Annotated in this window: 44 protein-coding genes, 1 tRNA gene, 3 rRNA genes and 1 riboswitch (1 of these 49 running past the window's edge); of the genes, 17 read left to right on the top strand and 31 right to left on the bottom strand. The window is 41.4% G+C overall.

Annotated elements, in window-relative coordinates:
• The 23 genes from mreD to csrD all read right to left on the bottom strand — a co-directional run.
• Positions 1-370, bottom strand: the 5' portion of a protein-coding gene (mreD, locus tag C9J38_RS07270) for a rod shape-determining protein MreD (protein ID WP_107206520.1). The gene continues 119 nt to the left of window position 1, outside the view; the window shows 370 of its 489 coding nt (coding positions 1-370); its start codon is at positions 368-370; its stop codon lies beyond the left edge, outside the window.
• Positions 360-1,337 (bottom strand): rod shape-determining protein MreC, encoded by a 978-nt coding sequence (gene mreC / locus C9J38_RS07265; RefSeq protein ID WP_107206519.1) that lies wholly within the window; start codon positions 1,335-1,337, stop codon positions 360-362. The genes mreD and mreC overlap by 11 nt, the downstream gene beginning before the upstream one ends.
• Before the next feature lie 43 nt (positions 1,338-1,380).
• Positions 1,381-2,424, bottom strand: a complete 1,044-nt coding sequence (locus tag C9J38_RS07260) for a rod shape-determining protein (RefSeq protein WP_005371106.1) — start codon at positions 2,422-2,424, stop codon at positions 1,381-1,383.
• 126 nt (positions 2,425-2,550) lie between these two features.
• Positions 2,551-6,558 carry a DUF6701 domain-containing protein gene (locus tag C9J38_RS07255; RefSeq protein ID WP_107206518.1) on the bottom strand — a complete coding sequence of 1,336 codons (4,008 nt, stop codon included), beginning with the start codon at positions 6,556-6,558 and terminating at the stop codon, positions 2,551-2,553.
• 171 nt (positions 6,559-6,729) lie between these two features.
• Positions 6,730-10,896 (bottom strand): DUF6701 domain-containing protein, encoded by a 4,167-nt coding sequence (locus C9J38_RS07250; protein WP_107206517.1) that lies wholly within the window; start codon positions 10,894-10,896, stop codon positions 6,730-6,732.
• Positions 10,889-11,341: an MshP protein gene (locus C9J38_RS07245; RefSeq protein WP_107206516.1), complete on the bottom strand. Its 453-nt coding sequence runs from the start codon at positions 11,339-11,341 to the stop codon at positions 10,889-10,891. The genes C9J38_RS07250 and C9J38_RS07245 overlap by 8 nt, the downstream gene beginning before the upstream one ends.
• Positions 11,331-12,056 (bottom strand): PilW family protein, encoded by a 726-nt coding sequence (locus tag C9J38_RS07240; RefSeq protein WP_107206515.1) that lies wholly within the window; start codon positions 12,054-12,056, stop codon positions 11,331-11,333. Before C9J38_RS07240 ends, C9J38_RS07245 begins: the two co-directional genes overlap by 11 nt.
• On the bottom strand, positions 12,056-12,667 hold the full coding sequence (locus C9J38_RS07235; RefSeq protein WP_107206514.1) for a prepilin-type N-terminal cleavage/methylation domain-containing protein: 612 nt from the start codon (positions 12,665-12,667) through the stop codon (positions 12,056-12,058). The genes C9J38_RS07240 and C9J38_RS07235 overlap by 1 nt, the downstream gene beginning before the upstream one ends.
• Entirely contained in the window at positions 12,664-13,146 is a 483-nt protein-coding gene (locus C9J38_RS07230) for a prepilin-type N-terminal cleavage/methylation domain-containing protein (protein WP_107206513.1), read from the bottom strand. Before C9J38_RS07230 ends, C9J38_RS07235 begins: the two co-directional genes overlap by 4 nt.
• 109 nt (positions 13,147-13,255) lie before the next feature.
• The gene (locus tag C9J38_RS07225; protein WP_107206512.1) at positions 13,256-13,720 is read right to left on the bottom strand and encodes a type II secretion system protein; all 465 of its coding nucleotides are present in this window, start codon (positions 13,718-13,720) and stop codon (positions 13,256-13,258) included.
• A gap of 23 nt (positions 13,721-13,743) precedes the next feature.
• Positions 13,744-14,214 carry a type II secretion system protein gene (locus C9J38_RS07220; RefSeq protein ID WP_107206511.1) on the bottom strand — a complete coding sequence of 157 codons (471 nt, stop codon included), beginning with the start codon at positions 14,212-14,214 and terminating at the stop codon, positions 13,744-13,746.
• A gap of 89 nt (positions 14,215-14,303) precedes the next feature.
• Positions 14,304-14,774, bottom strand: coding sequence for a type II secretion system protein (locus C9J38_RS07215; protein ID WP_107206645.1), 471 nt, complete (start codon positions 14,772-14,774; stop codon positions 14,304-14,306).
• A 14-nt stretch (positions 14,775-14,788) separates the two neighbouring features.
• Positions 14,789-15,379 carry a type II secretion system protein gene (locus tag C9J38_RS07210; RefSeq protein ID WP_107206510.1) on the bottom strand — a complete coding sequence of 197 codons (591 nt, stop codon included), beginning with the start codon at positions 15,377-15,379 and terminating at the stop codon, positions 14,789-14,791.
• Positions 15,380-15,409: 30 nt separating this feature from the next.
• Positions 15,410-15,886, bottom strand: coding sequence for a hypothetical protein (locus C9J38_RS07205; protein ID WP_107206509.1), 477 nt, complete (start codon positions 15,884-15,886; stop codon positions 15,410-15,412).
• Positions 15,867-17,093, bottom strand: a complete 1,227-nt coding sequence (locus C9J38_RS07200) for a type II secretion system F family protein (RefSeq protein ID WP_107206508.1) — start codon at positions 17,091-17,093, stop codon at positions 15,867-15,869. Before C9J38_RS07200 ends, C9J38_RS07205 begins: the two co-directional genes overlap by 20 nt.
• A gap of 14 nt (positions 17,094-17,107) precedes the next feature.
• Entirely contained in the window at positions 17,108-18,820 is a 1,713-nt protein-coding gene (locus C9J38_RS07195; protein ID WP_107206507.1) for a GspE/PulE family protein, read from the bottom strand.
• A gap of 3 nt (positions 18,821-18,823) precedes the next feature.
• Positions 18,824-19,993, bottom strand: coding sequence for a lipopolysaccharide assembly protein LapB (locus C9J38_RS07190; RefSeq protein WP_107206506.1), 1,170 nt, complete (start codon positions 19,991-19,993; stop codon positions 18,824-18,826).
• The gene (locus C9J38_RS07185; protein WP_107206505.1) at positions 19,990-20,838 is read right to left on the bottom strand and encodes an ExeA family protein; all 849 of its coding nucleotides are present in this window, start codon (positions 20,836-20,838) and stop codon (positions 19,990-19,992) included. The genes C9J38_RS07190 and C9J38_RS07185 overlap by 4 nt, the downstream gene beginning before the upstream one ends.
• Before the next feature lie 3 nt (positions 20,839-20,841).
• Complete coding sequence (mshL, locus tag C9J38_RS07180) at positions 20,842-22,485, bottom strand: pilus (MSHA type) biogenesis protein MshL (protein WP_107206504.1); 1,644 nt, start codon at positions 22,483-22,485, stop codon at positions 20,842-20,844.
• A gap of 11 nt (positions 22,486-22,496) precedes the next feature.
• Entirely contained in the window at positions 22,497-22,823 is a 327-nt protein-coding gene (locus tag C9J38_RS07175) for an MSHA biogenesis protein MshK (RefSeq protein ID WP_107206503.1), read from the bottom strand.
• Positions 22,816-23,451: a type 4a pilus biogenesis protein PilO gene (pilO, locus tag C9J38_RS07170; RefSeq protein ID WP_107206502.1), complete on the bottom strand. Its 636-nt coding sequence runs from the start codon at positions 23,449-23,451 to the stop codon at positions 22,816-22,818. The genes C9J38_RS07175 and pilO overlap by 8 nt, the downstream gene beginning before the upstream one ends.
• Positions 23,448-24,926: an MSHA biogenesis protein MshI gene (locus tag C9J38_RS07165; protein ID WP_107206501.1), complete on the bottom strand. Its 1,479-nt coding sequence runs from the start codon at positions 24,924-24,926 to the stop codon at positions 23,448-23,450. Before C9J38_RS07165 ends, pilO begins: the two co-directional genes overlap by 4 nt.
• Before the next feature lie 169 nt (positions 24,927-25,095).
• Positions 25,096-27,015 carry an RNase E specificity factor CsrD gene (gene csrD, locus C9J38_RS07160; RefSeq protein WP_107206500.1) on the bottom strand — a complete coding sequence of 640 codons (1,920 nt, stop codon included), beginning with the start codon at positions 27,013-27,015 and terminating at the stop codon, positions 25,096-25,098.
• A 239-nt stretch (positions 27,016-27,254) separates the two neighbouring features.
• Between csrD and C9J38_RS07155 the strand changes: the two genes are divergently transcribed.
• Positions 27,255-28,127, top strand: a complete 873-nt coding sequence (locus C9J38_RS07155; protein WP_107206499.1) for a LysR family transcriptional regulator — start codon at positions 27,255-27,257, stop codon at positions 28,125-28,127.
• Between the two features lie 76 nt (positions 28,128-28,203).
• Here the strand turns inward: C9J38_RS07155 and C9J38_RS07150 are convergent, their stop codons facing one another.
• The gene (locus C9J38_RS07150; RefSeq protein ID WP_005371054.1) at positions 28,204-28,758 is read right to left on the bottom strand and encodes a single-stranded DNA-binding protein; all 555 of its coding nucleotides are present in this window, start codon (positions 28,756-28,758) and stop codon (positions 28,204-28,206) included.
• Between the two features lie 639 nt (positions 28,759-29,397).
• Here C9J38_RS07150 and C9J38_RS07145 point away from each other — a divergent pair.
• The 14 genes from C9J38_RS07145 (at position 29,398) to C9J38_RS07080 (ending at position 47,528) form a co-directional block, all read left to right on the top strand.
• On the top strand, positions 29,398-30,591 hold the full coding sequence (locus C9J38_RS07145) for an outer membrane beta-barrel protein (protein ID WP_107206498.1): 1,194 nt from the start codon (positions 29,398-29,400) through the stop codon (positions 30,589-30,591).
• Positions 30,588-31,127, top strand: a complete 540-nt coding sequence (locus C9J38_RS07140) for a polysaccharide biosynthesis/export family protein (RefSeq protein ID WP_107206497.1) — start codon at positions 30,588-30,590, stop codon at positions 31,125-31,127. Before C9J38_RS07145 ends, C9J38_RS07140 begins: the two co-directional genes overlap by 4 nt.
• 21 nt (positions 31,128-31,148) lie before the next feature.
• The gene (locus C9J38_RS07135) at positions 31,149-33,275 is read left to right on the top strand and encodes a polysaccharide biosynthesis tyrosine autokinase (RefSeq protein WP_107206496.1); all 2,127 of its coding nucleotides are present in this window, start codon (positions 31,149-31,151) and stop codon (positions 33,273-33,275) included.
• Positions 33,276-33,340: 65 nt separating this feature from the next.
• A complete protein-coding gene (locus tag C9J38_RS07130; RefSeq protein ID WP_107206495.1) occupies positions 33,341-34,579 on the top strand; it encodes an O-antigen ligase in 1,239 nt (412 codons plus the stop codon).
• Positions 34,576-35,532 carry an NAD(P)-dependent oxidoreductase gene (locus C9J38_RS07125; protein ID WP_107206494.1) on the top strand — a complete coding sequence of 319 codons (957 nt, stop codon included), beginning with the start codon at positions 34,576-34,578 and terminating at the stop codon, positions 35,530-35,532. Before C9J38_RS07130 ends, C9J38_RS07125 begins: the two co-directional genes overlap by 4 nt.
• Before the next feature lie 89 nt (positions 35,533-35,621).
• Positions 35,622-37,052, top strand: a complete 1,431-nt coding sequence (locus C9J38_RS07120) for an oligosaccharide flippase family protein (protein WP_107206493.1) — start codon at positions 35,622-35,624, stop codon at positions 37,050-37,052.
• A gap of 38 nt (positions 37,053-37,090) precedes the next feature.
• Positions 37,091-38,074: a glycosyltransferase family 2 protein gene (locus tag C9J38_RS07115; protein WP_107206492.1), complete on the top strand. Its 984-nt coding sequence runs from the start codon at positions 37,091-37,093 to the stop codon at positions 38,072-38,074.
• Positions 38,067-38,999 carry a glycosyltransferase family 2 protein gene (locus C9J38_RS07110; RefSeq protein ID WP_107206491.1) on the top strand — a complete coding sequence of 311 codons (933 nt, stop codon included), beginning with the start codon at positions 38,067-38,069 and terminating at the stop codon, positions 38,997-38,999. Before C9J38_RS07115 ends, C9J38_RS07110 begins: the two co-directional genes overlap by 8 nt.
• 29 nt (positions 39,000-39,028) lie before the next feature.
• On the top strand, positions 39,029-39,940 hold the full coding sequence (locus tag C9J38_RS07105) for a glycosyltransferase (protein ID WP_107206490.1): 912 nt from the start codon (positions 39,029-39,031) through the stop codon (positions 39,938-39,940).
• Between the two features lie 25 nt (positions 39,941-39,965).
• Positions 39,966-40,892 carry a glycosyltransferase family 2 protein gene (locus C9J38_RS07100; RefSeq protein WP_107206489.1) on the top strand — a complete coding sequence of 309 codons (927 nt, stop codon included), beginning with the start codon at positions 39,966-39,968 and terminating at the stop codon, positions 40,890-40,892.
• A 7-nt stretch (positions 40,893-40,899) separates the two neighbouring features.
• Positions 40,900-41,748: a glycoside hydrolase family 16 protein gene (locus C9J38_RS07095; RefSeq protein WP_107206488.1), complete on the top strand. Its 849-nt coding sequence runs from the start codon at positions 40,900-40,902 to the stop codon at positions 41,746-41,748.
• A gap of 136 nt (positions 41,749-41,884) precedes the next feature.
• On the top strand, positions 41,885-42,757 hold the full coding sequence (gene galU, locus C9J38_RS07090) for a UTP--glucose-1-phosphate uridylyltransferase GalU (RefSeq protein ID WP_107206487.1): 873 nt from the start codon (positions 41,885-41,887) through the stop codon (positions 42,755-42,757).
• Positions 42,758-42,885: 128 nt separating this feature from the next.
• A complete protein-coding gene (gene uvrA / locus C9J38_RS07085) occupies positions 42,886-45,711 on the top strand; it encodes an excinuclease ABC subunit UvrA (protein ID WP_105061062.1) in 2,826 nt (941 codons plus the stop codon).
• A gap of 77 nt (positions 45,712-45,788) precedes the next feature.
• Complete coding sequence (locus C9J38_RS07080) at positions 45,789-47,528, top strand: PglL family O-oligosaccharyltransferase (RefSeq protein ID WP_107206486.1); 1,740 nt, start codon at positions 45,789-45,791, stop codon at positions 47,526-47,528.
• Between the two features lie 53 nt (positions 47,529-47,581).
• Here C9J38_RS07080 and C9J38_RS07075 read toward each other — a convergent pair whose 3' ends face one another.
• Entirely contained in the window at positions 47,582-48,700 is a 1,119-nt protein-coding gene (locus C9J38_RS07075; RefSeq protein ID WP_107206485.1) for an alanine--glyoxylate aminotransferase family protein, read from the bottom strand.
• A gap of 238 nt (positions 48,701-48,938) precedes the next feature.
• Positions 48,939-49,123: riboswitch (Lysine riboswitch) on the top strand.
• A gap of 101 nt (positions 49,124-49,224) precedes the next feature.
• Here C9J38_RS07075 and lysC point away from each other — a divergent pair.
• Entirely contained in the window at positions 49,225-50,595 is a 1,371-nt protein-coding gene (lysC, locus tag C9J38_RS07070) for a lysine-sensitive aspartokinase 3 (RefSeq protein ID WP_107206484.1), read from the top strand.
• An 82-nt stretch (positions 50,596-50,677) separates the two neighbouring features.
• On the opposite strand, the gene metH is transcribed toward lysC, so the two are convergent.
• Positions 50,678-54,346 (bottom strand): methionine synthase, encoded by a 3,669-nt coding sequence (gene metH / locus C9J38_RS07065; RefSeq protein WP_107206483.1) that lies wholly within the window; start codon positions 54,344-54,346, stop codon positions 50,678-50,680.
• Between the two features lie 194 nt (positions 54,347-54,540).
• On the opposite strand from metH, the gene C9J38_RS07060 reads away from it, so the two are divergent.
• Positions 54,541-55,821 (top strand): sodium:proton antiporter, encoded by a 1,281-nt coding sequence (locus tag C9J38_RS07060; RefSeq protein ID WP_107206482.1) that lies wholly within the window; start codon positions 54,541-54,543, stop codon positions 55,819-55,821.
• A gap of 50 nt (positions 55,822-55,871) precedes the next feature.
• Here the strand turns inward: C9J38_RS07060 and metA are convergent, their stop codons facing one another.
• From metA to C9J38_RS07035, 5 genes are all read right to left on the bottom strand, one after another.
• Positions 55,872-56,813, bottom strand: coding sequence for a homoserine O-succinyltransferase (metA, locus tag C9J38_RS07055; protein ID WP_107206481.1), 942 nt, complete (start codon positions 56,811-56,813; stop codon positions 55,872-55,874).
• Positions 56,814-57,003: 190 nt separating this feature from the next.
• A 5S ribosomal RNA gene (rrf, locus tag C9J38_RS07050) occupies positions 57,004-57,119 on the bottom strand.
• Positions 57,120-57,127: 8 nt separating this feature from the next.
• Positions 57,128-57,203, bottom strand: a tRNA-Thr gene (locus C9J38_RS07045).
• Positions 57,204-57,250: 47 nt separating this feature from the next.
• Positions 57,251-57,366, bottom strand: a 5S ribosomal RNA gene (gene rrf, locus C9J38_RS07040).
• A gap of 131 nt (positions 57,367-57,497) precedes the next feature.
• Positions 57,498-57,671: ribosomal RNA gene (locus C9J38_RS07035) — 23S ribosomal RNA — on the bottom strand; the annotation flags it as partial.

The raw sequence follows: 57,671 nt of genomic DNA, 5'->3' as shown, positions 1-57,671 counted from the left end.
AGTATTCAGCCCAGTATTCAATAAGCTTACCGGCTAATGATAACAGCGCGAAGACAATCGCTTGTTGTCCTAATGACAGGTTACGAAGTACTCTAAAATTTAAAGCAACAATGTAAGCAATCACCGACATCATTAAGCCGCGGACACCTAACGTAGATCCTAAAATCAAATCCCACAATAAGCCGATAATTAAAGCAGTTCCCACGTTAACACGATGTGGTAAGGCTAATACCCAATAACAAGTAACCAGTAAAACCCATGAAGGTCGAAACGGTTCCAACATTCCGGGCCAAGGAGCTGCTTGCAGCACCAGCGCAAAAACGAATGACAACCAAATCCAAATTCGGCCATGTGCTTGGCTAGTTGGCATTATTCACCTCACTGCTCGGCTTTTTGTTCTCAATAGGTGCTGTTGGTTTTACACCATTTGCTGGTACAGCAACTGCAGGAGAAATGGTTGAAACCGCACTTGAAGGCGCAATCGATTTTGTGGCTGACGTTTCTGCCGCTTTCATTCTATCGGTTGGCCAGACTAATAATAAGTAACGTAATCGGTCAAATTGCACGGTTGGTTTAGCGATAATTTGTGCAAATGGGCGTTTATTGTCAAAAGAGAACTCAGTTACACGTGCAACCGGATATCCTTCAGGATAGCGACCACCGAGCCCAGAGCTCACCAATAAATCACCTACACGAATATCCGTGCTGCTTGGGACATGCTCAAGTTGAAGCTCATTACTCTTTCCAGTTCCTGTTGCAATAACACGAATGTCGTTACGCACAACTTGTACTGGAATAGCATTCGTCGGATCAATCAGTAATAAAACACGACTATTATGCGCGCCAACATAGGAGATCTGCCCAACAATACCTTTATCATTAATAACAGGCTGGCCTTCATATACTCCATCAACACGCCCTTTATCAATCATCACTTGATGACTATAAGGATCAGAGTCGACCGCCATCACTTCGGCGATCATTTTACGCTCACCACGAACAAACGGTGAACCTAATAAATTTCTTAAACGCTGATTTTCTTGCTGTAATTGATCAAGCAATAAAACATTACTTTTCATCACCAACAAATCACGCTTCAACGCTTTATTCTCAACTAATAATTGCTGATGAGAACTCATTTGACCATTAAGGCCATCAAGTAATTCACGCGGTAAATTAGCCGCATACTGAAGCGGAGCGATTGCTGAGTTCAAAAAATAACGAACATTGGCAAAAGCATCAAGACGACTATCGGCTAGCATAAGGCTAGCCGATAGTAATATGGCAAGAAACAGGCGTAATTGCAGAGAGGGTCCTCTGCCAAAGATAGGTTTCATCTAACGCTATAACCTGTTTTATAGAAAACTAACGCAGGCATTATTACTCTTCGCTGAAGAGATCGCCACCGTGCATATCAATCATTTCTAACGCTTTACCGCCACCACGAGCCACACATGTTAGTGGGTCTTCAGCAACAACCACAGGAATACCTGTTTCTTCTGTAAGTAGACGGTCTAAATCGCGAAGTAGTGCACCACCACCCGTCAGTACCATGCCACGCTCTGAAATATCAGATGCAAGCTCTGGTGGACACTGTTCTAGTGCAACCATTACTGCAGATACAATACCTGTTAGTGGTTCTTGTAAAGCTTCTAGGATTTCATTTGAATTTAACGTAAAGCTACGCGGTACACCTTCTGCCAGGTTACGACCACGCACTTCAATTTCACGCACTTCATCACCTGGGTACGCTGAACCGATTTCATGCTTAATGCGCTCAGCGGTTGCTTCACCAATCAGACTACCGTAGTTACGACGTACGTAATTGATAACGGCTTCATCAAAACGGTCACCACCGATACGAACCGATGATGAGTAAACCACACCGTTAAGTGAGATCACTGCAACTTCTGTTGTACCACCACCGATATCGATCACCATAGAACCCGTTGCTTCAGACACTGGCATACCAGCACCGATAGCAGCCGCCATTGGCTCATCGATTAAGTAAACTTCACGAGCACCAGCACCTTGTGCTGATTCACGGATTGCACGACGTTCAACTTGCGTTGAGCCACAAGGAACCGCAACTAACACACGAGGGCTTGGGCGAAGAATACTGTTGTCATGTACTTGCTTAATAAAATGCTGCAACATTTTTTCAGTCACATAGAAATCAGCAATTACACCGTCTTTCATTGGGCGGATAGCAGCAATATTACCTGGTGTACGACCAAGCATTAATTTTGCGTCATGACCTACCGCTGCAACACTTTTTGTTGCGCCTGCACGGTCTTGACGGATTGCAACCACAGAGGGTTCATCTAGAACGATGCCCTGTCCTTTGACATAAATAAGGGTGTTGGCAGTACCCAAGTCAATAGACAGGTCATTAGAAAACATGCCACGAAGTTTTTTAAACATAGTCTTCGGCTAATCCTGAAAGCTCAAAATTCGTTAAATTGCACTAAATGTACCAAGCGCTAGACACTGAAACAAGGTAAGGATTGTCAAACCTACCACAGATTTGCAATTTATTTGCGCTAAGGCCTAATTTAACCCTTTTTCACCTCGATAAACGATGCGATCACTCCCACGATATACACCAAATGTCACAATCGCGGATGGATCTTCATCACCTAATTCTCGCCAATTATAGGTTAGCCACGGTTGGTGCTTTTTGTTGGTTTGGCTACAACCAATATTACTTGGTGTGTTGGTTGCAATACGTAACCAAAAACGGGTTTGTTGTTTTTTATAATTAGCAGGCGGTGATAGTTGTGGATGAGCTTCAATTTCATCGCTTTCACCAACGCTGACCTTTCCCGTTACATTAGTTGTTAATATCGATGTATTCGATCCATCAACCGGATGTAATGCCTTCTTACAATAATAATTACTGTTGTATGTTGAGCCACTATCATCAGTATGGGTTTGAAATTCACTACCATCCCAATATTCGATTTTTAATGGCAGACTAACAGGTTGATCAAATGGGCTGATCGCATCATCTAGAACCATTCGCCCATAACGTAAATTAGGCGTTTCTTCGAACTGTGCGATGGTATATGTATCGATAACATCGTTTTTAACCGATGTACTACTTCGAATAGATATGGGATCTTGATTTTCTGTTATATACCCACCAAAGCGGCTATTACTTGAAGACCAAGGACCATCTTCCTCTGTTGTTGGGTTGATAGCTGCAATAACCTTACGTGCTAATAGCCATGTTTGTTGAACGTCACGATTCCAGTTCCCCTTAAAGCTCTTCTCTGTCAAGCCTGTTATATGATGATATGAGAAACGATGATTTAAGCTCGTTAATGATGGATCCTCATACGCAGTCAGTGCAACATCAGCTTGATACGCCAAACCAAAGTTGTTGTAGTTATTCACTTGATTACCCAGCGTATTTTTCGCTTTAATCATTACTTGAACATTAAATGGCTGGCTTAAATAAGCAAATTGATCATGTCCGGTTGGATATATAATGCGGTTAGGTTGAAGCTCTAAATATTTAGGATAAAAACGGCCAATATTGCGATAGCCTTGATTAACATCCATACCCAAATATTGTGCTGCCGTATTCGCTTGTAAACGCACACTGCCGACTTCACTCCAAGATAAATCTTTATAGGTTAAAGCTTCAGTATGTTCTTTTACTTTAATACCTTGCAATTCACCTGGCTCACCATTCACAGGTGTTATTGAATGATCTGATGGAATAGATAATTTAACATTTGCAGCTGGAGCATCTGCTTTAGAAAAGTTAGGTGTTATTGTGCTTTCACACAAATCAATGCTACTTGAATACCGACTATTAATATCTGCAGTTTCAGATCCCGCATTGCGCCAGACAATAGGTTTTACATCCACATCAAATTTCTCACCCGATGCCACAAAGCCTTCACCTGATGATGATGTACCGTCTGCTTTTATATATTCACCATCTTGATTTTTGGGACACACGGCAAGTGTCCATGGGCGGGCATGCACTTCAACAGAGCCTTCTAATTGTTTCCAACTCCCAAACTCTGTTGGTAATTCATCATCTGTAGAAAAAATATCGCAGCCGGTTGATAACGAGCAATTAGGATCTGCAAGGTTTAACCCTACAATACCTGCATCGGGATATTTCAGCGCAAAGGTCGCTAACCCCTTATCAAAAGAAAATGTTTCTTGAGACGTTTGCCAGTCACTATTCATAGCCTTTATTTGTAAGTCGCCATTACCCTGGCTTGCTGGCTGTAAGAAAGTACTCGTCATAACTAACGGTTTATCACCTTGATAACCTGTTGCAATCGTTACTTGATCATTTTTGCAAGCAAGGGCTTTTACTTTAATATTTTCCCTAGGTTTACCCGCAATGACTTTTATTGGACTTGGCGAAATATCAAATTTAAACGGTACAAACGTATAACGACCATTAACGGTGTTGGTTGATGGGGAATTATTTAATTGTCCTTTAACCGCTATATTGCCGATATAATCATGACTTTTAAGCCGCAACTGACCAACACCATTTTTAATATTAACGTCAGCGACTTCTGAAACATCTTTATAAGGCGTTTCACTATTGATTGGAAACCACGATGCTTTTCCAGCTGTTGAAATATTGGTGGTTACTGATACTGAACCAGAATAGGTGTCAGCTAGCGTTCCGTCTTCATTTTTAACACTAAACGTAACAGGCAAATAATCGCAGGTTAATGAAAATGCAGTTGATGGCTCAATATCTAAAATATAATTATCAGGTTTAGGGTCAAAACACTCACTTTCACCAATAATTTTTGATTTATTAATTAGTTCTATCTGATTAATCGTTACCGAACCATATACTATCGCATTGTTACTTAAGTAAGTTTTTTTCTCTGAATATATAAGCGCCTTTACAATAGAGCTGTTAGACACGGCGTTAAAATCTTTAAATAACAAAGTCGAAGTTGGTGGCTCATTATAGGCGTAGATCACCAAATTATCAGGACTTCCATCTACATTAATTAAAGCGCCATTAGTTCCTGATGTATGGTTAAAAGAGTAACCTCTGGTATAGATAACTACTTTATTATTTTCTGGAATAACAATTCGAGAACCATTTACGATAAAACTATCAATCCAGTAGGTGCCCGTTTTTAATGTTAGCTGACTTTTTGAATCTAAAGATAATGTTTCAATTTTCATCTCTTTGTTTAACGTTATAGATCCGCCTCTAACAGACAAATTTTTATATTCACTGTATGGGATCTCTGGTTCAATTTGTTTTCCAGCGTCAAAGACATTATTACTTTTATTTTCTTTAAAGCTAGGAAGTTGAGGCTTATTTTCTTTCTTTACAATTAAATCTTGGTTCTCATTACATGGAGAATCATCACAACCTTTATCAAGGTAATTATTTATACTTTCTTGGCGAAAACCGACATACCTTTTATTTTTGATTTCAACCGTATTTATTAGTCGACTATCTTTCCCAATTTGTAAACTCGGATCACTATTACCTTGCCATGTTTGAGCTGGGCTTAGAAAATATTTACAAATATTATTGGCCAGCGGCTTTTTAGCGAAAGCAAAAAAGCCCACCTTTTCTTTTATATGTGCGCGTTGACCTATATACGTCCATGGTGGGATATCTTCATCAACAACAAAACTCACCTGTGTTAAGGACTTCTTACACTGACGAACCCAGCCACCTTGTCCACCTTGGCGCTGCAACTTCCCGGCGATAAAATTTGGAACAGTGGTATAAGTTTGACGAAGATTAATAGGAGTATTACATGTGTACTGTAATGGCTTCAGTTTACCCGAATTTGAAACGATATCACCTGATGAAAATTCATAGTCATAACCATTGGTTTCACCAATATTAGGAACACTGACTAAATAACCAATTTTCTCATGTTCCTCAACGTCAATATCACGTTTATTTACACGCGTAATTTCAAGACCTAGGTCAAATCCCATTGATGAAATATTTTTAGTTGCGGTCGTTAACCAGCGTTCATTGTTTTTCGTTTGGACTTCTGAGAGAACAATCGGCGATTCACTCAACAATGAAGAGTACGAGGAGAGATCCACTCTTTCATAAGCTGGTGAAGACCTTTTACCATCTGCGGAATATCTTTTCGTATTCACACTGCCTGCGAGTACTCGGTGTCCATCCTCAAATGTTGTAACCCCCTCTTCAATAACCAAATAAGAAATCACTGGCATTTGATTACGTGATAACGAATAGAAGTTAGACAGTGGCGCAACTATTTGCGCTACGGAAAAAGATTTTTTTGTAACATTTAGCAAGGCAAGAGTCTGAGGGGCGTCATCATCTGGATTATCGCTGGGTATTGTTGGCATTAAAAATACAAGCGGTTTAGTCGCATATGCATTTTTTAATCTAACAACACAACCAGATTGATCTTCATAGGAGTTTGCTGATTCAGGTAAAATAAATGATGAACATGTGCTGGTATCAAATGTACCAAATTCATACTGAGCACTATGCGCTTGCCATGCAAAGAATAAACTGAAAAATAAAACGTTGATTAACTTAAGACATAAACGCATAAACATCCTTTTACCCAAAATAAAAAGCGAGTCCGTGCCTTAAGGGTATTTGACTAATTTCAACTTAATATCTTAATTATTAATAACACAAACATCTACATTCAGAGTAAATAATTACACACAAAAAAACCGAGAACTCACACTCTCGGCTTTCTGATGAATAAATAAGACTTACTGGTAATCAGCAGCAGGGATCCCTGGCTCATCTCGGTATAATATTCGGTCATTACCTCGATATACGCCAAAAGTCACAATTGCCGATGGGTCTTCATCACCTAAATTCCGCCAATTATATCGTAGCCAAGGTTGATGAGAGTAGGCTCCAAAACAGTTAATGGGTTTTTTATCTTTTACCCCTGGTTTCGCCGCACTCAAGCGCTGCCAAAATCTTATTTGTTGTTTAAAGGTAGTACTCTTTGGATTGGTACCATACCCAGACATTTGGCTTGGGTTCGCCATAAAGTCTCCAGATAAGGCCTTGCCCATCATTACTTTTCCACTACCGGATGTATAAGCACTGCTCTTGCTATCTTCAGGATACATACTGATCACTTGGCGACAGTAATTTGCTCCATTAAACTGCGATACTGAATCATCCGTATTTTTAACAAATGCTGTACCATACCAATATTCAATTCTTAACGGCACTGCTAGTGATTTACGAATATCACCACCAATATTTTCCAATACCATGCGTCCATAACGGAGATCGTTAACTCCCACTAGTGCACCCTGTGCATTAACCTCTTCCCCCGCCCATGTTACGTGATCAGGAAACGGTTCATCTTGTTTCACTCGCAACTGCCATTGGTCAAACGGCCCATCTTCAATGGTGGTGTTAGTCCCTTTCGCCTTTCGTTCGAATATCAGTTTAGACGGCTTAAAAACAACCTCAGAGTTACCTTGGCTATTTTGCTGCCAATCACCGATTTTAGGAGACATTAACGATTTATCACTGCGCATTTGTTTTAAACGTAGATCTAATGGTACGTACCCCCCGTTATTATTCCCCGACTCTAATTTAAACTTACTCTGAAGAGACGGATCAAATAAGGCATAATTTTGAACGGGTTGATTATTCGCGTTAAAAGCATTAATCGTGAATCCAGCATCAAATGGCTGATCCATATAAGTGAATGAGCCTATCGCAGGTGTTACTTCATTCTTAGAAAAAGCAAAATACTTAGGATAGAAACGCCCTATTTGACGTTTACTCTGATTAATATTATTGCCATTCTCTATATAATCGTTCATCCCAACCTGTAGCCAAATACTGCCGACTTCAGACCATCTATTACCAGTAAGTAATACCCCTTTCAAGGTCGGTTTTACTGTCATTTGACCTTGCGTAAATGTCCCCATAACGCCACTAGAAGGTGAGGCTAGGTGAGCCTGCATCAACAACCCATTTCCCATAGTTGGCGCATCTGGAGCAAGGAAATTCTCCGTTACAGAATAGCTACAGTATTTATTATCAGATGAATCAATAACAGTTCCTTGGGAGCTACCTTCCTGCCACACTAAAGGCTTAAGCAGCACATTAAAAGGTAACCCCGCGGCAATATACCCCTCACCACTTTTAGACGTGCCATCTGCTGTATCTAATGTATTAGCTTCATTAGGCTTTAACGGACAAATCGCGAACATCCACGGCTTTGCATTAATTGCAACAGAACCGGTTAACCCATTAGGCAGCAGCTCACGTAACGCTTTTGCTTCCTTCGTTTTGGTTGTCGTTAACGTGCAGCTATCACTAGTACAATTTGGATCATAGACATGCCAAGCAATAACACCCGCATCACGATAACGCAAAGTAAGCGGTTCAGATTTCCCTTGCTCGAACTCTACTTTTGCTTGCTTAGATGCGCCTGTCGCTGATTCAATATGCTTTCCTTTTACAATCTCGACAGTAATAGGGTTATTGGGATCGGCTGCTTTTTTCGGCGCTTGGTATTCAGTTGAAAAATCTAATAACCGTGTTCCAGTATAATTTTCAACTAGCTTGATGTTCTTACCCGCTTGGCATGTCATGGCTTTAATTGTGGCGGTAACGTCTTTTCCCGCCACGATATTGTGACCATCATTTAGATCAATCGCGAAACCGCCAGGGATAAAGGTATATTGACCTTTAGGTTCATCACCAGCCATAAACTCAATACTTGCCGTTATTTTCAGCGTCTCCGACCCCGTGGGTAATACCCAAATAACTGCATGTTGATTTTTTACTGGCAACGTAAATGTATGTGTACCCGCAGTAAACTGATGAGAAGATGCGAGTGCTGAATTATCCGCCCAGATACCGCCTGTTGATGAGGTAATATTAACCGTAATATCACCATCAAATTCTTTAGTACCATCCTCCGATGTCACATTAAAATCAACTTGCTGGGCATGACATAAGGTCTTCGTGACTTTTGTCGGTGTGATTGTAAGTTCAAATTTAGGTTCAGGCTCTGGATCAAAACAGGCACTACTACCTATAATCTCTGTTTCTATATTATTCACATCGCCAGTCATCGTGATGTTAGGCGCCGTTACTGCACCGGTAATTCGCGTGATCTGGTTACTCAAGCCATCACTCATCATAAGATTACGCTCAGAGTAAATTAAGCCTGTGATCTGACTACCTTTGTTTAGCTCAATATAATCATGGAGAATATCATTCACCGGTTTTAAATCATGAACAACAATAAGTAAATCGTCAGCAATCCCAGATAGTGGCTTCATGGTTGAGCTGATCAAACTCATCTTTTTCACATGAACAACAGAGCCCGTAGGAAAGATAATATCTTTATTACTTAAATTAATAGTGTTAAACCAAAATACCGTTTTATTGCCAACGTCTCGCTGCGATTGTAAATCGCCATCATCAACAGCAGGCCATGTATCTAACACTTGTTTTTTAGCAAATAAGCTCGGGTAAGGCTGAGCCGTATGACATTCTTCGCCATTACAGTAATTATTCTCACCACCACTTGAATTAATTGTCTTAAAACCTATATAGCGTTTGCCTTCTTTTACGGCTGAACCTTTAATTAAGACATTATGGCTAGCGTTAAATGCGCCAGTAGAGGTTTGCCATGTCTGAGCAGGACCTGGGAATACATTACAGACTTCTTCTGATGCACGACGCTGGAAAGCCATAAAACCAACCATCTCATTGGCATGTTGACGTTCTGGGTTAGTATGCTCATTTAAGTCTTCATCAGTAACAAAGCTTACTTCAAGAACATCTTTACCCGGCTTTTGTTGATTTTTACATAACCGGATCCACCCTCCGTTAGGTCCTAAACGGGAGTTTTTAGAGGCAATCACTAAGATGGGATTTTTTGACTGATCCGAAAAATCAAAATCGCTGCCTTTTAAATCAGTAAAGCCTGCACATTGCTCCGTAACAGGCTTAGTGATCTTTTCAATCCCATGATAATTCCCTTTTAGGGTATTGGGCGTTTCTGCTGGACCTAAAGCAAACTGTAACCCTTTGTATAAACCACTACCTTCAACTAATAAATAACCAATCGTCACATTATGATTAAGCACATATTGAGTTTCAGAGCTATCCACCCCTAAATAAAAATGGCCATTATTGCTCGTACCTTGATTTATCGTGCCACGAATAATAAACGGCGTTATCCACTCTGATTCTGTACCTGTAGCCGAAATAACAGACGGTTTATTTCTTGGCTGAATTTCTGCGATTCCTCCAGGTGTTTTACTTTTAAATCCACTAGGAATCGTAACCGGCGTTACTTTGCCTTTCTTTATTAATGGATTTAATTTGCCGTAATCGATATCACCTTTACCGGTTTGAAATTTAGGATCTTTAGCATCAAGCTGTTTATGTACAGTCAGTTCTGCCGCAGTAATACGACCATTATTGCCTAATGCAATGGTGCCTTTTTCCATCGCAAAATAGGTGATTTTACGCATAGGAATACGATATAAGGTATAGGTTTTATTTTTAAAATGATGCCATTTCGCTTCCCATGACTCCCAAGAGCCTAAAAGACTATCTTCATCTTCTAAACGAATTGCGTTCGATACTTTCGGATAAACCTGTCTTACCCCAAATGCATACGTCTTACCTTTTTTGTAAATTCGGGTAATCTTTAAAGATGATGGTGCATCAAGACCATTATCTGTAATGGTCGGCATGAGGAAAATTAACGGTTTGGTTGTAAATTCTTTATTTAAGACAATTTCACATTCTTGGTTAATACAGCCATTGGGGCGTGAAATATCACTTTGCCCAAAGTCGAATACTGGCCCATCTTCACTCGCCAACGCCGTACCGCTCAACATCATTAAGGAGATAAAAAAAACAAAATTTTTAATCATTTAAATCTTTCGCCCACACTTCTTGGGTACGTGTCATCGCCACGTTATGACTACCGCAGGTCGCTGTACTTTCTAGGTGGTACTCATTGACTGTTTTACCGCTTGATAACCTAATCTTTTTCGTTGTACATACCATCTTTATTACTTGGCACCCTTTTTGGAATGGCGGCATAATTTTTTCAATTTCAGATGATGGATAAGTTATGCATTTATCGGAATCACTCTGAAATGGGTTTCCAAGTGGGAAAAGTCGAGTTAATACAACTTCATTGGCAGAATGGGCTGTAAACCATGCTCGTGTTCCAAGCACCTCTTTGGTAGTCATGGTTTGACTAGAGGTACCAATTTTCGTCATCACCATTGCCATGAGCCCCATAACGATAATGACGAACAGCACTATCATTAAGCCACTACCACGTTGCTTGTTATAACTGCTATAAGACATTCATCACCTGTACACTATGGTTATAATCTGACTTTTCTTGAGTGCGTGAGTCTAAATACTGAATAGTAAATAACGCTATCGCATTACTGTTTAATCCCGCCGTTTGTACATTCGGTATAAATTTATCGATGTTCTCAGCCATTAATATGCCATCACCATCGTTGACCTTGCGCACAATAGTCGTCCCCACTTGACAGTAACTGATCTTATCTTTGTATAAATATAATCGATTACCGGGAGAAGATGCCTCCTTGATTGGCGAAGTTAATGTCAATTGATACGTCTCATCTTTTGAAGCTGGCGCAGTAATACTACTCACAGTTATGGTGTTATTTTTATATTGCTCAGATGAGGCAAAGCCCACTGCAACAAAATTACCGCTACTACTCCAGTTAGAAGAAAAACGTAACGGAGTGATCGCAATCGTATTGCTGTTATTCGGTAAATTATCGTAATACACCGCTGGAGCAATAATCGGATAAAAGCTCAGACAATGAGATGTATTACTTAAACTGTTCGGCGCTGCATGGCGGATTTCTTTGGTCATACGTGCAACTAAAAAACGGGCTTGAGACTGCAGACGCTCGCGATCAACGGTATTGGTATACCCCTTTACACCAATCGCAATATAACTACCAATACCAATCATAATGATAGATAGCACGACAATTGCTATCACCATTTCAAATAGCGTGAAACCACGCGGCTTAGCCATCAATAATTACCCCTATAGGCGATATAGTCATATTTACCATAGCGTCCAGCATCCACACTCACTGTGATTTTTTTCAAAAGTTGTGAGGGCACATACTCGACATTAATGGTGGCATGAATATGGGTATAGTTTGCGGTTGATAAACTGGGTACTAAATCAGTTAATTCGCCACGGCGAGAAGCTAAACTGGGTTTAACATAATTATTACCGTTATATGTATAAGGGTTAGGGCACTGCGTTGTATCTCCCCAACAGCCAATAAAATCATCGTCATCATTAGCCATTGCTGGATTCGTTGCTTCTAAAAGATCATCCGGCCCTAAACGTGCTGGCAAGGTACATGGATTAGGATTTCCTTTAGCATCATCCTCACCACAGCGGTAAACACTGTCGCCATTAGGATTAGAATTTTGATCGAACTGACGTGCTAATATTTCATTAAAAATCGCATCAGCCATTGCCGCTGAACGCGCTTGATATTGAGGAACCGCAGAGCGCTCAACTTGAGGAAAAAGAAAGCTCACCAAGGTGATCATCGCAATCGCGAGTAATACAATAGTGATGATCCCTTCAATAAGAGTAAAACCGCGTTGTTTTATGTGAGTATTCACTTACTGCACACCTCGTTATCTTTCTTTTTATATACATAACCTTGGCTATTAATACAAATGCTGGCGGTTTGGTTATTTTTTGCCGTAATCGTAATGGTACAACCGTTAGCACACACTAACATAGATGTTGCATTGACAGGCTGCCCAAGCAAATTAAAGTACAACTTAGCACGTGTATTTCCACCATCAACCAATGAAAACTCGGTATTGGTTTGTGATTGACGCAAGCTACCATCCGTTTCTGAATTAGCGGCATCGCAGACGCCTAAACATGGCGAAGAAACATTCAAGGGAGCGCGTTGCCCTTGCATCGAAGATATTTGAATTTGGCGAATAACAGAAATCGCCTGATCACGGGTCAGTTGGGCATCAAACTCGCTCCGACCTGAAAAGCGAGCAGCAGCAGTGGCACTGATGATCCCTATAATTACGATCACCATAATGAGTTCAACGAGAGTAAAACCTTGTTGCTGCTTCACATTACCACCTAAACATGACCTATTTTATTGTTATATAATTTATCAGATTAAAACAAAAAAGGCGCAGCCGAGTGACTGCGCCTTTAAATGTGCAATACAGCCAGCCTAACTATTCACCTGCACAATCATCACCTAACGTGACTACCGTTGTTGCTGGAGAAGAAACGCTAGTTGCTTGGGTGTAAGTAACAATACATGCATCCGTTTTGCTATTACTTTCGTAAGAATAGGTAATAGAAGTATCATCTACTGATGAAACAACTTTCCAATCTTCATTTAAGCCTGTTACCACTTTGCCCAGTGCAGCCGATGTTGCTTTAGGGAAACCAAATGCTACTGGTACAGCCCCATCAGTCGTTGTAGAACTCGATACTGATTCAATACCATCAACCGCTGCTCGACCATAAGTAATACCCGCAGCGCCATCAATAGCACCTTTAAGACCTTCCAATGATGCTTTACGTGCATCACCTTGTAAGTTTAAAAATTTAGGGGCGGCTGTTACTGCTAGAATGCCAAGAATGACGATAACAACAACTAATTCAATTAAGGTAAAACCTTTTTGTTTATTCATTTTTACTTCCTTGTGGATATTAATTAGCTACACGAAGCGCCGTCGTTAACAACTGTTGTTGTTGCTGATGCAGAACTTGTTGCCTGCTTATATTCAACGTAACATTTATCTGTCGAGGCAAAAAATGTCGTTTTTCCTTTGAATGTACATAATAATGAGCCTCCAGCAGGTGAAGATTCCTTACAAGTCCAATCTTCTGTTAAACCATTCACTGCTGCCCCCAATGCACTCGAGGTTGCAGCTGGGTAACCATAAACAATATCGATACCCTCCACCTGCTCTCCAGATGCAGCGCCTTCCACACCATCAATCGCAGCTTTACCGTAAACAATGCTAGCTGCACCTTGAATTGCACCTTTCAACCCTTGGAGAGAAGCGTTACGGGCATCATTCTGAAGATTCAAAAACTTAGGTGCAGCCGTTACTGCAAGAATACCTAAGATAACAATAACAACGACCAACTCAATTAAGGTAAAGCCTTTTTGCTTAATCATAAATGTACATCCTTGTGGTTTTATTTAATTAAGCCCCATCACAAATGAAGCTTAATTAAATAGCGCTCATCCGAGCGCTATTTACGGTATTAGCTACAAGAGTTACCTGTTGCTACTACTGTTGTTGAAGCTGCAGCAGAAGCACTTGTTGCTTGTGTGTATTGAACGTAACAAGCATCAGCACTCGTCAAGTATGAATCTTTACCTTTGAATGTACACTTGATTGAGTCACCACTTGGTGTACCACATGTCCAATCAGTGCTTAGACCATTTACGGCCGCACCAAGAGCAGCTGAAGTCGCTTGAGGGTAGCCAAACTTAATAGGAATACCAGAAACCTCTGCGTCAGCCGCATCACTTGCTTCTAAACCATTAATAGCCGCTTTACCGTACACGATACCTGCAGCGCCTTGGATAGAACCTTTTAAACCTTCTAGTGATGCTTTACGTGCATCGTTTTGAAGATTCATGAACTTAGGTGCAGCCGTTACCGCAAGAATACCTAAAATCACGATAACAACGACTAATTCGATTAGCGTAAAGCCACCTTGACGTTTCATATGCATTTCTCTCTTTATTTCAAATCTACTTCAACACGGCCCACTGCCGGCTGGTAAGTAAAAGAATGCCCAGCGAATGGATTCACTTCGCCAGAGCTATTTTTGCTAGCTGATGCTAGCTGGTAATAACGACACTGTTTAGCGGCACCTGTGCCTTCAACTGTGACGAAAAATAAATCTTTGCCACTCGCTAGATCATCGCGTGATGTCGTTGCTAACGGTGGGTTTTGCATCAATTCTTGCAACAAATCTAAACAGTCCGTCGCCGTCATATCGACCACATCAGTTGTTGCACTGGTGTTTAACGCAAACGGATAACCAGGACGTATATTTAACGTGGTATCTTCTTGAGTTAATTTAAATTCAGTACCGTCGTAATCAACAGTATTATTATTTCCACTATCAACAGGGCGACCATACGCTTCCCATTGTGCTCTTGCTGAAATCACAGCCGTTGCAAAACCGCCTGTCATTCCTTCTATTGCAGATTGCTTAGCTTGATCGGTGATATTCATAAACCGAGGTAAAGCGGTTGCCGCTAAGATCCCGAGCACAATAATCACAACGACTAATTCGATAAGCGAAAAGCCGGCGTTTTTTTTCATTTCCCTATCCTTACTGTAAGAAACTCGACACTATTGCGACAAATTACTGGCAATATGTATTTTGTCATTAATATAAAATATTGCCAATTTTTTCTTAATGCCTATATCATATAAACATGTATTATAACTGTTTGAATCATCAGTACTTCTATAACCAAATGAATTATATTCAGGCCTTCCTATTCCATTTGACAATAAAGACCATATTTTAGGGCAGTCCAACTCCCCCTGTTTCAATACAATAGGCCATCCTAATTGGGTATATTCAAACGCAATATCACCAACCTTGTCATAATGAGGCCTATTATTTAACTCCCAGTTCTGACGCAGGTTTACAGCACCTTGATACAAATTATTTCGGGTTAAATCAAACTGAAGCAACTTGGCATTTTTTTGCACTTGCTGCCATTCGTATAACAAAACACTTATTAATATAAATGTAATTATTAGCCATGAAACATTTTGTAACCTTTTTTTGTGCTGTAACTCACGATCCCTTAGCGACATCGAGCATTCCCCACATAGGCAAAAAGATACCTAAAGCTAATAACAACACCATACCTGCCACAACAACCAACATGATGGGCTCTATTCGAGCTGTTAATGTTTTTAAATCATATTCCACTTCACGATCATAAAAATCCGCGACTTCTAATAGCAACTCATCGACTTGACCTGTTTCTTCGCCCACGGCAATCATTTGTAAAACGAGTGGCGTAAACACCCCTGATTTAGTAGCGGTGCGTGAAATACTGCTACCGCCCTCAATCCCTTGCTTCATTTCAATCAAGCGGTTTTCTAAAAATCGGTTACCTAACGATTCCGCTGCCATTTGAATCGCTTGATTTAAAGGCACACCAGCACGGATCATTAAAGAAAACGTACGAGCAAAACGCGCCATTTGAGCACGATTAACAATGCTTCCCGTAATAGGCATACGTAAGCGCCAGTTATCCCACTTTTCAGCCCCTTTCGGCGTATTACGCCAAAATCGTATACCTAACCAAATAGCGACGGATACGCCAATCATCATCGGCCAGTAATGAACAAAAAAGTTCGATGTTCCAATCAACACTCGAGTTGGCCATGGCAGTTCAACGCCAAAGCGCGAGAACATCGACGCAAATTGTGGAATAACTTTGGTATTTAATATCCCCATTGCTATCACGATAGCCGTTAATACAAATGTGGGATAACGCATCGCCGACTTAATTTGTCGACGGGTATTCATCTCTTGTTCGTAGTAATTCGCAAGCTGTAACAATACCTGATCAAGACGACCCGTATTTTCGCCGACATGGATCATTGAGATAAATAACCGAGAAAAAACCCGAGGATGTTGCTGCATCGCCACTGACAACGCGCGACCATTCGTCAAATCAAGGGTTAACGCTTCTAGGGTTGTTTTTAATAAAGGATGACTCGCACTTTGCGATAAACCTTTAAAAGCCCGTAATAGTGGGACACCCGCTTTGGTTAAACTGTATAGCTGTCGACAAAAGATCACGAGAATTTCTAGCGGTAATTGCGCTTGAAACAAAGCACTTAAATCAAACGCTTGTCCTTTTGCTTTACCGTGCGTTTCTCGGATCTCAAGGGGGATCACACCTTGACGCAGCAAGAGATCGGCTGCGGCATTAGCATTTGATGCTTCAATCGTTCCCTGTTTTAATTGGCCTTTCTCACCGCGCCCTCGGTAGCTAAATACTGCCATCTTCGTCTCTACTACTAGTTAAGAACATCCAGTACTTCACCTTCACCAAGAAGCAGTACCTCATCAATGCTGGTCTTGCCTGCTAAAGCAAGCTCCATTGCTGATTCCACCAGCGGTTTATAGCCTTCACTCTTTCTCGCCAGCTGGGTAAATAGCACCGCATTATTTTGACGTAACGCATCCATCATATCTTGGCGCATCTCAAGTAATTCAAAGACACCAATACGACCTTTGTAACCGGTAAAGTTACAGCTATGACATCCTCGTCCACGACGGAAAACATGATTGTTGTAGAATGGGAAACGGGTTTCTAGCCACGCTTTTTGTCCCGGCTCTAAAGCCGCATCTTCACCACAATCACTACAAATACGGCGTACCAATCGCTGCGCTAATACTGCACGAACGGCACTCGCCACCAAGTAACCTGGCGCTTCCATATCGATCATACGCAGTGCACTGTCTACCGCATCGTTAGTATGAAGTGTCGATAAAACTAGGTGACCCGTTAATGCCGAACGCAAGCCAATTTCGACGGTTTCCTGATCGCGCATCTCACCAATTAAGATGACATCGGGATCCTGACGTAAAAAAGTGCGTAGAATAGAGGAGAAATTAAGCCCAATCTTGCTGTTTACCTGAACTTGGTTAACACGCGGCAAACGGTATTCCACCGGATCTTCGGCAGTAATGAGTTTCTTACCCGGCTTATTTAATTCGCTTAATGCGCCATATAGCGTCGTAGTTTTACCTGAACCTGTTGGCCCTGTGACCAAAATCATGCCATGAGGACGTTTTAGCTGGCGACGAAAACGCTGCACGATATCATCCGGCATACCGATTTCATCAAGGCTTAAAATACCGGCGGACTGATCAAGTAAACGCATTACGACCGATTCGCCATGTTGAATTGGCATAGTAGAAATACGCACATCAACCGAGCGGTTTCGTACCATCATGTTAAAGCGTCCATCTTGAGGCAGACGCTTTTCAGAAATATCGAGGCCACTCATGAGCTTTAAACGCAATACTAGCGCAGAAGAAATACTGCTCTCATCAATCAGGTTTTCATGCAGCACACCATCAATACGTTGGCGGATACGCAACACATCAGCATCAGGCTCAATGTGAATATCTGAAGCGCCCACTTGCACTGCATCTTCAAACAATGAATTGATCAGTTTTACAACAGTCACTTCTTCATTGTCGGCCTCTTCCATGCCGAATGTGAAAGTGTGGTGATCTTGGTGTTCTGCTTTTAATTGCTCTGCAAATGACGCAATTTCTTGAGTACGGCGATAGTAACGATCAAAGGCAGCCAACAATTGACGCTCTGGCGCAATCACAAGTTCAACCCGGTACTGGCTGAGCTGATCAAACACCGCCTCTTGCGCTGCTAAGTCAGCAGGATCGCTCATCGCAACACGAACCGTATCACCATGCCGACCTAAAACTAACGCACGCAAGCGACGCGCATTTACTTCTGAAAGTAAACCAACATGTTCGCTATCCACTTGCACTCGTGTTAAATCAACAAGCGGCACATCCAACTGACGTGCCAAAAACTGCAGCATTTGCTGTTCAGTAAGAAACCCTAGATTAATTAAGGTGTCACCAAGCTTACGCCCCGTTGATTGCTGTTTTGTCAGTGCTTGTTCTAGTTGTTGCTGCGTAATGATATTTTCATCAACCAGAAGGTCGCCTAAGCGTTTACGTAATCGAATTTGCATCGGCTAGCTCCTATGCGATTTTAATGCAACTAAACGCTGCTGAATAAATTGTTGTGATGACGCTGAGATATTACCTAGCTGTAACGCTTTTTGATAAGACTCACGGGCTTTTTCTGCATTACCACTCCGGTCTTGAGCAATCGCTAATCCCATCCACCAGCGACCATCAAATGACGCTAAACGCACTAATTGTTGATAACTTTGAAGTGCTACCACATTGTTATTTAATCTTTGTGCTAACGCGCCACGCATAGCTAAATACTGTGAATCCATGCTGCCACTTTTATCATTTAACACCGCTAATGCCGCTTGATTTTGGTTTTCATTGACCAATAATTTTGCGAGTGTTAAACGTAACTGGGGTTGATTCGGTTGCTTTGCTAGCCCTTTTTCAAGCGTCGCAATCGCTTCTCTTACATTGCCTCGCCCATAATACAATGCCGCCAAACGTTGCCTTGCCATGATCCAATCCGGTCGATAATTTAAAGCCGACTCTAAATTAATAACCGCTTGTTTACTGTTTTGCTGCTCTAAGGCTTTTTCTGCATTTAAGTATTCAACTTGCGCCAATTCTTTTGGCGTTAAAGAAACCGTTTGAATCGATAATTCACTTTTAACAGGTTTTGGCGCAGGTGGCTTTGACTGGACTTTATGCTCTCGCTCAACCGCAGCCAATGCTTTTTCATAACCGCTTTCATAGCCTTGATCATAAGAGCTTTGTAACTCTTTTTGTTCATTTTCACTTTCAAGAGATTCTTGAGCGACAGGCATATTCGTAAGCTCAGCTGTGACTGATTTATCAATACGCTTTGAATGTGGTTGTTCTGTAACAACTGCCGTTTTAATTTCATCTGATGCTACAGGTGTTTTCACTGCAATGGTTGATAACGGTTTAACTGATGCAATCTCTTTCGTCGTTTCAGGTTGATCAACAATAGGCTCTGCGGCTATTTCTGTTTGTGCCATGGCTGGTGTAACAACACTATCAGGTTGATTTAACCACCACGCCATACCGACAAATGCCATGGTGCAGCAACCAACAGTTACCCATTTCGGCCATGCTGATGTTGGTATAGGTGCTATTTCTGCTGCACGTAATGGAGAGCCCTGCTGTGATACAGAAGCGAGTTTTACTTGGCTCAACTCATTAAGTCGGCGATTTAATTCACTCATGAATGACTCCATCCCCACAATATAGGAAATGACCACTTAGGTTGTTTTGCACCAAGGGTATCCCGAATAGCCATGAGAACTTCTTTTTTACTAACGATATATTTTTGCTCACAAAAAGTGGCAAGTAAGGACTTATGGCATAGTTGATTGATCAATCGTGGTATGCCACCACTGGCATACCAAATTGCGCGGCATATCGACAAGCTAAACACCATGTCAGTATAGCCAGCTTGATACAGTCGGTGTTGTATATATGCAACGGTTTCAGCCAAGGTTAATGGCCGTAAAACAGCACGAAATGTGATCCGTTGACGTAATTGACGCAATTGATGCTGAGCTAATCGTTGATCAAGCTCTGGCTGTCCGAGTAAAACGATATGTAGTAGCTTTTCTTGTTCAGTTTCTAAATTACCGAATAAACGAATCGCTTCTAACGCATCATCTGACAACGCTTGTGCTTCATCGAGTAACACTACCACCGATTGACCATTCAATCGGCGAGTGATTAATTCATCCTGAATTTGCTCTGTCAGTAAAGCATGGTCACTATTGGGTAGTAGGCTTAATTCTTTTGCCAATGAACGCTTTAATTCTATTCCACTACAGGCTGGCGTCGGTAGGTAAGCAAGATCAAAATGAGTTGGCAATTGGGTCATCAACATACGACACACTAAGGTTTTACCCGTTCCTACCTCTCCTGATACCTGTGTGATCCCTTCGCCCATTTGTAGTGCTGCCAACACGGTTTGAATCGCTTCAATATGTGATGGCAGCGCATGGAAAAGAGAGGTATTCGGTGTTAAAGAAAAAGGCTGCTGACTAAAACCAAAGTGTTCGAGATACATGAATTACCCTTCTTCAGGGAACCATTCATTAATCAGTGATCGAGAGCGTTCAATTTCTTGTTTCCAAGTATTGTCAGTCACAACTGTCGGTTTAAGTAAGATCACCAATTCAGTTTTCTTTTTCACTTTATTGATATGACGGAATAAATTACCAATCCCAGGAATATCACCAAGCAGAGGAACCTTCGAGACTTGATCATTAATGCTTGATTTCATTAAACCACCAATCACCACAACATCACCTGTTCGGGCGTGGATGATTGAATCAGATTCGCGAATAGTACTTTTTGCCAACGGTAATACCATAGGTTTTTCAGTACCGACTTCAATCGTTTTCTGTTCATTCTGCACATCAACAACCGCTGGGTGAACATGTAATAAAACGCCACCTTGGTCGTCAATCTGTGGCGTTACGTCTAACGAAATACCAGAGAAAAACGGGGTTAATGAGACATCTGGCGAAACATTATTGTTATCACCTGAGACGTTGCTGCTTGAAACGTCTGTCACAAAGTATTCATCACCACCGACTTTGATCACCGCTTTTTGGTTATTTGCAGCTGTCACTCGCGGGCTAGAAAGTACATTCAAATCCCCTTGAGTTGATAAGAAGCTCATCACCGCACTAAAGTTACCATCTGAAATAGTAACGTTAGTTTGACCACCTAAAAGTTCTGAGATGGCATTACCACCGGGTAGTGCACCAGCAACAATATCTGCTGCATTTTCAACACCATTCACAACAATATTTGTACCACCAATGCTGCGCGTTAAGTTATTCCAATCAATACCTTGTTGGTAACTATCATCAAGTGTCACCTCCATGATTTTCGCCTCAAGCACGACTTGACGCTTTAGACGACGTTGAGACATGCCCAAGAACTCTTTAACTTCACGTAATTCATTAGGGAAGGCGCGAACCGAAATAAGACCCGCTTGCGGTGATACCATGACATTTCGACCATCACCAGAGCCAATCATGCCACTCACGACTTTCTCTAACTGTGTCCAAAAATCACTGTCCGAGGTCGTTTCAATCGTTGTGCCGCCCGTTGTGGTATTACCACCACTTGATGATGAGCTACTACTATTATCATCACCTGATGATGAATTATTATCGCCATCACTAATAGAACCGGAGGTAATAGAGGTTAATGACTTACCTTTACGCTGTAATTGTAAATAATCAACGGGGATCACTTCAGTCCGTAGCGTTGCAGGGAAAACCTGAATAATATTCCCTTTACGCGTCGTACTATAACCGTAAATATCAGACACGACATTTAGCACTTCATCGAGAGTGACATCATTTAATTTCATCGTAATACGGCCAGTAACACCAGGATGAATGACGATATTAAATGGCGTGCCTTTTACTAAACTGGTAAAAAATGCATTGGCTTCAACATTTTTAGCATTAACACGAAAACGCTTTTCTAACGAAGAATTAGCAGGGTTAATATTGCTATCAAGTGATGGCATAAGATCAGCATTGACCGCAGACGGTAGCTCCATTAACGGACGGCTACTCGCTTCATTCGCAGCTTCATTTAAGGCCTTCTTCACTTCAACAGGGTTTTGATGCCCCATATTAGTTGAACAGCCCGCTAAGGATGCAATGGTGATCCCTAGAAGAATTCGACGCATAATATTTAACCTTAATTCGTTCGTATATTTTCAGCAAATAACGCCAAATGCCACTTTTTGCCACTACGACTTAAAGTAACACTACTTTCAGAAACATTTGTCAGAGTGTAACCATTGACGCGTTCGCCAATGCTGACCACTTGACCACTTAAAATCACCGAGCACTGCTGACCATCACAAATAATACTTTGTAACTGTGGCAATCGTGCCTGTGCTTGGCTCGTTTTGGCTTTACTCGCCACCCAACCTAATGGTGCAGTAGGATCTTGAGCAGCATAAGCACCGAAGGCGCATAAACTTAAAAGTAAAGCTGCCATCCATGTCATTTTCTTATCCACCAATAAAGTCCTTACTCTCACCTAAGGTATACACTTCCAGTTCCACCTTTGCCCATGGATACTTATCAACCTGATAGCTCAGGCTTCGCCAGTAATATTTAACCGGTAATGCTTCCAATTTATTTAAGTAATTCACCACATCAAAGTAACGCCCTTTAAACGTTAAGCGAATGGGGTGAACAAAGTACCCCTGTTGATCACCACTCACTAGTTGGGATGACGGTAATGACGTCATTGACTCTAATTTTAATGCCGAGCTATGACGTAGAACTTGCTCTAGCAAGCCAGCCATTTGAACCGGCGTGATCAAACTACCAATTTTTGCTTCTAGCGCTTGTTGTAAGGCTTTATCTTCTTGCTGATATTGTGCCAATTTTTGGTTAATCGCTTTATCCGGATCTTGCTGTAATTTTCTATTTGCAACAATCAATTGATTTTGTGCGGTGATCACATCATTCTTGGTATCCACCAATGCTGTTTTAACCGTCTGTAAGGTCACCATTTGTGGCTCAATAATTAGCATATAGCCAATAAACAAGATGCCAAACCAACCTGTGATAGCAATTAACCATTGCTCACGCACCGACAAAGCAGCAAAACGCTGACTTAGCTCATCCCACTTGATCATTGTTCGCCCCCCTTAATGATGCTTTTACGCTCAGCTTGTAACTGAAAGGTCACGACATTTTTATCATTACGACCCAATGACATCATTTGGAAACGACGTTCAGCTAATGATGGATAAGTTTTAAATGCTCCTACCCAGCGAGGCACAGCATCAGGGTTACGTGCTAATCCACTTAAATCCATTGAAGTGCCTGAGACATAAATCTGTTGAACCGAGATATCGCTACTCGCCGCATCAGCTAACTGCTGTAACAATCCCGCATAGCCAACCTTTAAACTATCATCATGCTCTTCAATGACTTTAAGGGTGGCACGCTTTGCCGCGATTTCTTTTTCAAGCTCATGAGCGTGATTCTCTTTTAAAGGATCTGACAGCAATGCGGCAACTTGTACTCTGGCATGATCAAGTTTTTGTTGTTCAGCACTTAATAAGGATGTTTGTTGCGCTAATTTTTTTTGCTCAATCGTGTTCTGCCATGCATTCCAACCCGCCCACATCGCGAAAATGGCAATAAGTGCCACCCAACTGGCAACGATATTGGTGAGTGTCATCCACTGCTTAGTTGGCAGTAAATTGTCAGAATATAGATTGATTATCGCGTTTTTAGGCCGCTGTAATGCCGCCCAGCCTAAACGCGCAGCATTAGTATCAAGTAAAGGATCAACCTCTTGAATCGCCTCTACATTGATATTTAGACGTTTATTTAATTCTTCTGCTAAAGCTTGATTATCTTCGTTATCACAACTGATGATCAGCTGACTAATTGGATTATTACGTAACTGCGCACTAATGAAATCTAATGAACGTTGTAATTCAAGCGCTAAATTATCCAGCTGAAAACTACCACCATCCAGCGCTTGGCGATCAAATAACGGTAAAGTAAAACCACGTAATTGACGTTGAAAACACAGCATTTGTTCATTAAATGCAGTTAACTGCAGATTACCATCAACATCAGCATGGAGAATAAGTTGACTACGATTAGGATCAGAAAAGCGACTCCATGCAATGTCTTCTGTTGTGATATCCGAGACACGGCAACCACAATCATGACACGCTAAGACAACCTGAGTGATCAGTTGTTTTGATGCGACAAAAACCTGTAAACGATCTTTAGCTGTGGCAGGAAAACCATCAGCGACTAATTCAGACGGCGACTCATTGACTAAATCTTTGACTAAAAAAGGCAGTGCGGTTGACAGTTCATCAATACTCACTTCTGGTTTATCAATCACTAAACTTTGATATAAACCATGCCCTAGTACTAATTTTAAATCGGTACCTGAGAGTTGGTATTGTGTAATTAAGTTGCGTGCAGCATCGCTCCAATCAGAAACATTAGAGACCCCCATACGATCAACAATAAAATGTTCAGTTTTCGCTTGGACAAGGACAACCGTGTCGGTATAGAAAACCAAAGCAGCAGAGGGTTGAAAACTCGCTCGCTGAAAAAGCTTAGAGAATACGTATTTCATAATCGACCAGAAAAAGGCTATACATCCTGTATGATGCTTTTTTATTGATAAGGTTAGCAGCAGTTAATTACCGCCCCAATGATATACGATAAAATTATTGATAAACATCACTTAATTAATACTGTTTAAAAAACATTGAATTTATTAAAATAAAACAAATGGTTATTTTTTATAAAATCACATCTTCTTTGGCAAATAGACGACCTTGACCTGCAGAAACACCCAATTGTTTTAATATTTCCCATTCTTTATCGGTTTCAACACCAACAGCAATAATTTGAACATTTGAGTCATCACAAGCACCTAGCATACTTCTTACAAAAAGCTGGTTCTCTTGTCGTTTATTAATATCTCTCACAAGTCCTCGGTGCAATTTAAGGTAATTAACTTTTACCTCTTTAACGTAGTGTGTACTTACAATCGTACGTCCAGCTTGATCAACAGCTAGTTTACATCCAAGCCCTACTAATTTTTTTAATACCGGACGTAAGGCATCAAGGTTTTTGACTAATTGACTTTCAGATATTTCAAATATCACATGACTCAGTAATGGTCGTGGCAATTGTAATAATTCATTGAATAACCATTTCGTAAAAGATTTATCTAATAATGAATAAGCACTAATATTTATTGAGTAAACTTCTGGTGTTAATTCTCTTTTTAATAACGTGAATATCTGATTAATGACAGCGCGATCAAAACGTTGATTGAATCCAACTTGATTTACAATAGGCATGAAGAATGACGCTTTGATCAATTTTCTATGCTCATCTTGAATACGTGCAAGTATTTCTCGACTGATCACAATGTTATTCTCGGCATTAAAGATAGGCTGCTGATACAACAAAGGACCACCATGGGTTAAAATCCGATCAAACAACGTTCGCCAACGCACACTGCCTCGATCATCTTCATAATGGCTTTCCTTGGTAAAACGATTCCAACTGTTTGAGCCTTGTAATTGCGAGCTACGTAATGCGATATCAGCTTCATCCATAATACGACCTCGCCGCTCCCCACCTTCGAAGTCCGTCACGCCAATATGGCACCAGTTGTCTCGTTCCATTGATAATGGCGGAGACAAACGTTCGAGCGCATTCAATAGTTGATTAATAAAGAGTTTAATTTCTTTCGCTGATTGTTGTGGGATCAAAATTGCAAATTCAGCATCGTAGTAACGCGATAACATGGTGTCAGGGAAGCGCTGAATAAAATTAGACAGAATAATACTGACATCTTGGATAAATTCATCAGCAATTAACTTCCCTTCTTCAGAGACCACGTCATCCCAATCAGCCAAGCGTAACAAGATAACCGAGCCTTGATTATCAGGCTCTTGCAGCATGGACTTTAAGCGACTATCAAATAGGATACGATTCGCAGCACCTGTGAGTTGATCAAGGAAAGTATGGGTACGAATAAAGGTATCAAAGCGGCTACGCCCTTGGCGGGCATCTTTCAGTTCTTTTATTAATTGATCCATGGCTAAACTTGCCGTGCCAGGCCATTCATGATCATCACCCACCGCATAATCATCAACCTTTCCGGCTAAAATCATTCTTCCTCGCGTTTCTAATAATTCAGAGCCACGTAATTGAAGCTTTAACCAACGTACCCCTTGTACTAAACCAAAAATAACAATGCCGATAGCGAGACTAATAAATGACATCGCGCCGAGTGAATACGTAGACTCAGCATAAGGTGGAATAGATTCAATTGTCACTTTGTACTGAGGGTTTAGTTGAAGTTGATATTCACTGTCATAGAGAATATTAGGATCAGTAATCGACTCCATACTTTTATAGGCGTACACCACGCCATGTGGACTCGTTACCGTTAACCCCATGACATTACTGGATTTTAAAAGCTTAGGTAGCCAACGAGATAATGATGCGCCACCTTGAGGATCAGCAAGCTCTTGATCAATAACTTGAACAACACCGTTTAAATAATGGGTTAAGTAATCCTGACCAAGCTTACGAAAACTCAGTGCACCTCCGATGAAAATAACGAAGATGGCGCAAATAACAATCATTGTAACAAAAGCAACTAACCGATTAGTTAACTTCATCCCTGAGGCTTTTCTCATAACATCCTAACTCTACACACTATTATTCAAATCAATTTACTATTATCAGCTACAACTTATATAGTAGAGCACCATTATGAAGTGTTTTTCATTTTAAGGTTAATATATCCACAATATCATTCCGTCACGCGCTATTTTCATTTAACGCGATACGTTACATTGAGCAAAACACAATGTGTCGCATAATGAAACAATCAATCTCATATTATGCGTGAAAGAAACAAGGAAAGGTTATCACCATGGACTGGATCACCTGCACTAAAAGCTTTGTCGCTGTCATTCATCAAGGATCGCTTTCTCAAGCCGCGAAGTATCTTGATATATCAAACTCAGCCTTATCAAAACGTTTGTCTTGGCTTGAACAACAGCTTGGGGTTCCTTTATTAAAACGTACAACCCGCCATTTATCACTTACTGATGCCGGAGATGTTTTTTTTCAGCGAAGTCAAACGTTATTAGAACATTGGCAACAGCTGATCACCGAAACGACGGCAACTAATGAAAAGATGAGTGGCACATTACATGTTGGCGCCCCATTAAGTACGGGAAGTCATTTTTTGATCAATATTATTGCCGCGTTTTGTCAGCGATACCCCAATATCAATATTACGCTTCACACCATCACGCCAGGACAATTACCTGATTTAAATCTCGACATTATTATTTGTAGTGAAATCGATAATTTTAATTCTGCCAGTTATATCGCCACCCCCCTATTTTCAGATAATGCGAGATTTTACGCCTCTCCGTCTTATTTAGAGCAATATGATCCTATTGAGTCACCAGAGCAACTGGCACAACATAATTGCTTACTACTAAATCAGCATAATCACGCCCATGAATATGCCTTCGATAATGGGTTAACGCTACGCTTACAAGGTAATTTCACTACCTCAAATCCAGAAATTTTAATCGCAAGTGCCGTCGAACATATGGGGCTAATATTAATCTCACCACAAAACGTACAACGAGAGTTAGCCCATGGTTTACTGATCCCTGTTTTAACGCATTTACAACTGCCCCAACAGACGACATTTGCCTACTACCTAAAGTTGAACTATCAACACACTAAAACGAAATGTTTTATTGATTTTATAAAAAAAAGCGCCTGACTTATCATTATCAAGATATAAAAAAAGCAGCGTTAAACGCTGCTTCTTAATATTCAATGATTATTTTATACAGGATTTAGAATGGGATATCGTCGTCAAAATCCATTGGTGGCTCATTGTACTGCTGCTGAGGCTGTTGAGGAGCCTGCTGCTGTGGTGCTGATTGCTGCTGCGGCGCATAGTTCTGCTGAGGAGCAGGTGCTGAAGCCGGCTGCTGAGGCTGACCCCAATTATTGTTTTGCTGTTGGCCCCCCATTTGCGCTTGGCCGCCTTGGTTTTGACGACCACCAAGCATTTGCATAGTACCGTTAAAGCCTTGAACAACCACTTCTGTTGTGTACTGATCTTGACCTTGCTGGTTCTGCCATTTACGCGTCTGTAATTGGCCTTCAATGTACACTTGTGAACCTTTACGTAAGTATTCACCAGCAACTTCTGCTAACTTACCGTATAAAGCAACGCGGTGCCATTCGGTTTTTTCACGCTGCTCGCCAGTATTTTTATCACGCCATGATTCTGATGTCGCAATAGTAATATTTGCTACTGCACCGCCATTTGGCATGTAACGAACTTCAGGATCATTTCCTAAGTTACCGACTAAGATAACCTTATTTACGCCACGACTGGCCATAGTTCACTCCAAATCTGATAGCGTACTATTGGTTTCTAATAGCCGCTTATTGAAAGTTTATACTCAATCGCGCAGTTTATCACGCTAGTAGAATTTTTACATAGTCCAAGTACAACGCAATAAAAACGGCAATCACAATTTCAGCGGATATCAGCTAAATATCTTTACCTCAACTGGCGCAAAATGTTGTGCTATTCAAATATGTCAATTTTCTGACACTTTCACAAATTATCGCGTTATCCTATATCGAGATAAAACAATAGTAGTACAAATCAAGGATAGCTAAATCATCACTCATTGTGATATCAGGACAAACTACCACTATTGAAAATTATAAAATTGTAACCCTATGATTTTGCAGCTACCATTGACTTACTTTTAATGCCATAACTTAGATGTAACAAACACCAAGTAAAGTGTCAGAAATAGTTAATGTGATACCTTTTTCTGACGTTTTAAAGCTAATTTCAAAGAAAAGACAACAAAATGTCACTCTAGCGTTAACACCACAAGCACTTTGGGAGCTTTAACCTAAGGGCGGTAGCGTAAAAAAATAATCGAAACCTATCATATAACACACGCCTCAGAGTCGTAGGCTTATTCATTTTTAGTATCTAATTTAGAGAACACAAAAAAGACATGCGTTTAAAAATAGTACTTCTATTATTATCAAGCTGTATGACTTTTTCTGTATGGGCTAACCCTTTACATGTAAAAGTAAGTCCTTTTATCTTCAGTAAATATTTAATTAACGATAATATTACCCAAGTAGCCAAAAATCCTATTTCGTCTCCTGTTATAGAGCTAACGCCCGGATTTATTATTAATGGTGAGAAAAGTACCAATACTTATGATCTTACCTACTATGCTAAGAAAGCAACGTTCTTAAACAGTGAACAAGATAATTTTATTGATCAAAACTTAGAATTAGATATTGAGCAGCATTTTACAATGCGTAATAAAATAAAGTTCAAATATCAATATATACAATCACATGACGGCCGTTCCGACATTCGCGATGATCTTCTTCCCTATGTAACTGAACCGGTTAAATACGATGCGCAGCACGGCATGCTTGATTACATATATGGGGCACAATGGGCACGAGGGCGATTAGAGTTTGGTGCTGGTTTTAACACTAAGCGTTTTAAGAACTACCGATACTTACCGGCGCCTAGTGATTTATCTTCGACTCGTTTTGATGACTTCAATGATCTATTACTGGAAGGTCAATTTACTTACCGCCCTTCCGATGTGAGTGCGTTTTTTATCCGAATAGAAAATCAAGATCGTACTTATCTCTATAATCGATTTGAAGGTAGCACTCTTGATAACAATACGAGCTATTTCTTTTTGGGATCGAAATTAGGCATCAATAAAGATACCAACGGTTCACTGATGCTTGGCTGGCAAAATAAAAGCTTTGCTCAAGCCGATCGTCCAACGTTTAGTGGCTTAACATGGCGAGGTGATTTCGCTTGGTCACCAGTAAAACGTTCAACATTTCGGTTAGAGACAAAACGAGAAATTCTCGACCCTGATGCCAAAAACGATTATCGCAAAGAAACGTATTACGATTTTTCATGGAAACACTTTTGGCTTAACCGACTGTACAGCGAAGTTAAGGCAAACTATTTAACCGACGAATATACCAGTGGTCTTCGAACCGATAAAACCACAGGCTATGAAACCTCTATCGGGTATGTCTTTAGAAATTATTTAACCTTTGTTACTGGATGGACAAAAGAAAGCAATCGCTCGACCGTCCCTATCAATGATTACGACCAAAATATTGTCTACTTTTCTGCTAATTTTAAATTGGATTCGCTATGAAAAATAAATTAAAAGCGTACTTATGCTTGTTTTTATTTGCCTTTGTTCCCCATGTTTATGCGGCACAAATTGATACAACACATTACCAACTGTCCCCCGGTGATAAGATCCAAATAAAAGTCTATGGCGAAGACAATTTATCGTTTGATGAAATCCTGATTCCTGACAGTGGCCAAATTAATTACCCTTACCTTGGCGCTATCACATTAAAAGGTCGTACCTTATCGCAAGTTAAAAATGAAATCACAAAAGGATTAAAAGGTGACTACCTTCTTAATCCTCAAGTGATGGTAAATCTGCTGAACTTCAAACAAATTTACGTGGGAGGTGAAGTAAGAAGACCTGGTGGTTACGAGTATCAACCGAATCTGAGTGTAGAAAAAGCCGTTGCACTTGCTGGCGGTTTTACCGATCGCGCTGACACGGATGACATCACCATTAAAGATGCTGACAACAAATTAAAAACTGACGATGCCAGTGTCAATATGGAAATTCAACCTGGCGATATCATTGTCGTTGGACAAAGCTTTTTCTAATTTTTATAGAGTTAAATTAATATGTTATTTAAATCACCAGAAGAGTTGGTTGTAAAAGACGAAACGATTAATTTCTCTAAATATTTTAATCGCATCAAAAATAATTGGCAGTGGATTGTGTTACTGACCGTGGTTTTCTGTACTGTCGTTTTTTTGAAGTCTCCATTAGCAACGAACTCTTATTCAGCAACATCAACATTAATGATTGATGCAACACCACTAAAACCGATTTCATTGCAAACTTTGCCCAATTACGATCCTACGCAAAAAGAATTTTATGCCACACAATATGCATTATTGCGTTCCAATGTGATTGCCGCAAAAGTGATCTCGAATTTAGATCTCACGAATAATGCTGCGTTTATGGGGACGGATGCATCACAACACGGTTCAATAAAAGCCAGAATTAAACAATGGCTGATTGATTTAAAACAGCCTTCTGATGGCAGTGTAAGTGTCAATGATAGTTTGACTCACACCACACCAGAACAATTAAAAGCATTGCAGATTTTTGCTAAAAACTTATTGATCACGCCTGTTGCTAAAACCCAATTAGTAATGGTGACGTACACCTCTAAAGATCCAACTTTAGCAGCCAATATTGCTAATGCTGTAGGTCAGGCTTACATCAATTATTATGTCGATATTAATGAAGAGACAAATAAAAAAGCCTCTGACTGGTTAACCTCACGCTTAACCGAATTAAAAGCGCAACTTAATACTTCAGAGAAAAAACTCACTGACTACTTAGCCAAAGAGAAATTGGTTAATACGATTGCGGTTGATGAACTTGCTAATAGTGAATTGATTAACTTAACCAATCGGTTAGCGGCAGTAACTGATAAACGCTTACAAACAGAGTCCCTTTACACCACACTAAGAGGTAATCGTCATCTTAGTTACAACCAAATAGATTCAATCAGTGAAATCTCTAATCACCCACAAATTCGAGACATCACTAACGCGGAAACAGATGCTGAAAATCTGGTTGCAGAGCTATCAAAACGCTACGGTCCTAAACATGAGAAAATGCTTGAAGCAGAATCTCAACTAAGAGCTATTCGTGCGCGCAAAGATCGCATGCTGACACGTTTAGTTGAAGGTATTCATAAAGAACTTGAAAGCAACCAACGTCAAGAACAAGATCTCACCGCTGAAATAAACAAGAAAAAAGAAGAGTTCCAATCACTTGCTGTTAAAAAGTTACATTATCAGTCACTTAAACAAGAAGTGGATACCAATAAGCGGCTACTTCAAGCTTTTCTTGATCGCCAAAAAGAAACTCTTGCAACAGATAACTACAAAGATTCTATTGCCCACTTTACGGACTACGCACTAAAAGCTTATCCGTCAGGCCCTAATATTAAAAAGAATGTTTTGATTGCAGGTATTGTTGGCTTTGGCTTAGCACTCTGTATTCTTTTTGCTATCCAGTTTTTCGATACCACGGTTGAATCATCAGAAGAGTTTGAACGTTACTTCGCACTCTTTTCATTAGGTAATCTCCCGTTTGTGAAACGTCTAGCGAAAAAGAAAGGTCCTATTGATGAACAAACGCTAAATATCAAAGAAAAACCCGCTTTCTTTGAAGGGATCCGTAACATAAGAACCGCATTGAATTTAGCATTAACCCCAGATCAACGTACCGTGATGATCACATCCGCATTAGCCAATGAAGGAAAGACTACACTTGCTGTTAATCTGGCACAATCATTAGCACAAACAGAGAAAGTGGCATTGATCCATGTCGATCTTCATAACCGTGGAACGGCACTATCAACACCGAAAGGATTAAGTGAGCTGCTCAATAATACGCTTTCTATCAATGATATTATGGCGAAATCTCACCTCGATAATTTGCTTGTCATTAACGCTGGTGAGCCCGTTTCCGATCCCCAAGAGCTGCTTTCATCATCGCGTTTTAATGCCATACTTGATGAATTAAAACAGCATGTTGATAAGATCATTATCGATACACCAGCAAGCCTTATTAGTAGCGATGCCTTAATTGTGGCAAAAATATCAGATGTAAATCTCTTAACTGTCGCTGCGAATAAAACCAAACGTAATGACATAGAGCAAGCGATACATAAGTTCAGTGCATATGGGATCAATATCGATGCCGTTATGATCAATAAAGTGATGTAACCGCTATTTAAAAAGGTTTAGCGGGCGGTTAACTCTCTGTTATTCGCTCGCTTTAAATAATAACGATGCTTGAAATTAAAAAAGATACTGCAATAGGTATTACTGCCTCTTTCCTTATCACTTCTGCACTGGTTTGGAATACCTTTCTAGGATCGGTGGCCGCCCTATTATTTATTCTTGTCGGTGGCACCGTTATTATATTCCACCTTCACCGAACATTATTAGGAATCCAATATAATTGGATGGTGATGGTCTACCCGATACTCGCTTTGCTTTCCGTATTATGGTCACAATATCCAGAAGCGACATTTCGCTCATCAATACAATTTATTTTAACAACTGTGATAGGTATTGCCGTTGCCTATAACATCAAAAAAGAACAGTTCTTTGTCGGCTTATCAGGCAGCGTCATTATTATTATGGCGCTGAGCTTAGTCTCTCACCGGGTAGAGACGAACGGTATGACAGGAGAAACCGTTTTAATTGGTTATCTTGGTAGTAAGAACTTTTTAGCACAAACCGCTTCGATTGGTTTTTTCGTGGGATTTGGTTTGTTTTACACCCTAGCTAAGAATAAAGTCGAAAAGATTATCGGGCTGTTGTCGATCGTCTTTTCTATTGCTGTCCTGTTAAAAGCCAAATCTCTGGGGGCGACAGTAACGTCTTTTGGCTCTATTTTTGCGTGCTTTTGTTTATATCATTTCTCCAATTTTGCGATCACCCAACGCGCACAAAAAGCGACCGTTAATCTGCTTTATTTGCTCGCTATGTGTGTCATCATTTTTGTCTATATCATCTTTGGCACTCCTGAATTTAACCACTTCATGATTGAAATCGGGAAAGATCCAACCTTAACCAGCCGAACACTAATTTGGGCTGAAGGGGATAAGGCCATTGCCCAAGCGCCCATTTTAGGTGCTGGCTATGATGCTATATTCCAGATTGGAAATCCGATCGGCGATGCGGTGTGGAAAATTGGTTTAGTACCACCAGGGGTGGGATTTAACTTCCATAACATGTTTATCCATTGGACAGTACATTTCGGTTATGTCGGCCTCACCATCTACCTTTTGATACTGGCACGACTGCTTTATAACATTCGTTTAATTGCCTGCGGACACTTTCAAAAAAGTGATTTCATTCCCGTTGCGTACTTTGTGTTTTTCATATCAAGAAGTGTGCTTGAAGTTGACTGGTTTGCCCAATTCACCCTCGCACATGTCATGTTTTGTTTTTGCTGGATTGAGCTAGAAAGTAGCGCTCACAAAGCAAAAAGATTAAATAATAAAGGTAATATTTCATGAAAACAGTGGCTATTTTTGGTGGTTCCGGTTTCATTGCTTCCCATTACATCAAGAAATTTATTGCTGAAGGGGTGAAGGTTTATTCGATTGATATTCGCGAGCCTAAAGTGCGTCACGATGAAGTTACTTACATAAACCATGACGTTAGAAACCTCAATGACTTAGTGATTGATGAGCCTATTGACTGTATTTACAACTTTGCTGCGATTCACACCACACCAGGGCACCCCACTCACGAGTATTACGAAACCAATATTGCAGGGGCTAATAACGTTTGTCAGTTTGCTGAGCGTAATAATATTAAAGAAATCGTCTTTACCAGTTCAATTTCGCCATACGGTCCAGGTGAAGAGCAAAAAGATGAAAATAGCCCATTAACGCCAAACTCAGCCTATGGCTACTCGAAAATGTTAGCTGAACAAATCCATAAAGCATGGCTTGAACGCAATAGTGAGCATCAACTGACTATTGTTCGTCCTGCTGTCGTCTTTGGCCCAGGTGAAGGCGGCAACTTTACTCGCCTTGCAGCAATGATGCGTAAAGGCTTCTTTGTCTACCCAGGTCGTAAAGACACCATTAAAGCCTGTATCTATGTGGAAGATTTGATCTTTGCCATTGAAGTGGCACGTGCAACAGACAATAACTTTGAATTATTTAACGGTGCTTACCCTGATCGTTATACCCTAGAACAAATCATAGAGGCATTTAAAGCAGAGCACTTCCCAGACGTTAAAGTCTATATGGTGCCAAAATTTGTGGTACTTGGTGCGGCTAAATTACTGCAATTGGTGAACTTTCTAAACATAGGTATTCACCCTGACCGCGTGATGAAGTTGATCCGCTCAACCAATGTTTACCCTGGCTGGTTAGTTGAAAACCACATAGAACTACCAGGCAACCTACAAACAGCGTTAACACGTTGGTCTAAAGACACTGACGGTAAGTTCGACTAATTACCGCGCCAATGCGGCAAGTGTTCTCACTTGTCGTATTACTTTCCAGAGAGCCTCTCTCTTAGATACCAACATCAAAGAACATCCCTATGTCTAAGTCATCCATATCCGGTATGTTGTGGCTGTTTTCCAGTAAGCTATTTCCGCCGATCATTAACTTCGCTGTATTTACTTATACGGCAAGAATACTGGCTCCAGAAGACTTTGGTTTAGTCGCCCTTGCACTATCCATCATCTATATTATTTCAAGTTTTCTGCCCTCAGGCTGGCAAAGCGCGATTGTTAAATACCACGAGTTTGGCAAGCGCGAATTTAGTACCATTTTAGCGTTTCTTAGTTTATCGGGATTCGCTTTTGCACTGATCGCTTGCTTTGTTATTTCCTTAAACCTTTTTAGCTTTCAGTCTCAGGTATTTAATCTCGCTTTCTATTTAATGGCGATAAAAATGCCCTTTGATGCGGCAGGTCATACCCTCACGTTTATATTAGTTCGTGAGCAAAAATACAAAGCCTTGGGCTACCGCACTATTTTAGGTGCGATGGTTTCAGCTTTGACTATCCTCAGTTTGCTTTACTTTGATTTTAATATCTGGGCACTGGTGTTATCACAAACTATTATTTCGATTTTCAACTTGGTTGCTGTCTACATTCCGACTCGTAAAATGTTGGGCTGGTCATTCCGCTGGAGCTTAATTAAAGAAACGTGGGAATTTGGTTTATATAACACCCTAATCACAACCGTTGAGAGCATTTCTACCCACTTTGAATCTTTTGTGATTGGTAGCAACATAGGTAAATACGATTTAGGCTTTTTCAATATTGCCAAACGCTTATCGAATATCATCAACGATATCTTAACTGGCACGTCTTATGACATGTCATTGCCGTATTTATCCAACAGCCAAAACGATCAACAAAGTTTACAACGGGCGATCCGCCAAGCTTTATTCATTACAGGGGCGATCACCTCTCCACTGTTCGTATATGGCTTTATCTATTCTGAGACGATCTTCAATTTCTTGTTCTCAGAAAAGTGGATCACCTCGGCAGGTTATTTTCAGTTTTTCTGTATTGCATTTTTGTTTATCTCTTACAGCATGATCAACAAAACTGCGATCATCGTAACGAACCGATCTCGCTTGTGGTTTAGAGTACAAATGATCATTGCGGCTATTTATCTGCCGACATTGTACTTTGCCTCAACCATTGATATTCATGCAGTACTGTGGAGCTTCTTAGGTGTTAATGCACTGTATTTCTTCACCTCGACCTACTTGGTGACCAGTGAAATTAACACCTCGTTTTACCGCTATTTAAAAAGTTTATGGCCTATTTACACCGCATTAGGTATTACTGCATTCGCTGCGATGAATCTGCCTTTAATGCCGTTTACTCACGAGTTTTTCAATTTGTGCTTTAGCGCCATTCTCTTTTTAAGCTGTTATATCGTGTTGTTGCTCCTATTCTCACGACACTTTTTATCGATTGATTTATCCAATAAAAAAATCACCTTCCGCTAGTGATTTCTGCTTTTTAACTAAGACTTAAAGGTTATATTTTGAGCTGTTTAATTATCATTCCTTGTTTAAACGAAGCTGATCATATTGGTGATCTTTTAACTCATTTTTCTCCATCATTAACAGACAACAGTAAACTGGTTGTGGTTGATGGTGGCAGCCATGACGGCACGCAAGAAATCGTGGAGCGTTGGTCTGAAAAAGATGATCACATTGTATTGCTTCACAACCCAGATAAGATCCAAAGTGCTGCTATGAACTTAGCGGTGGATCAATTTGGTGACGATTATGAATACTTCATTCGTATTGATGCTCATGGTCAGTACCCAGATGATTTCATTGCGTCTTTACTCAGTGAAGCAGAAAAACACCAAGCGGATTCTGTTGTCGTCAGTATGTACACCGAAGGTCACACGCCTTTTCAAGTATCAGCGGCTATCGCGCAAAACTCCAAATTAGGTAACGGTGGCTCACCACACCGCAATGCACAAAATGATGGTAAGTGGGTTGAGCATGGTCATCATGCACTAATGAAAGTATCGGCATACCGCGCGGTAGGAGGCTATGATGAAACCTTCATCGCCAACGAAGATGCAGAATTAGATAAGCGTTTAACCGATGCGGGTTACAAAATTTGGCTAACGGGTCAAACGGACATGACTTACTTCCCTCGTAAAACGCCAGAATCGCTATTTAAGCAATACTACAACTATGGCAAAGGTCGTGCCGCTAACTGTATAAAGCACCACACGATCCCGAAACTGCGCCAGTTGATCCCATTATCAGTGGTACCTGTATTACTCATGGCGTTATTGCTTAGTGAGTGGCATTTTATTTTTGCTCTACCCGCTCTATTGTGGATCGCCGCCTGTTTACTCGTCGGCGCGACGGGTAAGTCAGATCAGTTCCCACTCAGTGCTAAGCTTTCAGGGATCCCAGCCATGATCATGCACTTTGGTTGGTCACTCGGTTTTTGTGCAGCCTTGCTCTTCCCAGCCTTCAGAAGGAAGCCTGTTCATGATTGATCCTAATGTAATTACGATCGGTTTATGTACATATCATCGCCAAGAAGTTACCGACACGCTCGATAGCTTGGCGAAGGTCGCGATCCCCGACGGTAAACAAATACAGATCGTGATCGCTGATAACTCGGTGGACGCTAATTCAAAAGCCTTAATCGAAAACTACGCCAAGCAGTCGCCATTAGCGATTCATTATCTCCATGCGCCAGCCTCTAATATCTCAATTGCGCGTAATGCTTGTTTGGAGTGGGCACTCAATCATAGTCAATATTTGATCTTCCTTGATGACGATGAATTTGTGGTAGAGAACTGGCTAAGCGCCCATCTTGATACCGCACAACGCGAACAAGCAGATGTGGTGATAGGCCCAGTACGCAGTATTTACCCAGAGCAAGCACCTGAATGGGTGAAAGCGCTCGATTTACAATCAGTAAAAGAGCCAATCATCGCACCAAGTGGCAAGATTGAAACCGCCAACTCCGGTAATACCTTAATCAACCTTGATTTTATTCGACAGCACCCACTGCGCTTTGATTTGGAATACGGTTGCTCTGGCGGTGAAGATTCGATTTTCTTTCGTCAGTTAACGATGAAAGGTGGCACCATTGCCTTTTCTCAGCAGGCAGAAGCCTCTGAGCATGTACCACTAGCACGCACCGAGTATGACTGGCTGTATCAACGTCGTTTTCGTTGTGGGCAAACCCACGGCAAGATGTTACTACTCGATAACGCGAGTACCTTCAATCGCTTAAAACAGACATTCCTCGCTGGCGCTAAAGCAGGATTTAGTTATGTCTATGCGTTGCGCTTTATAAATCAAGAAACCAGCCAAAAGTATTTTTGGAAGTTGCGCGTTGCCCTACACCTCGGCGTGGTAAGTGGTTTATTAGGCAAACAGCACCTCACTCAATACGGTGACACTCACTGATCTTGTTCGTTTTTATTCGTGGCTAAATTATGAAAAGAGTACTGCTCACAACCTTAACTACGGGCTCACGTATGGCGACATTCTGCCAGTGTATTGAGAGCCTACAGCAGCAAAATATCAATGATACATTTAGCATTGATATTTTGGTTGTTGAAAACAATAAAACTCACAATCAAGCGGTAGTTGAGGCGATTGCTCGGTATCAGCACACCCCTTTTACTATCCATCATCAATTGGAAACTACAGCAGGTATCCCTTTCGCACGTAATAACGGGTTACGCTTCGGTCAACAGCAAGGCTTTGATTATTTGGCTTTTGTTGATGATGACGCAATTGCCGATCCAAACTGGATCCAAACGTTATTTGTCGCCTTACAAAATAATCAGGTTCAAGTGACTACAGGGCCACAATTTCCAATTTATCCTGATGACACAGCAACATTATATACCGCAGCCAAGGTTTACCATGAACGTAAACTGGCAGATGGTGCTGCGCTTTCTTGGGCGGCAACCAATAACGTTTTGCTTGATTTACACTTCTTTGCGCAAAACCAATTAGCGTTTAATAACCAGCTGATTTTCGGTGGTGAAGATAAGGCATTGTTCCAACAAGTTGGTCGTCATGACGGCAAGATATTATGGGTACAAAATGCGATCATTAGTGAGTTTATTAGCCCAGAGCGTCTTAATGTGAAATGGGCGCTCAAGCGTCGTTTCCGTATTGGTGCCACCGAGTTTCAAATTGAATCTTGCATTAACTCTCCTGCAAAAAGCTATGCTCGCTGCCTATTCAAAGGCTCCGCTTACTTAGCAAAAGGCGCACTGATGTTACTGCCGGATGCATTACTGCCAAGCCGTAGCATCCTCAATTCCTTAGGCGATCTTACCCATGGCTGTGGGTTCTTTTACGGCTTATTTGCCAACGTTAAAAGCTACACTTGATCTGACTTATTACGAGATTCTATAGATGGCAAATCCAATTCAAGTTTCCGTTGTCATGGCGGCATGGAACTCTGCTCAATTTATTACTCAAGCCATTGATTCTGTTTTGCAGCAAACCGACGTTGAGCTTGAAGTGTTAGTGGTCGATGACGCATCAACCGACAATACCGCGGAAGTTGTCAGCAAACATCCCGACCCTCGGGTAAAAGTGCTCACTAGTGAACAAAATGGTGGGCCGGGTGCAGCGCGAAATATTGGTTTTCAAGCGGCACAAGGTGAATGGATTGCAGTGGTCGATTCTGATGACGCGATGCAACCAGAGCGCCTTTCTGTCATGCTAAAAATGGCAGCGAATGATACCGACATCATTATTGATAACTTCTGTGAACAAACCGCAGATGGTGTACAAACAACACCGATTTATAACCGTGCTGAATTACCTGTTGGCGACTTCAGCCTTGCCCACCTCATTGCAACCAATTTAATGTTCAGTGATGTACATTCAACAGGTTATGTGAAGCCACTGTTTCGCAATGCGTTTATCAAACAACATCAAGTGCGATATTGGCCAGAAGTGAAGATTGGCGAAGACTATTATTTCTTGGCTAATTGCCTCGCTTTTGGTGCAAAAGCGCAAGTTGTCGATTACTGCGGCTATATTTATACCATTCGCGAAGGGTCTATCTCACGTGTCATTAATATCGAACATATCGATACCTTGCTGAAATATGACACCCAATTAGTTAATAGCTTTAACTTTGATGCCAGTGCGGTAAACGCTCAGCAATATCGCACTAAAAATATGAACACAGCGCGTAAATATTTAGAGATCGTTGCCAAGTTAAAGCACAAAGATCTTTCGGCATTTATCGACATGATTAAATATCCACACTCAGCATTATTATTATCGCTACCCGTAAAAAAGCGTCTCAATAGAGCACTTAACAAATAGGTTTGTCATGAAAAAAACACTTCTTGCTAGCACATTACTTTTATTTTCTGGCTATAGCTTTGCCGCGCAACACGACACTTCATCTCACGTTGTTGATAAACAACACAAACGTTTAATATGGGCGGATGAGTTCAATTCAGGTACACGTCCGAACCCTAAAGATTGGACATACGAAACAAAGTTTATTCGTAATCAAGAAGATCAGTACTACACCACCAGCAGTAAAAACTCGCGTATTGAAAATGGAAACTTGGTGATTGAAGCGCTGAAAGAAACCGTACCAAATGCAGATTACAATCCCAACGGCACTCAGTGGTATCAACAACGTAAAGACGCCTATTACACCTCAGCCAGTTTAACCACCGCGGGAAAACATTCTTGGGTACATAAACGCGTTGAAGTACGCGCAAAACTACCGCAAGGGCGTGGCACATGGCCTGCTATTTGGCTACTCGGCGACAACATTAAAACCGTTGGCTGGCCTGCATGTGGTGAAATCGACATCATGGAGTATGTTGGCTACAACCCACACTTTGCATACTCTACGACCCATAAATCGGATCGTAACCAGACTTTAGGTAACTCCATACCAGGCGTGATCCAAGATGACAAATTAGAAGATGGTTTCCACACTTACGCAACAGAATGGGATAGTAATGAAGTTCGCTTCTACTACGATGGTAAGCTCTATCATACCCAGCAGCGTAACGGTGAAGCCTGGCCATTTGATAAGCCAATGTACCTGATTTTAAACCTCGCTATCGGTGGTGGCTGGGGGGGACAGAAAGGAATAGATAACTCTATTTTTCCACAGGAATTTTTAATCGATTATGTTCGTGTCTACGATCTGAAGTAACAAACTTTAAAGTCGCAAATAATGAAGTCTTTCGCATTTAAAAAGAAAGGTGCTCTATTTGCTGATATATGCATTAAGTCTTTAATAATATAGCAGTATAAAACGTAATAACTTTATATACATACTAGGATGTACGATGATAAAAAAATGTCTCTTTCCTGCCGCAGGCTACGGTACGCGCTTTTTACCCGCAACCAAATCAATGCCAAAAGAAATGATGCCCGTAGTTAACAAACCCTTGATTGAATATGGCGTAGATGAAGCAATCCAAGCAGGCATGAACCGCATTTGTATTGTGACAGGTCGTGGTAAAAACACCTTGATGGATCACTTTGATAAGAATTACGAGCTTGAGCATCAAATCAGTGGTACTAACAAAGAAGAGCTATTGGTTGATATTCGCGACATTATTGATTCAGCGTACTTCACTTACATTCGTCAGCGTGAAATGAAAGGCTTAGGCCATGCGATCCTAACAGGACGTGAGCTTGTAGGTAACGAACCCTTTGCTGTGATACTTGCCGATGACCTTTGTGTAACCGATGAAGAACAACAAGGCGTGCTGGCGCAAATGGCTGAGCTTTATAAGCAATTTCGCTGCTCCATTGTCGCGGTTGAAGAAGTACCAGAAGAAGAGACACACAAGTACGGCGTGATTTCAGGTCAAATGCTACGTGACGATCTATTCCGTGTTGATAACATGGTAGAAAAACCAGAGCCCGGCACTGCGCCAAGTAACTTAGCAATTATTGGTCGCTACATCCTTACTCCTGACATCTTTGACATTATTGAACAAACAGAGCCCGGTAAAGGTGGCGAAATCCAAATTACCGATGCCCTAATGCAACAAGCACAAACAGGCTGTGTATTAGCATATAAATTTAAAGGTAAACGTTTTGACTGTGGTAGTGTTGAAGGCTATATCGATGCAACTAACTATTGTTTTGAGCATGTTTACAAAAAAGGTAAACATAAAGAGCTAGCCCAACAGAAAACTGGCAAGAAATAAACACACAATCCCGCTTAACCGCGGGATTTTTTTATCCATTTCACTGTGTTTTTACTCAGTATTTTTTGCTCATTATGATCCGCTGTGAAATACTAGTCGTTAAATAAAATAAAAGAATCATCACTGATATGGATAACATCGAAGTCAGGGGTGCTCGCACCCATAACCTTAAAAATATTAATCTAACGATCCCCCGCGATAAGCTCATCGTTATCACAGGGTTATCAGGTTCGGGGAAATCCTCTCTGGCTTTTGATACCTTGTATGCAGAAGGTCAACGTCGTTATGTTGAATCTCTTTCTGCCTACGCACGTCAGTTTTTATCCCTGATGGAAAAGCCTGATGTCGATCATATTGAAGGGCTTTCGCCTGCCATTTCCATCGAGCAGAAATCCACCTCGCACAACCCACGCTCAACCGTTGGTACGATTACCGAAATTTACGACTATCTACGTTTATTGTACGCCCGTGTCGGTGAGCCTCGCTGTCCAACCCATGACATTACGCTTGCTGCGCAAACTGTGAGTCAGATGGTCGACCAAGTCTTAGCCATGCCAGAAGGCAGTAAGCTAATGCTACTGGCACCTATCATTAAAGAGCGTAAAGGTGAGCACGTAAAAACGCTGGCGAACTTAGCTGCACAAGGTTATATCCGCGCCCGTATTGATGGTGAAGTTTGCGATCTTTCCGATCCACCAACATTAGAGCTACATAAAAAACATACCATTGAAGTGGTCGTTGATCGCTTCAAAGTTCGTGACGATCTACAGATCCGCTTAGCCGAATCTTTTGAAACCGCTTTAGAGCTATCAGGCGGTAATGTAGTGATAGCACCGATGTCCGGTGAAGAAGGTGAAGAGCAGGTATTTTCTGCCAATTTTGCCTGTCCACACTGTGGTTATAGTATGCAAGAGCTTGAACCACGCCTGTTCTCGTTTAACAATCCAGCCGGTGCCTGTGGTACTTGTGATGGGCTTGGTGTTCAGCAGTACTTCGATCCCGAACGGGTGATTCAAAATGGCGAATTAAGTTTATCTGGCGGCGCTATACGCGGCTGGGATAAACGTAATTTTTACTATTTCCAAATGCTTAAATCACTTTCTGAGCATTATAAGTTTGACGTTGAAGCACCCTTTGATTCGCTATCGAAGAAAATCAAAGAAGTCATTTTAAACGGTTCTGGCAATACAGAGATCGAGTTTAAATACATCAACGATCGTGGTGATATTACCGTAAGACGCCATCCATTTGAGGGGATCCTCAATAATATGGAACGTCGTTACCGTGAAACCGAATCTAACTCAGTAAGAGAAGAGCTCGCAAAGTTTGTTTCGACTAAGCCTTGTTCAAGCTGTCATGGTTCGCGCCTACGCCAAGAAGCACGCCACGTGTTTATTGGTGAAACCAACTTGCCACAAATCTGTGAAATGAGCATTAGCGGCGCACACCAATTCTTCGATGAGCTAGCTTTAACAGGGCAACGGGCGCAAATTGCAGAAAAGATCTTAAAAGAAATCAACGAGCGTTTAAGTTTCTTAATCAATGTTGGCTTAAACTACCTGAGCCTATCTCGTAGTGCAGATACTTTATCTGGCGGTGAAGCACAACGTATTCGTCTTGCCAGCCAAATTGGTGCAGGGCTTGTGGGCGTGATGTACGTTTTAGATGAGCCTTCCATTGGTCTCCACCAGCGTGATAACGAACGACTACTCAAAACCTTAATTCATCTTCGTGATTTAGGAAATACCGTGATTGTGGTTGAGCACGATGAAGATGCCATTCGTGCTGCAGATTATGTGATTGATATTGGCCCTGGTGCGGGTGTTCACGGTGGTAATATCATTGCGCAAGGTGGCGTTAAAGATATCTTAAAATCAAAAGAATCATTAACAGGACAATACCTCAGCGGTAAAAAAGCAATTGAAATTCCTGCAGAGCGAACACCGTTTGATCCCGAAAAAACCGTCAAACTACTGGGCGCTACCGGTAACAACCTAAAAGATGTCAATGTTGAAATCCCTGTTGGTTTATTTACCTGTATTACCGGTGTTTCTGGCTCAGGAAAATCAACACTTATTAACGATACCTTCTTTGAAATTGCTCATCACAAATTAAATGGTGCAACAACTGGCACACCTGCGCCGTATCGTGAGATCCAAGATCTAGAACATTTCGATAAGGTTATCGACATTAACCAAAGCCCGATTGGTCGTACTCCGCGTTCAAATCCTGCCACTTATACCGGTATTTTCACCCCTATTCGTGAGCTTTTTTCAGGCACTCAAGAAGCCCGTTCCCGTGGTTATAAACCAGGGCGTTTTAGTTTTAACGTTCGTGGTGGTCGCTGTGAAGCCTGCCAAGGTGATGGTGTTATTAAAGTTGAAATGCATTTTCTTCCCGATGTTTATGTCCCTTGTGATGCCTGTAAAGGAAAACGTTATAACCGTGAAACCTTAGAGATCCGCTACAAAGGTAAAACCATTGATGAAGTGTTAGAGCTTACGGTTGAAGATGCACGAGAATTCTTTGATCCGGTTCCCGCTATTGCAAGAAAGTTACAAACCTTAATGGATGTTGGTTTATCGTATATTCGTTTAGGTCAAGCGGCGACAACCTTATCAGGCGGTGAAGCACAACGTGTAAAACTCGCAAAAGAGTTATCGAAACGCGATACCGGAAAGACACTTTATATTCTGGATGAACCAACAACCGGATTACACTTCCACGATATTCAGCAGCTATTAACAGTACTGCATAAATTGCGTGATAAAGGTAATACCATTGTGGTGATCGAACATAACTTAGACGTAATAAAAACCGCAGATTGGATCATCGATCTTGGTCCTGAAGGCGGTAGCGGTGGTGGTGAGATCATTGCAACAGGAACACCTGAAGATGTAGCGAAAGTGAAAGGCTCACATACAGCAAGGTTCCTTAAACCGCTGCTAGGTTAGAATATGAAAACACGCTAGTATATGATAACAGGCTGATTTTATTCAGCCTGTTTGCTTATTCATACTCAGGAACAACCATGACAGTGTTACAACTCGAAGGTACCAGATTAGAAAAGAAACGGATTTCTAAACCATTGGTACGCTATTTCCTTGCAACAATCGGTGTTATTTTTATTGTTGCTATGCACTACTTCCAACATAATCCCGGCGGTTCAGGGCTTGAGCTCTCGTTTAACGCTGCAGTTTGGATCCCTTTTAGTTTTGCTATCTCCTTCGGCTTACTGGAAATTTGTCGCCAACAAATCTGGCGTTATTCACGCCTAACACTATTATTGTTTACTTGTTGTGTACTGCTGACTCTCCCCATTTTTTATTCCAATGCTGATGCAGGAGCGGCGTTTAATCGCTTGTTTACCTTGTGGGCTGGATTTCTGTTTTTTGTCAGCTTGCAGCAATTCGTTTTTACCCACCAGCAACGCCAACGTTTGTTATGGTTTATTTTAATTGGGGTACTCATTGAAGCCGTATTTGCGTGGTATCAATACCTTTGGATCCCAGCAAAGAACCCTATCGGCTATGACACTATCGCTAACCGCCCTTATGGTATTTTTCAACAACCAAATGTGATGGCGAGTTTTCTTGCAACAGGGCTTGTGATTGGTACGTATCTATTAGCACGTATTCCGCTATATCGCGGTAAATGGTCATGGCAACATGTCACTTTGCTGATAACACCTATACTAACGATTCCAATATTAGTGGTATTGAACTCTCGTACAGGCTGGCTAGGCGCAATTATCGGTATAGTACTAATGCTGCCGTATTTACGTCGCTTTGCCGCAAAACAAGCTCAACGTTTATGGTTGTTAATGATTACATTAGGGCTTTGTTTAGCATGGAATATTTCATCTACAGAGAATTGGTCACCAAAAGAAAACAGCACCAGTCTAGAAAGTTTAAGAGCAATCCACTTCCCACAAGCCTATGATATGTTTACTACTAAACCACTCACTGGTTATGGCTATGGAAAGTTTGAAGCAGCTTACATCACACAAACAGCGTTATGGCACAATGAAGATCCAGCACAACATGCAGGTGTTCCTAGCTTAGATCACCCACATAACGAGTTACTTTTCTGGGCAGACGAAGGCGGTATAGTCCCACTTATCGGCTTATTGCTTGCTGCATTTGCGGTAATGGTAAAAATAAGAAAAGCGCCTAATGGTACCCAGTTAGCCTTAATAGGATTGTTTTTCCCTATCGTTCTGCATACCCAACTTGAGTATCCTTTCTACCATTCATTAGTCCATTGGCTGATCTTTATCATACTGATATTTTGGGTAGATAACCTCACCACCAAATATCATCGCCAATCATTAAGCTACGTACTAGGGCTGAAAGTTTTCGCACTTATTGTACCAATTTTTATCTCTAGCTTTATGATAACGACCCTGTATTCAGGTTGGCAGTTAACTAAATTTGAAACCACTCGACCAGTCAATATTGAATACTTACTAAAGGTGAATAATCCATGGTCGTGGAAAAACCGTTTTGATTGGGATTTGCAGTTAACCCAGTTACAACTCGGAATTAGCAGTAATAAGCCAGCATTAATTGAAGACTATATTCAATGGGCAACCGAGAAAGCGAAAACATGGCCGCGACCGGCACTGTATCAAAACCTGATCCTCGCTTACGATGCCCTCGGCAATAAAGAGCAAGCATCACAAATCAGAGATGAAGCGCTGTTCTTATTCCCATCTTTAAATTTTGAGCAGCAAAACAGCGAAGCAAAGGCAACGTCTGCTGCTAAATAACTATAAAAAATGGCTACCCAATTGGTAGCCATTTTTATTTACTCATCAATAAATTACTTCAATGTGGTTTCTAGCACTTTTAAGCACAGCGCAACATTTTCACTTCTCGCACCATAGCCCATCAAACCGATACGCCACGCTTTACCTGCCAACGCACCTAAACCTGCTCCGATTTCCAAGTTGTAACGTTGCAGCAACTCATTACGTACCTCAGCATCATCAACGCCTTCAGGGATATAAACCGCATTGAGTTGGGGCAAACGTGACATTTCTTCTACCACAAATTGGATCCCAAGCTTTTCAAGCCCTGCTTTAAGCTCTTCATGGACATTTCGATGGCGCTGCCATGCATTTTCTAACCCTTCGTTTTGCAATAATACCAAGGCTTCATGCAACGCATATAAACTGTTTACAGGTGCAGTATGGTGATAGCTACGCTTACCTTCACCACTCCAATAACCTAGCACCAAACTTTGATCTAAAAACCAGCTTTGTACTTTGGTTTTACGTCGTTGGATCTTATCAATCGCCTTTTGAGAAAACGTTAATGGCGATAACCCCGGCGTGCAGGACAAACACTTTTGGCTACCTGAATAAACCGCATCTAATTGCCACTCGTCCACCAGCAAAGGAACACCACCAAGTGATGTCACCGCATCAACAATCGTTAAGCAATCATGTTTACGGGCAATTTCCGCCAATGTTTTCGCATCACTCAATGCGCCGGTTGAGGTTTCGGCATGTACAAAAGCAACAATTTTAATTTCAGGATCGTTTTGTAACGCTTGATCCACTAAATAAGGATCAACCGCCGCCCCCCATTCGTTATCCACAACGATAGCAACACCACCACAACGCTCGACATTTTCCCGCATCCGTTCCCCGAAAACGCCATTACGGCAAACTAGTACTTTATCCCCAGCTTCAACGAGATTAACAAAGCAGGCTTCCATTCCTGCACTACCTGGCGCTGAAACAGCGATGGTAAAGGCATTTTGGGTTTGAAAGGCATATTGCAACAATTGTTTTAATTCATCCATCATGCCGATAAATAATGGATCAAGGTGCCCTACCGTAGGACGACTAAGCGCTTGTAATACTTGCGGATAAATATCTGATGGTCCCGGCCCCATGAGGGTTCGATGCGGTGGGATAAAGCTGGTAATTGTCATTCTTTTGCTCCGTAAAGTCATTGTCCCTGTCGATATTTTTATGTGGAACGCGTTGCTATCTATTTTAGAGTATTAGAGCCCCTTCATTGGTGCAAGCGACCTATACCGATCCCATGACACACATTGACGAAATATCATATGTAAATAAATTGTCATATTCCATTTGACAACAGGGTGATGAATCTTATTCAATAAGATGATATTTTATTCAAGCACTTATTATTCAAACAGTACGACTTTAAACGGAAGAGGAGCGTTACCTAGGTATCATAATGACAGGACCCCATCCAATCGCCATTATGAGAGGGAGAGTAACGCCGAGGTATAACTGATTAGGGGATGAGTTATATCGGCTATGAAGGTTGAATCCTTCTAGCTGTCACCAAGGTCAATGATTGACATTGGTGGGGAGCTTCTGGGTGAGTGACTATTCACCTCTTATGCTCTCCTGACAGGATGTCGGGAATACTCCCGAAAAAATAGCCTACCTTGTGATGTGTTTACTATTTAGGGAGAAATTAATTATGGACAAGGCTGCAACACATTCAGATTCACTCACTGTCGCAAAATTTGGCGGTACCAGTGTTGCTGATTACACCGCAATGAGCCGAAGTGCTGCCATTGTTATTGCTAATCCAGACACTAAAATTGTGTTAATCAGCGCCTGCTCTGGTGTCACGAATATTCTGGTAGAACTTGCTAATGGCGTGAGCGATTCAACGACCCGCCAACAGCGCATTCAGACACTGACCCAAACCCACCAAGATGTTCTTGATCAACTTCAGCACCCAGAAAATATTCAAGACGCTATTTTCGGCCTACTTGATAACATCGCAACCTTAGCTGAACATGCGGCATCAACAACCTCTGCACAATTGACCGATCAAATTGTTAGCCATGGCGAGCTGCTTTCAACCCATCTTTTTAGTCAAATATTAGTCGAGCTAAACGCCCCAGCTGTACGTGTAGATATTCGTTCCATCATGCGTACTGATGATCAATTTGGTAAAGCGATCCCACAGCCAGAAACAATTAAGCAATTAGCGACTGAGCAATTATTACCACTATTAGACAATAATATCGTGGTATCACAAGGCTTTATTGGATCAAACAGCCAAGGTGTTACGACAACACTTGGTCGTGGGGGGAGTGACTATAGTGCCGCTTTAATCGCAGAAGCCGTAAATGCTAGCACATTAGAGATTTGGACTGACGTACCGGGTTTATACACTACCGACCCACGTATTACATCGGCCGCTAAACCGATCAAAGAGATCAGTTTTAGCGAAGCATCTGAAATGGCAAACTTTGGTGCTAAAATTTTACACCCATCAACCCTAGTACCTGCTGTTCGTCAACAGATCCCAGTATTTGTAGGTTCATCAAAAGCACCAGAGCAAGGCGGTACTTGGATCAGACAATCCGTTGAAGAAGCGCCACTATTTAGAGCACTCGCATTACGTGCCAACCAAACCATGGTGACACTCACGAGCTTAAATATGTTCCATGCATATGGCTTTTTAGCAGAAGTCTTTCGTATCTTGGCTGAACATAAAATCTCAGTTGATCTCATCACAACCTCAGAGGTCAGCGTTTCACTGACCTTAGATCAAACTGATACGGGTGGCGGTGCGCCAACGCTTCCGCTTCAAGTCGTTGAAGAATTAAGCCAATTATGTGTGGTTGACGTCGAGCAAGGGCTATCACTGGTTGCACTTATCGGTAACCAAATGAGTGATACGAAAGGCTCAGCCAAAGATATCTTTGGCGCGCTAGAAGATCATAACCTTCGTATGATTTGCTACGGCGCTAGCCCACATAATTTATGTTTCTTAATTAATGAAGATGAAGCTAAAGACGTGGTTCGCACACTGCACGCATCTTTATTGGAATAAGCTCTTTCTAACTAACCCAAATAAAGTTCCGATAAACAAAAAGGCGCATTGAGCGCCTTTTTTATTCACTATCGATTAAGCATTAAAGATTTGGGCCTAACCATTTCTCAGCTTCGATCAAATCCCAACCTTTTCGATCGGCATAACTTTCTAACTGATCTTGCTGGATCTGAGCAACCGCAAAGTAACGAGAATCAGGATGTGAGAAATACCATCCCGAAACTGCAGCACCAGGCCACATTGCGTAACTTTCCGTTAGTGCCATGCCAGTATTTTTCTCAGCATCAAGTAACTGCCAAATAGCACCTTTTTCGGTATGCTCAGGACATGCGGCGTAACCAGGTGCAGGACGAATACCTTGATACTTTTCTCGGATCAAATCGTCATTATTCAGATTTTCATCAGCTGCATAACCCCAAATATCTTTACGTACCATTTCATGCATACATTCAGCAAAGGCTTCCGCTAATCGATCCGCAACAGCCTGTACCATAATGGCATTGTAATCATCACCTTTTGCTTTAAATTGCTCAGCAATGTCATATTCACCAATCCCACCTGTTACCGCAAAAGCGCCAATCCAATCAGCCTTGCCGCTCTCTTTAGGCGCAATATAGTCAGATAAACAATAGTTAGGACCTTTCGGCTTTTTGGTTTGCTGACGTAAACCATGCAGCACAGTTAAAACATCAGTTCGGCTATCGTCTGTGTACACTTCAATATCATCACCGACATTATTGGCAGGGAATAAACCACACACACCGTTAGCTTTAATCATGCCTGTTTTCTCGATCTCATCTAAGATTTTATTAGCATCATTAAACAACTTAGTCGCTTCTTCACCCACAACTTCATGACGAAGAATCGTTGGGTATTTACCACTTAATGACCACGTCATGAAAAATGGCGTCCAATCGATATACTTACGAATTTCAGCTACAGGAAAATCAGTGAAGGTGTGAACACCGGCTTTTTTCGGTACTGGCGGCGTATAATTTTGCCAATCAATATTAACCGCATTAGCACGTGCTTCTTCTAACGAAATAGGTGCGGTACGTGGTTTCTTACGCGCATGTTGCTCACGTACCACATCGTACTCTTGGTTTAAACGCTCAACAAACGCTGGCTTTTGTTCATCAGACAATAACGCAGAACAAACACCTACTGCGCGTGATGCATTAGATACATACACTACTGGCTGATTGTAGTTTTGCTCAATCTTAACCGCCGTGTGGGCTTTAGAAGTTGTTGCACCACCGATAAGCAAAGGGATATCAAATCCTTGTCGCTCCATTTCTTTGGCAACATGGACCATTTCATCAAGCGATGGCGTGATCAAACCCGACAAGCCAATAATATCGACGTTTTCTTCTTTGGCGACTTTTAGAATTTTATCGCATGACACCATCACCCCAAGATCGATGATCTCGTAGTTATTACATTGCAGTACCACACCAACTATATTCTTACCAATGTCGTGAACATCGCCTTTAACGGTTGCTAGAAGAATTTTACCGTTGGTTTGTCCAGCTTGTTTTTCTGCATCAATATACGGTTCTAAATAGGCAACCGCTTGTTTCATTACTCGAGCCGATTTTACGACTTGCGGTAAGAACATCTTACCTTCACCAAATAGATCACCAACAACGTTCATCCCAGCCATTAATGGGCCTTCGATCACTTCGAGTGGTTTACTGGCTTTCTGACGAGATTCTTCAGTATCTTCAACAATAAATTCGGTTATACCTTTAACTAGCGCATGCTCTAAACGCTTTTCAACTGGCCATCCACGCCATTCTGCAGCGCTGCGATCTTCTTCAACATTACCGCTATCTCTGTATTTAGCGGCAATGTCTAATAAGCGCTCTGTACTATCATCACGGCGATTAAGCACAACGTCTTCAACCGCATCGCGTAATTCATCAGGCAAATCATCATAAATAGCAAGTTGGCCTGCGTTGACAATTCCCATGTCCATACCGTTTTTAAAGCAGTAATACAGGAAAACAGCGTGAATGGCCTCACGTACCGCATTGTTACCACGGAAAGAGAACGAAACATTCGACACCCCGCCTGATACCATGGCATACGGCAGTGTACGTTTGATATCCCCTACCGCTTCAATAAAATCAACGGCGTAATTGTTGTGCTCTTCAATACCGGTCGCAACAGCAAAAATATTAGGATCAAAAATAATATCTTCAGGTGGAAAGCCGACTTCATCAACCAACACACGATAAGCATTAGTACAAATTTCAATTTTACGTTCGCGAGTATCCGCCTGACCAACTTCATCAAATGCCATCACGATAATCGCAGCACCATAACGACGAAGTAATTTCGCTTGAGTGATAAAGTTATCTTTACCTTCCTTCATCGAGATAGAGTTAACAACAGGCTTTCCTTGTACACATTTAAGCCCTGCTTCTAACACTTCCCATTTAGAAGAATCGACCATAATAGGCACTTTCGATATTTCAGGCTCTGTAGCACAAAGGTTTAAAAAGCGTACCATTGCAGCCTTCGCATCAAGCATCCCCTCATCCATATTAATATCGATGATTTGAGCCCCAGCCTCCACTTGCTGACGAGCAACCTCTAATGCTTCATCATAAAGCTCTTCTTTGATTAAGCGCTTAAATCGAGCAGAGCCTGTCACATTGGTACGTTCACCAACGTTAATAAATAAGGTATCAGCATCAATCGTTAACGGCTCTAACCCTGATAAACGGCAAGCAATTGGAATATCAGGTAATTGGCGAGGTTTAAGATTTTGAGTCGCTTCATACATATGGCGGATATGTTCTGGCGTAGTACCACAACAGCCCCCCACCATATTGAGAAAACCACTTTTCGCCCACTCGCGGATATGTTCCGCCATTTCTTCAGCTTCAAGATCATATTCGCCAAAGGCATTGGGTAAACCTGCATTTGGGTGAGCTGAAACAGCACATTCTGAAATACGCGATAACTCTTCAACATACTGACGTAATTCATCAGGCCCAAGCGCACAGTTCAAACCAAAGGAAATTGGTTTAACATGACGTAATGAGTTATAAAACGCTTCCGTTGTTTGTCCAGAAAGAGTACGTCCCGAGGCATCTGTTATGGTGCCTGAAATCATCACTGGTAGTTCAAAACCCAACTCTTCAAAAACCCCTGAAACGGCAAAAGCACAAGCTTTAGCATTCAAGGTATCAAAGATAGTTTCAAGCAAGATAATATCGGCGCCACCTCGAATTAAGGCATGTGTCGATTCAGAATAGGCTTCAACTAGTTCATCAAAGGTAACATTACGATAGCCAGGATCGTTAACATCAGGAGAGATAGAGCAAGTACGGTTTGTCGGTCCTAAAACACCGGCAACAAAACGTGGTTTTTCTGGTGTTTTAGCGGTCCATTCATCGGCAGCAAGACGAGCGAGACGCGCTGCTTCATAGTTAATTTCCGCGCTCAACGATTCCATGTCGTAATCCGCCATCGCAATCGTTGTAGCATTAAAAGTGTTGGTTTCTAGAATATCCGCCCCAGCTTCTAAATACGCGAGGTGAATATCTTTAATCAGCTGGGGTTGGGTTAATACTAAAAGATCATTATTCCCTTTTAGATCAGAATGCCAATCAGCAAATCGTTGACCTCGATAATCATCTTCTTCCAATTTATAACCTTGGATCATGGTGCCCATGCCACCATCAATGATCAGGATTTGCTCTTCCAACCGCTTATGCAGTAATTCCTTGCTGTTTAACACGTCACTACATCCTTATAATCCATTACAGCTTTGTAACATCCTACCACACTTCAATTGGGGATAAAGAAAGCTAAATATAATTTACACAACAAAAGCTTTTCAAAATAAAACAAATTATCAGTAGCCATTAATTACTGATGGTTTTACTATTTCGTCACAAGTTTTCTAACAACCCACCAATCTAGAGGTTACGCATGTCGGTCTATAGCACACTCTGCTTTCTGGCTGCAGCAGCAATGCTTATTGCTTTTGTAAACAGTAAAATAGGTAAGATGCAAACAACCATTGCCATCACTGCAGGATCATTAATCCTGTCACTATTGATCATCATTGCGGGACACAACGGTTGGTTCCATCTTGAAGATGTTGCCGCGACTCAAATCAGCAAAATAAACTTTGAAGATTTCCTATTAAAAGGCATTTTAGGATTCTTATTATTTGCTGGCGGCTTAGGTATCAAGTTACCCCATCTTGAAGATCAAAAGTGGGAAATTACCGTATTAGCACTGGGCGCCACTTTATTCTCCACCTTTTTTATTGGCTTCAGTTTATGGGGTATCTGCCAGTTAATCGGAATTCAACTAGATCTGATTTACTGTTTACTCTTTGGTGCATTGATTTCCCCTACCGATCCTATTGCTGTATTGGCCATCGTTAAGAAAATGAATGCGCCTCGCCGTATTTCGACTCAAATCGAAGGCGAGTCTTTATTTAATGATGGGTTTGGCCTCGTTATCTTCGTCACCATGTTTACCATTGCTTTTGGTGATACCGCACCAACAGTGATGGGCGTAACCCAGCTATTCTTACAAGAAGCGATTGGTGGCATTGCTTACGGCTTTATTCTTGGTCTAGTTTTCCACTACCTCATTAGCTCAACCAATGATCACTCTATGGAATTACTGCTTACTATCGGTATTCCAACCGCAGGTTATGCTTTAGCAGAAGTTCTTCATGTTTCAGGCCCACTTGCTATGGTGGTATCTGGGATCATGATTGGTAACTGGACCCGTTATATTGGCTTTTCAAAAGAAAGTGAAGAGCACCTAGATCACTTCTGGGAATTGGTTGATGAATTCCTAAATGGGGTCTTATTCCTGTTAATTGGTATGACCATGCTTGATTTTAGCTTCCACCAAGAAGACTGGATCCTAATGATTATTGCCGTACCTTTAGTTCTTCTAAGCCGTTACATCAGTGTCAAACTGCCATATATGGGCTTCAATCGCTACCGCCAGTACAATCCAATGTCAGTCAAGATCCTCACTTGGGGTGGCTTACGCGGAGGTTTAGCACTAGCAATGGCAATGGCTATTCCTGCTGGAGTCATGGTAATTCCAGAGAAGGGGATCGATGTGCGAGAAATCATCCTCGTAATGACATATTCAGTGGTTGTATTCTCGATCCTTATCCAAGGTTCAACCATTACCCCATTAATTGAAAAAGCCAAGCTTTGGGAATTAAAAAATAAATAAGTAATTATTCCACTAACAAAAAAGCCTGCACTTCAATGCAGGCTTTTTTATTATTCGTCTTTCGTAAAACTCGCTTCGGAGAAGTGCTCTAAATCGTAAGGCGTTTGCTGATATACACAATAGTTTAGCCAATTACTAAATAGTAAATGACCATGACTACGCCAACTCGCAATAGGTGCATTCGAAGGATCATTCTCAGGATAATAGTTCACAGGTACTGCTGGCTCCATCCCTTGTTCGCTATCTCGTACAAACTCATTATGCAATGTATCTACATCATATTCAGGATGCCCCGTTACGAATACATTACGTTTATCTTTTGTTGCTGCTAAATATACTCCAGCCTGCTCTGAAGTCGCTAATATATCAAGATCAGTATGCTTGGTTAAATAATCAGGAGAGAAGTCAGCATAGCGAGAATGGGGGGCAAAGAAAGTATCATCAAACCCTCGTAGTACCGGGTGATGACAATCATGAATTCGATGTTGATAAACACCTGATAATTTCTCTTTTCGTGTACGCTTCGGCAAGTCATAAAGCAGTTTTAGCCCAGCTTGAGCAGCCCAACAAACAAACATAGTTGATGTTACATGCTCTTTTGCCCAATTCATGATGATTTGAATTTCTTCCCAATAAAGCACATCTTCAAATTGAACTAAACCTAACGGCGCTCCCGTTACAATCAATCCATCAAAATTACGTTGCTTCACCATCTCAAACTGACGATAAAAAGTATCTAAGTGTTCTTGAGGAGTATTTTTTGTTGGACGATTATCGATTCGTAATAGCTCTACATCTACTTGAATTGGGCTATTGGATAATAAGCGTAAGAACTGTGTCTCTGTCTCAATTTTTTTTGGCATTAAATTTAATAATAATACCTTCAACGGACGGATCCCCTGGCTAGCAGCACGCTTCTCTGTCATCACAAAGATATTTTCACTGCGCAGAATATCAGTAGCAGGTAGGCGATCAGGTATTTTTATTGGCATCTTTGTTGACTCCTTTCGACACAAGATGTTTAGCCGTCTAAACTTCCATCAACGTTATAGAAAAAGAAAGGCAGACGCAAGTTTAGTGCAAAATAATAACATAATAGATAAATATAGAGATAAAGAGATATGGGAAATATGAGGGCTTATAAACGAGAAAACCCAGCCGAAGGCTGGGTTTTAAAATAAGATTTAGCGATGTCCTACTCTCACATGGGGAGGCCCCACACTACCATCGGCGCTACAACGTTTCACTTCTGAGTTCGGCATGGGATCAGGTGGGACCGCTGTGCTATGGTCGCTAAACAAATAAATGGTGCTAGTACCCAGATTTGAACTGGGGACCTCACCCTTACCAAGGGTGCGCTCTACCAACTGAGCCATACCAGCACACAAAGCTTGTATGAAAGCTGCTTATGCAACATTCTAAATTTGAAGCCTGGCGATGTCCTACTCTCACATGGGGAGACCCCACACTACCATCGGCGCTATTACGTTTCACTACTGAGTTCGGCATGGGATCAGGTGGGTCCATAACGCTATGGTCGCCAAGCAAATTCGGTTTATTTATTGTCGTCGACAATAAATAGCAATCTGGGAAAATCTAACTAGTGTTCTCTACACGTTCAAGTGTACTTGGAGTCCGCGTTTCTCTTGACGAGATAAAAACCCCTTGGGTGTTGTATGGTTAAGCCTCACGGGCAATTAGTATCGGTTAGCTCAATGCCTCACAGCACTTACACACCCGACCTATCAACGTTGTAGTCTTCAACAACCCTTTAGAGACCTTAAAGGTCTAGGGATGACTCATCTTGAGGCTCGCTTCCCGCTTAGATGCTTTCAGCGGTTATCGATTCC

It is taken from the genome of Photobacterium sp. GB-210, from assembly GCF_003026075.1.
Classification (GTDB): Bacteria; Pseudomonadota; Gammaproteobacteria; order Enterobacterales; family Vibrionaceae; genus Photobacterium.
The sequence above is the reverse complement of the archived record's forward strand: the minus strand, read 5'-3'. Positions and strand labels throughout refer to the sequence as shown.

Excerpts from the sequence above, each read along its gene's own strand:
- C9J38_RS07135 (WP_107206496.1), top strand. The coding sequence starts at position 31,149 with ATGTTATTTAAATCACCAGAAGAGTTGGTTGTAAAAGACGAAACGATT.
- C9J38_RS07205 (WP_107206509.1), bottom strand. The coding sequence starts at position 15,886 with ATGTCGCTAAGGGATCGTGAGTTACAGCACAAAAAAAGGTTACAAAAT.
- C9J38_RS07060 (WP_107206482.1), top strand. The coding sequence starts at position 54,541 with ATGTCGGTCTATAGCACACTCTGCTTTCTGGCTGCAGCAGCAATGCTT.
- C9J38_RS07100 (WP_107206489.1), top strand. The coding sequence starts at position 39,966 with ATGGCAAATCCAATTCAAGTTTCCGTTGTCATGGCGGCATGGAACTCT.
- C9J38_RS07095 (WP_107206488.1), top strand. The coding sequence starts at position 40,900 with ATGAAAAAAACACTTCTTGCTAGCACATTACTTTTATTTTCTGGCTAT.
- C9J38_RS07130 (WP_107206495.1), top strand. The coding sequence starts at position 33,341 with ATGCTTGAAATTAAAAAAGATACTGCAATAGGTATTACTGCCTCTTTC.
- C9J38_RS07105 (WP_107206490.1), top strand. The coding sequence starts at position 39,029 with ATGAAAAGAGTACTGCTCACAACCTTAACTACGGGCTCACGTATGGCG.
- C9J38_RS07250 (WP_107206517.1), bottom strand. The coding sequence starts at position 10,896 with ATGATTAAAAATTTTGTTTTTTTTATCTCCTTAATGATGTTGAGCGGT.
- C9J38_RS07075 (WP_107206485.1), bottom strand. The coding sequence starts at position 48,700 with ATGACAATTACCAGCTTTATCCCACCGCATCGAACCCTCATGGGGCCG.
- metA (WP_107206481.1), bottom strand. The coding sequence starts at position 56,813 with ATGCCAATAAAAATACCTGATCGCCTACCTGCTACTGATATTCTGCGC.
- C9J38_RS07120 (WP_107206493.1), top strand. The coding sequence starts at position 35,622 with ATGTCTAAGTCATCCATATCCGGTATGTTGTGGCTGTTTTCCAGTAAG.
- C9J38_RS07245 (WP_107206516.1), bottom strand. The coding sequence starts at position 11,341 with ATGTCTTATAGCAGTTATAACAAGCAACGTGGTAGTGGCTTAATGATA.
- csrD (WP_107206500.1), bottom strand. The coding sequence starts at position 27,015 with ATGAGAAAAGCCTCAGGGATGAAGTTAACTAATCGGTTAGTTGCTTTT.
- uvrA (WP_105061062.1), top strand. The coding sequence starts at position 42,886 with ATGGATAACATCGAAGTCAGGGGTGCTCGCACCCATAACCTTAAAAAT.
- C9J38_RS07210 (WP_107206510.1), bottom strand. The coding sequence starts at position 15,379 with ATGAAAAAAAACGCCGGCTTTTCGCTTATCGAATTAGTCGTTGTGATT.
- C9J38_RS07185 (WP_107206505.1), bottom strand. The coding sequence starts at position 20,838 with ATGTATCTCGAACACTTTGGTTTTAGTCAGCAGCCTTTTTCTTTAACA.
- C9J38_RS07255 (WP_107206518.1), bottom strand. The coding sequence starts at position 6,558 with ATGCGTTTATGTCTTAAGTTAATCAACGTTTTATTTTTCAGTTTATTC.
- C9J38_RS07200 (WP_107206508.1), bottom strand. The coding sequence starts at position 17,093 with ATGGCAGTATTTAGCTACCGAGGGCGCGGTGAGAAAGGCCAATTAAAA.
- C9J38_RS07150 (WP_005371054.1), bottom strand. The coding sequence starts at position 28,758 with ATGGCCAGTCGTGGCGTAAATAAGGTTATCTTAGTCGGTAACTTAGGA.
- C9J38_RS07215 (WP_107206645.1), bottom strand. The coding sequence starts at position 14,774 with ATGAAACGTCAAGGTGGCTTTACGCTAATCGAATTAGTCGTTGTTATC.
- pilO (WP_107206502.1), bottom strand. The coding sequence starts at position 23,451 with ATGATCAAGTGGGATGAGCTAAGTCAGCGTTTTGCTGCTTTGTCGGTG.
- lysC (WP_107206484.1), top strand. The coding sequence starts at position 49,225 with ATGGACAAGGCTGCAACACATTCAGATTCACTCACTGTCGCAAAATTT.
- C9J38_RS07225 (WP_107206512.1), bottom strand. The coding sequence starts at position 13,720 with ATGAATAAACAAAAAGGTTTTACCTTAATTGAATTAGTTGTTGTTATC.
- C9J38_RS07155 (WP_107206499.1), top strand. The coding sequence starts at position 27,255 with ATGGACTGGATCACCTGCACTAAAAGCTTTGTCGCTGTCATTCATCAA.
- C9J38_RS07190 (WP_107206506.1), bottom strand. The coding sequence starts at position 19,993 with ATGAGTGAATTAAATCGCCGACTTAATGAGTTGAGCCAAGTAAAACTC.
- galU (WP_107206487.1), top strand. The coding sequence starts at position 41,885 with ATGATAAAAAAATGTCTCTTTCCTGCCGCAGGCTACGGTACGCGCTTT.
- C9J38_RS07260 (WP_005371106.1), bottom strand. The coding sequence starts at position 2,424 with ATGTTTAAAAAACTTCGTGGCATGTTTTCTAATGACCTGTCTATTGAC.
- mreC (WP_107206519.1), bottom strand. The coding sequence starts at position 1,337 with ATGAAACCTATCTTTGGCAGAGGACCCTCTCTGCAATTACGCCTGTTT.
- C9J38_RS07140 (WP_107206497.1), top strand. The coding sequence starts at position 30,588 with ATGAAAAATAAATTAAAAGCGTACTTATGCTTGTTTTTATTTGCCTTT.
- C9J38_RS07240 (WP_107206515.1), bottom strand. The coding sequence starts at position 12,056 with ATGGCTAAGCCGCGTGGTTTCACGCTATTTGAAATGGTGATAGCAATT.
- C9J38_RS07165 (WP_107206501.1), bottom strand. The coding sequence starts at position 24,926 with ATGAAATACGTATTCTCTAAGCTTTTTCAGCGAGCGAGTTTTCAACCC.
- C9J38_RS07195 (WP_107206507.1), bottom strand. The coding sequence starts at position 18,820 with ATGCAAATTCGATTACGTAAACGCTTAGGCGACCTTCTGGTTGATGAA.
- C9J38_RS07125 (WP_107206494.1), top strand. The coding sequence starts at position 34,576 with ATGAAAACAGTGGCTATTTTTGGTGGTTCCGGTTTCATTGCTTCCCAT.
- mshL (WP_107206504.1), bottom strand. The coding sequence starts at position 22,485 with ATGCGTCGAATTCTTCTAGGGATCACCATTGCATCCTTAGCGGGCTGT.
- C9J38_RS07145 (WP_107206498.1), top strand. The coding sequence starts at position 29,398 with ATGCGTTTAAAAATAGTACTTCTATTATTATCAAGCTGTATGACTTTT.
- C9J38_RS07080 (WP_107206486.1), top strand. The coding sequence starts at position 45,789 with ATGACAGTGTTACAACTCGAAGGTACCAGATTAGAAAAGAAACGGATT.
- C9J38_RS07220 (WP_107206511.1), bottom strand. The coding sequence starts at position 14,214 with ATGATTAAGCAAAAAGGCTTTACCTTAATTGAGTTGGTCGTTGTTATT.
- C9J38_RS07110 (WP_107206491.1), top strand. The coding sequence starts at position 38,067 with ATGATTGATCCTAATGTAATTACGATCGGTTTATGTACATATCATCGC.